The sequence below is a fragment of the Pseudomonas sp. E1MeOHC2 genome (assembly GCF_058745025.1).
This window is the reverse complement of the sequence record NZ_CP196675.1, coordinates 3,657,467-3,712,256: the sequence shown is the minus strand read 5'-3', so window position 1 is coordinate 3,712,256 and position 54,790 is coordinate 3,657,467. Positions and strand designations below refer to the sequence as shown.

57 protein-coding genes and 1 riboswitch (2 of these 58 cut by a window edge) are annotated in these 54,790 nt (G+C 63.0%); of the genes, 19 read left to right on the top strand and 38 right to left on the bottom strand.

What is annotated here, in order from left to right; translation table 11 throughout:
- From cobT to ACSSU5_RS16770, 9 genes are all read right to left on the bottom strand, one after another.
- Window positions 1-182, bottom strand: partial view of a nicotinate-nucleotide--dimethylbenzimidazole phosphoribosyltransferase gene (gene cobT / locus ACSSU5_RS16810; RefSeq protein ID WP_492559314.1) — the 5' end (the start) only. The gene continues 874 nt to the left of window position 1, outside the view; only the first 182 of its 1,056 coding nucleotides appear in the window; it begins with the start codon at window positions 180-182; its stop codon lies off the left edge, out of view.
- Window positions 179-700 carry a bifunctional adenosylcobinamide kinase/adenosylcobinamide-phosphate guanylyltransferase gene (cobU, locus tag ACSSU5_RS16805; RefSeq protein ID WP_264309921.1) on the bottom strand — a complete coding sequence of 174 codons (522 nt, stop codon included), beginning with the start codon at window positions 698-700 and terminating at the stop codon, window positions 179-181. The genes cobT and cobU overlap by 4 nt, the downstream gene beginning before the upstream one ends.
- Before the next feature lies 1 nt (window position 701).
- Window positions 702-2,156, bottom strand: coding sequence for a cobyric acid synthase (locus ACSSU5_RS16800; RefSeq protein WP_492559313.1), 1,455 nt, complete (start codon window positions 2,154-2,156; stop codon window positions 702-704).
- The gene (gene cobD, locus ACSSU5_RS16795) at window positions 2,153-3,145 is read right to left on the bottom strand and encodes a threonine-phosphate decarboxylase CobD (RefSeq protein ID WP_264309923.1); all 993 of its coding nucleotides are present in this window, start codon (window positions 3,143-3,145) and stop codon (window positions 2,153-2,155) included. The genes ACSSU5_RS16800 and cobD overlap by 4 nt, the downstream gene beginning before the upstream one ends.
- On the bottom strand, window positions 3,138-4,046 hold the full coding sequence (cbiB, locus tag ACSSU5_RS16790; RefSeq protein WP_492559312.1) for an adenosylcobinamide-phosphate synthase CbiB: 909 nt from the start codon (window positions 4,044-4,046) through the stop codon (window positions 3,138-3,140). Before cbiB ends, cobD begins: the two co-directional genes overlap by 8 nt.
- Window positions 4,043-4,693: a 5,6-dimethylbenzimidazole synthase gene (bluB, locus tag ACSSU5_RS16785; RefSeq protein WP_492559311.1), complete on the bottom strand. Its 651-nt coding sequence runs from the start codon at window positions 4,691-4,693 to the stop codon at window positions 4,043-4,045. The genes cbiB and bluB overlap by 4 nt, the downstream gene beginning before the upstream one ends.
- Window positions 4,690-5,985 (bottom strand): cobyrinic acid a,c-diamide synthase CobB, encoded by a 1,296-nt coding sequence (locus tag ACSSU5_RS16780; RefSeq protein WP_264309926.1) that lies wholly within the window; start codon window positions 5,983-5,985, stop codon window positions 4,690-4,692. Before ACSSU5_RS16780 ends, bluB begins: the two co-directional genes overlap by 4 nt.
- Window positions 5,982-6,593 (bottom strand): cob(I)yrinic acid a,c-diamide adenosyltransferase, encoded by a 612-nt coding sequence (gene cobO / locus ACSSU5_RS16775; RefSeq protein ID WP_095064096.1) that lies wholly within the window; start codon window positions 6,591-6,593, stop codon window positions 5,982-5,984. Before cobO ends, ACSSU5_RS16780 begins: the two co-directional genes overlap by 4 nt.
- A 120-nt stretch (window positions 6,594-6,713) precedes the next feature.
- Window positions 6,714-6,935: riboswitch (cobalamin riboswitch) on the bottom strand.
- Window positions 6,936-7,052: 117 nt separating this feature from the next.
- Window positions 7,053-9,755, bottom strand: a complete 2,703-nt coding sequence (locus ACSSU5_RS16770) for a dermonecrotic toxin domain-containing protein (protein WP_492559310.1) — start codon at window positions 9,753-9,755, stop codon at window positions 7,053-7,055.
- Here ACSSU5_RS16770 and ACSSU5_RS16765 point away from each other — a divergent pair.
- Entirely contained in the window at window positions 9,745-11,061 is a 1,317-nt protein-coding gene (locus ACSSU5_RS16765) for a PQQ-dependent sugar dehydrogenase (RefSeq protein ID WP_492559309.1), read from the top strand. The two genes, ACSSU5_RS16770 and ACSSU5_RS16765, sit on opposite strands and share 11 nt — an antisense overlap.
- Window positions 11,062-11,071: 10 nt before the next feature.
- Here ACSSU5_RS16765 and ACSSU5_RS16760 read toward each other — a convergent pair whose 3' ends face one another.
- The 5 genes from ACSSU5_RS16760 to ACSSU5_RS16740 form a co-directional block, all read right to left on the bottom strand.
- Window positions 11,072-11,608, bottom strand: a complete 537-nt coding sequence (locus ACSSU5_RS16760) for a C40 family peptidase (protein ID WP_264309928.1) — start codon at window positions 11,606-11,608, stop codon at window positions 11,072-11,074.
- A gap of 139 nt (window positions 11,609-11,747) precedes the next feature.
- Window positions 11,748-12,389 carry a C40 family peptidase gene (locus ACSSU5_RS16755; RefSeq protein ID WP_264309929.1) on the bottom strand — a complete coding sequence of 214 codons (642 nt, stop codon included), beginning with the start codon at window positions 12,387-12,389 and terminating at the stop codon, window positions 11,748-11,750.
- A gap of 127 nt (window positions 12,390-12,516) precedes the next feature.
- Complete coding sequence (hda, locus tag ACSSU5_RS16750; RefSeq protein ID WP_264309930.1) at window positions 12,517-13,224, bottom strand: DnaA regulatory inactivator Hda; 708 nt, start codon at window positions 13,222-13,224, stop codon at window positions 12,517-12,519.
- A 150-nt stretch (window positions 13,225-13,374) separates the two neighbouring features.
- Window positions 13,375-14,448 carry an AI-2E family transporter gene (locus ACSSU5_RS16745; protein WP_264309931.1) on the bottom strand — a complete coding sequence of 358 codons (1,074 nt, stop codon included), beginning with the start codon at window positions 14,446-14,448 and terminating at the stop codon, window positions 13,375-13,377.
- A gap of 12 nt (window positions 14,449-14,460) precedes the next feature.
- A complete protein-coding gene (locus tag ACSSU5_RS16740; RefSeq protein ID WP_492559308.1) occupies window positions 14,461-15,516 on the bottom strand; it encodes a DUF2066 domain-containing protein in 1,056 nt (351 codons plus the stop codon).
- A gap of 331 nt (window positions 15,517-15,847) precedes the next feature.
- On the opposite strand from ACSSU5_RS16740, the gene purM reads away from it, so the two are divergent.
- The 4 genes from purM to ACSSU5_RS16720 all read left to right on the top strand — a co-directional run bounded on the left by purM (window position 15,848) and on the right by ACSSU5_RS16720 (window position 18,636).
- Window positions 15,848-16,906 carry a phosphoribosylformylglycinamidine cyclo-ligase gene (gene purM / locus ACSSU5_RS16735; protein ID WP_264309933.1) on the top strand — a complete coding sequence of 353 codons (1,059 nt, stop codon included), beginning with the start codon at window positions 15,848-15,850 and terminating at the stop codon, window positions 16,904-16,906.
- On the top strand, window positions 16,906-17,559 hold the full coding sequence (gene purN, locus ACSSU5_RS16730; protein ID WP_492559307.1) for a phosphoribosylglycinamide formyltransferase: 654 nt from the start codon (window positions 16,906-16,908) through the stop codon (window positions 17,557-17,559). The genes purM and purN overlap by 1 nt, the downstream gene beginning before the upstream one ends.
- Before the next feature lie 8 nt (window positions 17,560-17,567).
- Window positions 17,568-18,278 carry a DUF3108 domain-containing protein gene (locus ACSSU5_RS16725; protein ID WP_264309935.1) on the top strand — a complete coding sequence of 237 codons (711 nt, stop codon included), beginning with the start codon at window positions 17,568-17,570 and terminating at the stop codon, window positions 18,276-18,278.
- 175 nt (window positions 18,279-18,453) lie between these two features.
- Window positions 18,454-18,636 (top strand): hypothetical protein, encoded by a 183-nt coding sequence (locus tag ACSSU5_RS16720; protein WP_264309936.1) that lies wholly within the window; start codon window positions 18,454-18,456, stop codon window positions 18,634-18,636.
- Window positions 18,637-18,694: 58 nt separating this feature from the next.
- Here ACSSU5_RS16720 and ACSSU5_RS16715 read toward each other — a convergent pair whose 3' ends face one another.
- The 7 genes from ACSSU5_RS16715 to ACSSU5_RS16685 all read right to left on the bottom strand — a co-directional run bounded on the left by ACSSU5_RS16715 (window position 18,695) and on the right by ACSSU5_RS16685 (window position 27,019).
- On the bottom strand, window positions 18,695-19,234 hold the full coding sequence (locus ACSSU5_RS16715; RefSeq protein ID WP_264309937.1) for a DUF2058 domain-containing protein: 540 nt from the start codon (window positions 19,232-19,234) through the stop codon (window positions 18,695-18,697).
- Between the two features lie 26 nt (window positions 19,235-19,260).
- On the bottom strand, window positions 19,261-20,094 hold the full coding sequence (gene mazG, locus ACSSU5_RS16710) for a nucleoside triphosphate pyrophosphohydrolase (RefSeq protein ID WP_264309938.1): 834 nt from the start codon (window positions 20,092-20,094) through the stop codon (window positions 19,261-19,263).
- Between the two features lie 124 nt (window positions 20,095-20,218).
- The gene (gene relA / locus ACSSU5_RS16705) at window positions 20,219-22,459 is read right to left on the bottom strand and encodes a GTP diphosphokinase (protein ID WP_264309939.1); all 2,241 of its coding nucleotides are present in this window, start codon (window positions 22,457-22,459) and stop codon (window positions 20,219-20,221) included.
- 96 nt (window positions 22,460-22,555) lie between these two features.
- Entirely contained in the window at window positions 22,556-23,914 is a 1,359-nt protein-coding gene (gene rlmD / locus ACSSU5_RS16700; RefSeq protein ID WP_492559306.1) for a 23S rRNA (uracil(1939)-C(5))-methyltransferase RlmD, read from the bottom strand.
- Window positions 23,915-24,814, bottom strand: coding sequence for a cysteine synthase CysM (gene cysM, locus ACSSU5_RS16695; RefSeq protein ID WP_264313967.1), 900 nt, complete (start codon window positions 24,812-24,814; stop codon window positions 23,915-23,917).
- Window positions 24,815-24,901: 87 nt separating this feature from the next.
- The gene (locus ACSSU5_RS16690) at window positions 24,902-26,299 is read right to left on the bottom strand and encodes a histidine kinase sensor domain-containing protein (RefSeq protein ID WP_492559305.1); all 1,398 of its coding nucleotides are present in this window, start codon (window positions 26,297-26,299) and stop codon (window positions 24,902-24,904) included.
- Window positions 26,300-26,302: 3 nt separating this feature from the next.
- Window positions 26,303-27,019, bottom strand: a complete 717-nt coding sequence (locus ACSSU5_RS16685) for a response regulator transcription factor (RefSeq protein ID WP_264309942.1) — start codon at window positions 27,017-27,019, stop codon at window positions 26,303-26,305.
- A gap of 217 nt (window positions 27,020-27,236) precedes the next feature.
- Here ACSSU5_RS16685 and ACSSU5_RS16680 point away from each other — a divergent pair, with 217 nt between their 5' ends.
- Genes ACSSU5_RS16680 through ACSSU5_RS16665 form a run of 4 tightly spaced genes read left to right on the top strand, consistent with a single transcriptional unit; the run spans window position 27,237 to window position 31,900 of the window.
- A complete protein-coding gene (locus ACSSU5_RS16680; protein ID WP_264309943.1) occupies window positions 27,237-29,993 on the top strand; it encodes a response regulator in 2,757 nt (918 codons plus the stop codon).
- 47 nt (window positions 29,994-30,040) lie between these two features.
- A complete protein-coding gene (locus ACSSU5_RS16675; protein WP_264309944.1) occupies window positions 30,041-31,030 on the top strand; it encodes a 2-hydroxyacid dehydrogenase in 990 nt (329 codons plus the stop codon).
- A 31-nt stretch (window positions 31,031-31,061) separates the two neighbouring features.
- Window positions 31,062-31,499 carry a hypothetical protein gene (locus ACSSU5_RS16670; protein ID WP_264309945.1) on the top strand — a complete coding sequence of 146 codons (438 nt, stop codon included), beginning with the start codon at window positions 31,062-31,064 and terminating at the stop codon, window positions 31,497-31,499.
- Window positions 31,496-31,900 carry an META domain-containing protein gene (locus ACSSU5_RS16665; protein WP_264309946.1) on the top strand — a complete coding sequence of 135 codons (405 nt, stop codon included), beginning with the start codon at window positions 31,496-31,498 and terminating at the stop codon, window positions 31,898-31,900. The genes ACSSU5_RS16670 and ACSSU5_RS16665 overlap by 4 nt, the downstream gene beginning before the upstream one ends.
- Before the next feature lie 96 nt (window positions 31,901-31,996).
- Here the strand turns inward: ACSSU5_RS16665 and ACSSU5_RS16660 are convergent, their stop codons facing one another.
- Window positions 31,997-32,461 (bottom strand): TlpA disulfide reductase family protein, encoded by a 465-nt coding sequence (locus tag ACSSU5_RS16660; protein WP_264309947.1) that lies wholly within the window; start codon window positions 32,459-32,461, stop codon window positions 31,997-31,999.
- An 85-nt stretch (window positions 32,462-32,546) separates the two neighbouring features.
- Between ACSSU5_RS16660 and arsC the strand changes: the two genes are divergently transcribed.
- From arsC to ACSSU5_RS16645, 3 genes are read left to right on the top strand one after another with little or no spacing between them, the layout of a single operon-like run.
- The gene (arsC, locus tag ACSSU5_RS16655; protein ID WP_492559304.1) at window positions 32,547-32,900 is read left to right on the top strand and encodes an arsenate reductase (glutaredoxin); all 354 of its coding nucleotides are present in this window, start codon (window positions 32,547-32,549) and stop codon (window positions 32,898-32,900) included.
- Window positions 32,897-33,502, top strand: a complete 606-nt coding sequence (gene wrbA, locus ACSSU5_RS16650; RefSeq protein WP_264309949.1) for an NAD(P)H:quinone oxidoreductase — start codon at window positions 32,897-32,899, stop codon at window positions 33,500-33,502. The genes arsC and wrbA overlap by 4 nt, the downstream gene beginning before the upstream one ends.
- Window positions 33,495-33,908 (top strand): DUF2069 domain-containing protein, encoded by a 414-nt coding sequence (locus ACSSU5_RS16645; protein WP_264309950.1) that lies wholly within the window; start codon window positions 33,495-33,497, stop codon window positions 33,906-33,908. Before wrbA ends, ACSSU5_RS16645 begins: the two co-directional genes overlap by 8 nt.
- Window positions 33,909-34,031: 123 nt before the next feature.
- Here ACSSU5_RS16645 and ACSSU5_RS16640 read toward each other — a convergent pair whose 3' ends face one another.
- The gene (locus ACSSU5_RS16640; RefSeq protein WP_264309951.1) at window positions 34,032-34,703 is read right to left on the bottom strand and encodes a DNA-3-methyladenine glycosylase I; all 672 of its coding nucleotides are present in this window, start codon (window positions 34,701-34,703) and stop codon (window positions 34,032-34,034) included.
- A gap of 5 nt (window positions 34,704-34,708) precedes the next feature.
- Complete coding sequence (gene ttcA / locus ACSSU5_RS16635; RefSeq protein WP_264309952.1) at window positions 34,709-35,533, bottom strand: tRNA 2-thiocytidine(32) synthetase TtcA; 825 nt, start codon at window positions 35,531-35,533, stop codon at window positions 34,709-34,711.
- 262 nt (window positions 35,534-35,795) lie between these two features.
- Here ttcA and ACSSU5_RS16630 point away from each other — a divergent pair, with 262 nt between their 5' ends.
- Both ACSSU5_RS16630 and ACSSU5_RS16625 read left to right on the top strand, forming a co-directional pair.
- The gene (locus ACSSU5_RS16630; RefSeq protein ID WP_264309953.1) at window positions 35,796-36,395 is read left to right on the top strand and encodes a Yip1 family protein; all 600 of its coding nucleotides are present in this window, start codon (window positions 35,796-35,798) and stop codon (window positions 36,393-36,395) included.
- A gap of 140 nt (window positions 36,396-36,535) precedes the next feature.
- Window positions 36,536-37,030 carry a SprT family zinc-dependent metalloprotease gene (locus ACSSU5_RS16625; RefSeq protein WP_264309954.1) on the top strand — a complete coding sequence of 165 codons (495 nt, stop codon included), beginning with the start codon at window positions 36,536-36,538 and terminating at the stop codon, window positions 37,028-37,030.
- Window positions 37,031-37,085: 55 nt separating this feature from the next.
- Here the strand turns inward: ACSSU5_RS16625 and fpr are convergent, their stop codons facing one another.
- Window positions 37,086-37,865, bottom strand: coding sequence for a ferredoxin-NADP reductase (gene fpr / locus ACSSU5_RS16620; protein ID WP_016501130.1), 780 nt, complete (start codon window positions 37,863-37,865; stop codon window positions 37,086-37,088).
- A gap of 120 nt (window positions 37,866-37,985) precedes the next feature.
- Between fpr and finR the strand changes: the two genes are divergently transcribed.
- Complete coding sequence (finR, locus tag ACSSU5_RS16615; RefSeq protein WP_264309955.1) at window positions 37,986-38,912, top strand: LysR family transcriptional regulator FinR; 927 nt, start codon at window positions 37,986-37,988, stop codon at window positions 38,910-38,912.
- Here finR and ACSSU5_RS16610 read toward each other — a convergent pair.
- The 3 genes from ACSSU5_RS16610 to ACSSU5_RS16600 all read right to left on the bottom strand — a co-directional run bounded on the left by ACSSU5_RS16610 (window position 38,909) and on the right by ACSSU5_RS16600 (window position 40,928).
- Window positions 38,909-39,271 carry a diacylglycerol kinase gene (locus ACSSU5_RS16610; protein WP_027595832.1) on the bottom strand — a complete coding sequence of 121 codons (363 nt, stop codon included), beginning with the start codon at window positions 39,269-39,271 and terminating at the stop codon, window positions 38,909-38,911. The two genes, finR and ACSSU5_RS16610, sit on opposite strands and share 4 nt — an antisense overlap.
- Window positions 39,272-39,344: 73 nt before the next feature.
- The gene (gene erdR / locus ACSSU5_RS16605; RefSeq protein ID WP_264309956.1) at window positions 39,345-39,995 is read right to left on the bottom strand and encodes a response regulator transcription factor ErdR; all 651 of its coding nucleotides are present in this window, start codon (window positions 39,993-39,995) and stop codon (window positions 39,345-39,347) included.
- Between the two features lie 222 nt (window positions 39,996-40,217).
- A complete protein-coding gene (locus ACSSU5_RS16600; protein ID WP_492559303.1) occupies window positions 40,218-40,928 on the bottom strand; it encodes a tRNA-uridine aminocarboxypropyltransferase in 711 nt (236 codons plus the stop codon).
- Between the two features lie 217 nt (window positions 40,929-41,145).
- Here ACSSU5_RS16600 and ACSSU5_RS16595 point away from each other — a divergent pair, with 217 nt between their 5' ends.
- Window positions 41,146-41,565: a quorum-sensing-regulated virulence factor family protein gene (locus tag ACSSU5_RS16595; protein ID WP_264309958.1), complete on the top strand. Its 420-nt coding sequence runs from the start codon at window positions 41,146-41,148 to the stop codon at window positions 41,563-41,565.
- 9 nt (window positions 41,566-41,574) lie between these two features.
- Here ACSSU5_RS16595 and ACSSU5_RS16590 read toward each other — a convergent pair whose 3' ends face one another.
- Window positions 41,575-41,787, bottom strand: a complete 213-nt coding sequence (locus ACSSU5_RS16590; RefSeq protein ID WP_264309959.1) for a hypothetical protein — start codon at window positions 41,785-41,787, stop codon at window positions 41,575-41,577.
- Window positions 41,788-42,091: 304 nt separating this feature from the next.
- On the opposite strand from ACSSU5_RS16590, the gene ACSSU5_RS16585 reads away from it, so the two are divergent.
- The gene (locus ACSSU5_RS16585) at window positions 42,092-43,210 is read left to right on the top strand and encodes an LOG family protein (protein ID WP_264309960.1); all 1,119 of its coding nucleotides are present in this window, start codon (window positions 42,092-42,094) and stop codon (window positions 43,208-43,210) included.
- A 51-nt stretch (window positions 43,211-43,261) separates the two neighbouring features.
- Here the strand turns inward: ACSSU5_RS16585 and recX are convergent, their stop codons facing one another.
- From recX to ACSSU5_RS16565, 4 genes are all read right to left on the bottom strand, one after another.
- Entirely contained in the window at window positions 43,262-43,732 is a 471-nt protein-coding gene (gene recX, locus ACSSU5_RS16580) for a recombination regulator RecX (protein ID WP_264309961.1), read from the bottom strand.
- 21 nt (window positions 43,733-43,753) lie between these two features.
- Window positions 43,754-44,821: a recombinase RecA gene (recA, locus tag ACSSU5_RS16575; RefSeq protein WP_027595825.1), complete on the bottom strand. Its 1,068-nt coding sequence runs from the start codon at window positions 44,819-44,821 to the stop codon at window positions 43,754-43,756.
- 103 nt (window positions 44,822-44,924) lie between these two features.
- Entirely contained in the window at window positions 44,925-45,407 is a 483-nt protein-coding gene (locus tag ACSSU5_RS16570; protein ID WP_264309962.1) for a CinA family protein, read from the bottom strand.
- A 271-nt stretch (window positions 45,408-45,678) separates the two neighbouring features.
- Entirely contained in the window at window positions 45,679-46,332 is a 654-nt protein-coding gene (locus ACSSU5_RS16565) for a glycosyltransferase family 25 protein (protein WP_264309963.1), read from the bottom strand.
- 304 nt (window positions 46,333-46,636) lie between these two features.
- Between ACSSU5_RS16565 and mutS the strand changes: the two genes are divergently transcribed.
- Both mutS and fdxA read left to right on the top strand, forming a co-directional pair.
- Window positions 46,637-49,210, top strand: a complete 2,574-nt coding sequence (mutS, locus tag ACSSU5_RS16560; protein ID WP_264313968.1) for a DNA mismatch repair protein MutS — start codon at window positions 46,637-46,639, stop codon at window positions 49,208-49,210.
- A gap of 140 nt (window positions 49,211-49,350) precedes the next feature.
- Window positions 49,351-49,674, top strand: coding sequence for a ferredoxin FdxA (gene fdxA / locus ACSSU5_RS16555; protein ID WP_027595821.1), 324 nt, complete (start codon window positions 49,351-49,353; stop codon window positions 49,672-49,674).
- Window positions 49,675-50,177: 503 nt separating this feature from the next.
- On the opposite strand, the gene rpoS is transcribed toward fdxA, so the two are convergent.
- From rpoS to truD, 5 genes are all read right to left on the bottom strand, one after another.
- Window positions 50,178-51,185, bottom strand: coding sequence for an RNA polymerase sigma factor RpoS (gene rpoS, locus ACSSU5_RS16550; RefSeq protein WP_033700853.1), 1,008 nt, complete (start codon window positions 51,183-51,185; stop codon window positions 50,178-50,180).
- A 108-nt stretch (window positions 51,186-51,293) separates the two neighbouring features.
- Window positions 51,294-52,151: a peptidoglycan DD-metalloendopeptidase family protein gene (locus tag ACSSU5_RS16545; RefSeq protein ID WP_264309964.1), complete on the bottom strand. Its 858-nt coding sequence runs from the start codon at window positions 52,149-52,151 to the stop codon at window positions 51,294-51,296.
- A gap of 195 nt (window positions 52,152-52,346) precedes the next feature.
- Window positions 52,347-52,985 carry a protein-L-isoaspartate(D-aspartate) O-methyltransferase gene (locus tag ACSSU5_RS16540; protein ID WP_264313969.1) on the bottom strand — a complete coding sequence of 213 codons (639 nt, stop codon included), beginning with the start codon at window positions 52,983-52,985 and terminating at the stop codon, window positions 52,347-52,349.
- A gap of 35 nt (window positions 52,986-53,020) precedes the next feature.
- Window positions 53,021-53,770: a 5'/3'-nucleotidase SurE gene (gene surE, locus ACSSU5_RS16535; RefSeq protein ID WP_264309965.1), complete on the bottom strand. Its 750-nt coding sequence runs from the start codon at window positions 53,768-53,770 to the stop codon at window positions 53,021-53,023.
- On the bottom strand, window positions 53,758-54,790 hold the 3' portion of the coding sequence (truD, locus tag ACSSU5_RS16530) for a tRNA pseudouridine(13) synthase TruD (protein ID WP_492559302.1). 26 nt of this gene lie beyond the right edge of the window; only the last 1,033 of its 1,059 coding nucleotides appear in the window; the start codon falls outside the window, past its right edge; the stop codon is at window positions 53,758-53,760. Before truD ends, surE begins: the two co-directional genes overlap by 13 nt.

Genomic DNA, 54,790 nt, shown 5'->3' with positions numbered 1-54,790 from the left:
ATCGCCAGTTGGTCCACCACGGGCCGCTCACGGCCTTGCAGGCCCGCCAGGTGCACGGCCAGGCCTTCCAGCTGGCCGAGCGAACCTGCAGGTTTGGTCAGCTGTTGCTGACGGGCGCGGGCCTGGTCCATGGCGGCGTTGTCGAGAGGTTGGCAGGCGTCACGCCACCAGGCTTGAGTCATAGTGCAGGTCCTTTGAGCATAAGGGGCAGGCCAGCCACGGTCAGCACCACACGCTGACAGCGTACGGCCACGGCCTGGTGCAACCAGCCGGCCTGGTCAACATAGCGCCGGGTCAGTTCACCCATGGGTACCACGCCCAAGCCGGTTTCGTTACTGACCAGGATAACGGTGCCCGGCAACTGCTCAAGGCAGTCGAGCAGCGCATCGCGCTCCTCGGCCAGGCGCTGCTCGTTATCGAGCATCAACAGGTTGGTCAGCCACAGGGTCAGGCAATCCACCAACAGGCAGCGCCCTTCGGCGGCTTCGCGGCGCAGCACCGTGGCCAGCGCCAGAGGTTCTTCGATAAGCCCCCACTCAGCGGGCCGGCGCTGACGATGCAGGCGCACGCGTTCGTTCATTTCACCGTCCAGCGGCTCGCTGGTGGCGATGTAGGTCACGGGCAGGCCGCTGTCGCTGGCCAACTGTTCGGCCAGGCGGCTCTTGCCGGAGCGAGCGCCTCCGAGGATCAGGTTGCGCATCTCAGGCGACTCCACACAGGGTGCGCAGGTGCGCGGTGTCCAGGTGTTTTTCCACCAGGTCCGCCAGGCGTTCGATATCACGCTCGCGCAGGGCCTGGTAATCGATGGTCTGTGCATCGGCCAGCCCCGCCCAGCGCAACAGCGCGGCGCACGACTGGCTGCCTTCGAACAGGCCATGCAGGTAGGTGGCGAAAATCTGCCCGTCGGCGCTGATGGCGCCGTCGCAGCGGCCATCGTCCAGCTGCACGGCGGGGCACTCCAGGGCCGGGCCCTGAGTGACGCCGGCATGAATCTCGTAGCCGCAAACCGGCGCGTGCTCCAGGGTCACAGTACCTGCGACGTTGCGCAGTTGCTTGTCGGCCTCCAGCACCGTGGCGTAATCCAATAGCCCCAGCCCAGGGCTGGAGCCCGCCGGCCCTTCAAGGCCCAGCGGGTCGTGCACGTCAGTACCCAGCATCTGCAGGCCGCCGCAGATGCCAATGAGCTTGCCGCCATAGCGCAGGTGGCGGGCAATGGCAGTATCCCAGCCACGCTCGCGCAGTTGCGCCAGGTCGCCACGCACGCTTTTCGAACCGGGCAGGATGATCAGGTCGGCAGGCGGTATCGGCTGGCCCGGCCCGATGAACTGCAGATCCACCTGCGGGTGCAGGCGCAGCGGGTCGAAGTCGGTGTGGTTGCTGATGCGCGGCAACACCGGGACGATCACCTTCAGTACGCGTTCACCCTTGGCCACCTGGCGCACATCGATGCCGTCCTCGGCCTCCAGGTGCAGGTCGGTGACATACGGCAACACACCCAGCACTGGCTTGCCGGTGCGCGCCTCCAGCCAGTCCAGCCCAGGCTGCAGCAAGGCGATGTCACCGCGAAAGCGATTGATGACGAAGCCTTTGACCCGCGCCTGCTCACTCGGCGAGAGCAATTCGAGCGTGCCCACAAGGTGAGCGAAAACCCCGCCGCGATTGATATCGGCCATCAGAATCACCGGGCAGTCCACCGCCTCGGCAAAGCCCATGTTGGCGATGTCGCCGGCACGCAGGTTGATCTCCGCCGGCGAGCCTGCGCCTTCGACCATGACTACTGGGTACGCGGCGCTCAGGCGCTGGTGCGAGGCCAGCACCGCCTGCATGGCGATGGCCTTGTAGTCGTGATAGGCCACTGCATTCATGCTGGTGACCGCGCGCCCGTGGATAATCACCTGGGCGCCGGTGTCGCTGTTGGGTTTGAGCAGCACCGGGTTCATGTCGGTGTGCGGCGCCAGTCGGCACGCTTGGGCCTGCACGGCCTGGGCCCGGCCAATTTCGCCACCGTCGGCGGTCACCGCACTGTTCAGTGCCATGTTCTGCGGCTTGAACGGCACCACGCCGACACCCTGGCGCAACAGCCAACGGCACAGCGCGGTGACCAGCGTGCTCTTGCCGGCATCGGAGGTGGTGCCTTGCACCATGAGCGTGGTCATGCCGTTTCCTTTTGATAGTCCGCCAGCGCCTGAGCCAGGCGCTGTTCGTCTGCCCTACAGGCAGGCAACCCCAGGCGCACAGCCGCTGGCCGCTCGAACAGGCGCACCAGGATGCCGCGCCGGGCCAGAAAGTCATGCAGGTGCGCGGCGCGTTCGCTGCGCACGTACTGGAACAGGTCGCAGCCGCCGCTCGGGGCCAGGCCGGTACTGCGCAGCAGCGCGGCGAGCCGCTGGCTACTGGCGGCGCAGCGTTCGATCTGCGACTGATGGGCGGTGTGGTCGGCAAAACAGGCCTGGGCCAGCACCCGCGTCGGCCCACTGACTGTCCAGGGGCCGAGCAGCTCTGCCAGACGCTGCAACAGGCTGGGTTCAGCCGCGACGAAACCCAGCCGTACCCCGGCCAGGCCAAAGAACTTGCCGAACGAACGCAGCACGATAAACCCAGGCTTTTCGGTGCACTCGACCACGCTGTGAACGGGGGTGTTGTCCATGAACGCTTCGTCGACCAGCAGCCAGCCGCCACGGGCCGCCAAGCGGCCATGCCAGTCGAGCAGACGCTCGCGGCTGACCTGGCGGCCGGTCGGGTTGTTGGGGTTGACCAGCACCAGCACATCGAGGCTGTCGAGCACGCCTTCGACCTCGGTTTCATCCAGTTCGACCAGCTGATGCCCGGCCCGCTGCCAGGCGTGCGGGTGCTCGGCGTAGCAAGGGGTCAGCACCCCGACCCGGCCAGCCGGACGCAGCAACGGCAAGGCCTGGATCGCCGCCTGCGAGCCGGCTACCGGCAGTAGCTGGCGAGTGCCGTAATACTGCCGGGCGGCTTCTTCCAGACCGTCTTCGGTCTCTGGCAGGCGCGCCCAGGCGTCGAGTGGAATGGGCGGGATCGAGTAAGGCCAAGGGGCAATGCCACTGGACAGGTCGAGCCAATGTTCCCGCGCGATACCGTATTGATGCACCGCACGCAGTAGACGACCACCGTGTTCAAGCATTGCAGTAGGCTCCCAGGCAAATCAGCAGCACCCACAGCCACACACCCCGCTGCACCAGGCTCCAGCCGCGCTCGATGGCGTCGGCATCGGCCATCGGCCCTTCGCCCAGGCGCGGCCGTTCGTGCAGCTCACCGTGATACACCGCCGGGCCGCCAAGCTCGACCGCCAGCGCGCCGGCCCCCGCCGCCATCACCGGGCCTGCGTTGGGGCTGTCCCACAGTGGCCCCTGATTGCGCCAGCAGGCCAGGGCCAGGCGGGTCTTGCCGAGCAGCGCGTAGGTCAGCGCCACCAGCCTTGCGGGAATATAGTTAAGAACATCGTCGATGCGCGCCGCGCACCAGCCGAACCGTTCGAAACGTTCGTTGCGATACCCCCACATGGCATCCAAGGTATTGCTCAGCCGGTACAACACCACGCCGGGCGCGCCAGCCACGACAAACCAGAACAGCGCGGCGAACACCGCATCACTGCCGTTTTCCAGCACCGACTCGGTAGCCGCCCTGGCCACGGCGGGCTCGTCCAGCTCGCGGGTTTCGCGACTAACCAGGTAGCCTACCCGCCGCCGCGCCTCTTCCAGGTCGCCCTGGCGCAACGCGTTGGCCACCGGCAGCACGTGCTCGCCAAGGCTACGCAGCCCCAGGGCGCAGTACAGCGCCAGCACATCCACCAGCCAGCCGATGTAGGGCAACCACGACAGGATCAATACACCCAGGGTCAACGGCACCACGGCGAGGAACCAGGCGCTCACCCCATGGCTGCGCCAACCGCGCCCTCCGGCATTCAGCCGGCGTTCCAGGTTGGCGGCCATGTTGCCGAAGGCCACCAGCGGATGACGCCGTTGCGGCTCGCCCAGCAAGGCATCCAGGGCCACCCCGGCCACGGTCAGCAAGGCAACGCTCATGGCCGCTCTCCCCATTGGTCGTGATACAGCAGGTCACTCAAGGGGCGCTCTTGGGCCCAGTTTTCCATCACCAGCATCGGTGCCGGATAGAATTCGGTCACAGGCCCCAGGCACAGCACGGCCACAGGCTTTGCCCCGGCAGGCATGCCTAGCAGTTCCCCCAGTGCCACGGGGTCGAACAGTGACACCCAGCCCATCCCCAAGCCTTCGGCACGCGCCGCCAGCCACAGGTTCTGGATGGCGCAGGCCAAGGAGGCGAGGTCCATTTCCGGCAAGGTGCGACGGCCAAAGATGTGCGACTCGCGCTGGTCCATCAGGGCGGCCACCAGCACTTCGGCGCAATCGTTGATGCCTTCGACCTTGAGGGTCATGAATTCATCGGCCCGTTCGCCCAGGGCATCGGCGGTGCGTACCCGCTCCTGCTCGACCAGTGCCTGGATGCGCGCACGTAGGCCACGCTGGGTGATGCGGATGAAACGCCAGGGCTGCATCAGCCCCACGCTCGGTGCCTGATGTGCTGCGGCCAACAGGCGGCCGAGCAGCGCTGGGGCCACCTCGCCACCGGCAAAATGCCGCATGTCGCGGCGCTCGCCGATGGCCCGGTAGAGCGCGGCGCGCTCGGCGTCGCTGAAAGCGTGCTCGCTCATGGTCGCAACAGCGCCGCCGCCGCGTCAGGGTTGGAGGGGAAGTAGAAGTGCACGTAGGAAGCTGTCAGGCGCCCCAGGCGATAGACCGCCTCGTTGCCGCGCCCGCCGTTGGGGCTCAGCCCGCGAGCGATCGGCGTCAGATCGGTGCTGGTCAGGGAGTGGTGGTAGGTATGGCCGCGCAGGGTGCCTTCCGGCAGCTCTACCGCCTGCAGCGCCAGGGCCGCCAGGCGTTTCTGCATGGTCGCCTCGCCCGCCAGCAGGCCGAGCAGCTCAGCACGCTCACCCGCCACGTCGGTCAGTGCGTCGAGCAGGTAGAGCATGCCGCCACACTCAGCCAGCAATGGCTTGCCCTGCGCATGATGGTCACGGATCGCCGCGCACATTGGCGTATTGGCCGCCAGCGCGTGGTGGTGCAACTCGGGGTAACCACCTGGCAAGTACAGGCTGTCCACGGCTGGCAATTCACGGTCGTGCAACGGCGAGAAAAACACCAGCTCTGCCCCCAGGTTGTTCAGGAGGTCGAGGTTGGCACCATAAGTAAAAGCAAACGCCTCGTCCCGAGCCACGCCAATGCGTACACCGGCCAATGAAGCATAGGCCGGCTGCGGTTCAGGCTCGGCAAACGCCACAGGCGGTGGTAACGCAGCATCGCAACTGGCGCCCAACGCCTCGGCCGCGGCATCCAGGCGGGCATCCAGGTCGTTCAGTTCACTGGCCTGGACCAAGCCCAGGTGGCGGCTGGGCAGTTCGATACCGCGCTCACGCGACAGACCGCCGTACCAGCGCAACCCCTCGGTCAGGCTGCCTTCGAGCAGTTGCGCATGGCGCAGGCTGCCGACCCGGTTGGCCAGCACACCGGCGAACGGCAGGTCGGCCTGGTAGCGCGCCAGCCCCAGGGCCAGGGCGCCGAAGGTCTGGGCCATGGCCGTGCCGTCAATCACCGCCAGCACCGGCACGCCGAAGTGGCGCGCCAGGTCGGCGCTCGACGGGGTACCGTCGAACAGCCCCATGACCCCTTCGATCAGGATCAGGTCGGCCTCCCCGGCTGCGTCCCACAGCAGGCGGCGGCTTTCCTGCGCGCCGATCATCCACAGGTCGAGCTGGTAGACCGGCGCACCGCTGGCACGCTCCAGGATCATCGGGTCGAGAAAATCAGGCCCACACTTGAACACCCGCACCTTGCGCCCGAGGTTGCGGTGCAGGCGGGCCAAGGCCGCGGTAACGGTGGTCTTGCCCTGGCCGGAAGCCGGCGCCGCGATCAGTACGGCCGGGCAATGTCGCAGCTCACTCACAATTCAACGCCCTTTTGCGCACGGATACCCGCTTGGAATGCGTGCTTGAGCATGCCCATCTCGGTGACCGTATCGGCCAGCTCGATCATTTCGGGCTTGGCGGCGCGGCCGGTGACGATCACATGCTGCATCGGCGGGCGGGCCTGGATGTCGCTAAGCACCTGGTCGAGGTCGAGGTAGCCATGCTTGAGGGCGATGTTCAATTCATCGAGCACCACGAACTGCACCGTCGGGTCCTGCAGTAGCTGGCGCGAAACCGCCCAGGCGGCTTCGGCGGCGGCGATGTCGCGCTGGCGGTCCTGGGTCTCCCAGGTAAAACCTTCGCCCATCACGTGATAGCGCACCTGCTCGGGGAAGCGCCGGAAGAACAGCTCTTCACCGGTGCTGTTGCGGCCTTTGATGAACTGCACCACGCCGCACTGCATGCCATGGCCCAGGGCGCGGGCGAGCATGCCGAAGGCCGAGCTGCTCTTGCCCTTGCCATTGCCGGTCAGCACCAACAACAGGCCGCATTCATTGGGGGAATTGGCGATGCGTTCGTCGATGATCGCCTTTTTGCGCTGCATGCGCGCCAGGTGGCGTTCGTCGCGTTCGGTGGGTTCGCTCATCAGGGGTCTCCGCAGGCTGAGGCCACGCGAAGCGCAGCGACAGGTCGATAGGCAGGCAGACGGAGAGCGCGCAGGAGCCGCGGCTGGACGCCACGGTGCACCGCGCATCACCCTCCGTGATGCCGTTGGCTGTATCAGGCCGGTCTCCGGGCTTGTGAGCGGGCCTTGGCCCCGGCCTACGCGCCTTCCCGGATGCTGGCATCCAGTGGCTGTGCGCGACCTTTGACTCACCTACCGTTGCGGGGGCAGCGCCGGAATCGCACCTTGGCAGGCGCCCACCGGCTTCCCAGTTTCACCCTGCACAGTCGAGGCCGGCAGGGCACCTGAAACACGCGCGAAGGTTAGAGGGTTGGGGCGGGAGCGTCAATCGAACACGCTTGCCTTCTGAGCAGTGGCAGTGCACCTATCGAGCGCCGCCCCCTGAGCCTGGAATAGCCCAACGGAGCGGCGCTCGCGGCTTCAAGCGGGAAAGAAGCGCTGTACCAGTCCCGGTGTTCGAATCTGTTCACGATAAGCCGCCATGTCGAAGGCAAGCCCGGTACGCAAATCGTATACCGGCCCCAAAGCAGGCTTGATCGTCTGCTTCAAGGTGACCTTGATGAAGCGATAGTACTCACCATAGACCTGCTGCAAGGCATCGATGCGAAAGTAATTACCCGGTAGGAACAGCGTTTCGGCCTCTTCCGGGAAAGACGAAAAGGCGCTGACCGGTGTCGCGCCGTGGTACTCACCTGCAGGGAGTTCGAACACTACCGAACTGTCATCAAATAGCCCAGGCAGGCCTCCTGGCACGTTCGGGTAAGGCAAGCAGGCGAACTCTGTAGCCATGTAAGGGTTCTCGGTAAACGAGGTAAAGTCGGTATTGACCAGCACATCGCCAACCTGCAGCTCACCGCGTCGATAACCTTCACCGCCGGTACCCCGAGAACGATGGCCACCCCGGTAAAGCCTGACCTGGTTGCTTTTGGGCAACTGTTCGAGGCTATCGGCCAGGTCGACGATGTAGTCATCCTCATCACCATATCGATAGCTCCCGGAACGGAACACATCGTTCACCTTCGACTCATCGCTGGTGTAGTAGTCAATCACCGCATTGAAGTACTCAGGCCCATAGCGGTAGGAATAGTGCGTGCGCCCCGCGATTTTCACGCAATCCAGGTTTCGCACATCGAGGTCCGGCGCCCGCCCGCGTGGCAGCTCAGCGATTGGCCAGGATTTCAACAAGCCCTTCTGCCGCTCCAGCGCAAAACCGGACAGCTTCTTGCTTTGCACAGCGTTCGCCTGCGTGTAGGTATCCCAGAACGGTGAAACCAAGCTCTGCATACCCTCCACTGTCGGGGGAGCACCGCCGAGCAAGCGTGGGGGTGCCAGCAGTTCCCATTCGCCCGCTTCGTTCAAGCGCACAGGGTGCAGCGGACTGAAAGCGAACGGATTATCCGCCGACACCACCAGCCACACCGCCAACCCATGGCTGTAACGCACACGGTAAGGCAGGCCCTGCAGGGTGATCCAGCAACTGCCATCGTCATTGACCTGAATACCACGCAAGCGGCCTGCTTGGTCCGGCTCGCCAATGAGCACGGTATTGGCGTCGCGCACCTCCACGGGCAGGGTCGACGCATCCGCCCATTGCCAATGCTGGAGTGAAACGCCGGTTTCATGGGGCGGCGTCTCATAAGACAGTGAGGCAAAACTCGACTGAAAGCTGATATCCAGCAGGTTCATGCTCGCGAACACGCTTTCCAGCATTGCCGCGCGCAGCGCCTGCTTGCGGCTGCGCTCGTCAGTTGCATGCAGGGCTTCATCCACATCGAGTGCCACCTTGCCAGCACTGGCACCGAGCAGCATGAGAGAAAGGGGCCAGCCCAAGGGCGCAAGGCCACCAAAGACCCCAAGAAAGGCCGACAGATAGCCGCTGAGCATGCCTTTGCGCAAGCTGGCATTGTCCTGCATCAGCCGAGCATTACCTTGCATATCGAGCTTCGCTTGGTCGACCAGGTAGGTGAAAAGCTCCGAAGCCAGCGGCCTTTTGAACAAGGACAAGGCAATCAATGCGGCTTCATCCGAGCGGCTCCCAGCAATGCCTTGCAGGTGCACCCTGATCAGGCGCTTTGCGTCAGCATCGCGGTGGTTGCTGTGCGCGCCGCTGACAAACGCATCGAGCTTGGCGCTCGATTGCAGTTGCCAGCACAGCCAACTGGCCATCGCCGCCTCGGAATCGAAGCCTTGTAGCGCTTCGTCGGACCAGGGCATGAACGCCAGTACCCGGCCATCCGGTGCGACCAAACTGAACAGGCACCACCTGTCACCGTCACCGAAGACGTAGCGGTTGACCGTCAACACGCTACGCGTCGCCCCCTGCTGCAGCCCCGTCAGTGTTGGCAACGCTTCATTGGCTAATGTGTCGCTTATCATTGCCCGCAAGCGCTCCCAGTCGAGCAGCAAGATTTTGCCCCGGTTCAGCGCAGTAGCCGCCTGCCCTAGCAGATTGAACTTGGCAACAATGTGAAAATTGGCGCCATAGTTCGACCAATAACGCTCGACGTCAGCACGGTAGAGCACCGCGAAATCCAGCGCCCACAAGTCTTTTTGCACTTCACTGCCGAGCATGGGTACTTCATTGCGCTCATCAAAGGTTATTGCATGCGGCCCCTGACGGTAGAAACCACCGCGCAGGTCGAGTTCGTCGCTGGCGTCCTGGAAGTATGCATCGAATCGATTGATCACCAACTCGTCCAGCACCATGGACTTCTGGGGTGGCCCGCTGTGCTGCCAGCCGGTGAATGCCCGGGGGCTGGAGCTTTCGGTGTTGAACTGATGCCACCAAACGAACCGAGGGTCCATCGCCCTCCCCGTGTGCTTGAGCAGGAGACGCGCTGCATGCTTGCCGGCCAGCGCATACGGGTCAGGGAAATCATCTAAAATGGTACTCATCAGTTGTACCAGAGGCGCGGCTGCGTCCATTGCTGCCAGGCTGCGGCGCGCTTTATCGTTGATATCGCCCATGCTCCACTCCAAACCTTGATTGTCGGGCAACCATCGTTGCTGCCTGAGCCCGCGCAGAGTGGTAGATGTGTGCCGCCGCAGGCTGAACCACTGCTGTTCAGCCGTGCTCTGAATAGTGAGAAAGCAACTTCGGAGCGCGGCGCACATGAAACGCATCGGTATCCTCTTACCCTGGGCGCTTGGCGCCTGCCTGGCGGGCTGTAGCGACACCGCCCACCTTGACGTGATGGATGGCAGTGGCCCCTCGCCGCAACTGCCCGCGCCCAACAAGACGCTGATCCCGACCGTCAACATCGCACCCGCCATCGGCTGGCCGGACGGCGGCAAACCCAAGGCAGCAACAGGCACACAAGTCAGGGCCTTCGCCGACAAGCTCGACCACCCGCGCTGGCTCTATGTACTGCCCAACGGCGACGTTCTGGTGGCCGAGACCAATGCACCAGCCAAGCCTGAAGATGGCAAAGGCATCCGTGGCTGGGTGATGGGCAAGGCGATGAAACGCGCCGGCGCTGGCGTGCCCAGCGCCAACCGCATCACCTTGCTGCGCGATGCCGACCATGATGGCGTCGCAGAAATACGCACAACCTTCATCGAAGGGCTCAATTCGCCCTTTGGCATGGCATTGGTGGGCAAGGACTTCTACGTCGCCGACACCGACAAGCTGCTGCGCTTTCACTACGAGCCTGGGGCCATGCAGATCCGCGATGATGGCCAGCAGGTGGTCGAGCTGCCAGGCGGGCCGCTTAACCATCACTGGACCAAGAACGTGATAGCCAGCCCCGATGGCAAGAAGCTCTACGTGACAGTTGGCTCCAACAGCAATGTGGGGGAAAACGGCCTAGACAAGGAACAAGGGCGTGCGGCGATCTGGGAGGTGGACCCTGCGAGCGGCCAGCAGCGTTTGTTTGCCACCGGCCTGCGCAACCCTAACGGCCTGGCCTGGGAGCCACACAGCGGAGCGCTGTGGACGGCGGTCAACGAGCGTGACGAGATCGGTAGCGACCTGGTGCCGGACTACATCACGTCAGTCAAGGACGGCGGTTTCTATGGGTGGCCCTACAGCTATTACGGGCAACACGTCGACCAGCGCGTCGAACCGCAAGCCCCGCAGAAAGTCGCCCAGGCACTTGTGCCGGACTACGCAGTCGGCCCGCACACGGCATCGCTGGGGCTGACATTCGCTGAACCTGGCGTGTTGCCACCGCCGTTCGGGCAAGGGGCATTCGTGGGCCAGCACGGGTCGTGGAATCGCAAGCCGCACAGTGGCTACAAAGTGATTTTTGTGCCGTTCAACACGGCAGGCGAACCTGCCGGCAAACCGGTCGACCTGCTGACGGGGTTCCTGAATACCGATGGCAAGGCCATGGGGCGTCCGGTAGGCGTGGCCAACGATCAGCGCGGTGGGCTGCTGGTGGCCGATGACGTGGGGAACGTCATCTGGCGAGTGAGCAAGGCCCGGTAGGCGCAGTACCTCAGGGGTTCTGCGCCAGGTGCCCCTGAACAATCACGCGCTTGGCTTGCAGATACGCTTTGGCCCAATAGCTGTTGGACAGGTAGTCCAGGCGCACCGTCCCACCCGTGGACGGTGCGTGCACAAAACGCCCCTCCCCCACGTAGATGCCGGCATGGCTGACCTGCGAGCCGCCACTGGTGGCAAAGAACACCAGGTCGCCCGATTGCAGCGCCTTCGCATCCACGGTCGGCGCACGCATGACAATCATCTCCCGGGTCGAGCGCGGCAAGCTGATGCCGGCGGCATCACGATAGACATACTTGATCAGGCCGCTGCAATCGAAACCGGAGTCGGGCGTATTGCCGCCCCATCGATAAGGCGTACCCACCAGCCCGATCGCGCGGATCAACACGTCGTCGGCGATCGGCGAACCATCAGGCTGGCTGTAGGTAACCTTCGGCTGCTGAACCGTAGGAGCCGGCGCAGGGGCGCGACTGGAGCAGGCAGCAAGCAATGCCACCAGGGAAAGGAATGCGAAGCGCGCCATCATTGCCATGGCCAGAACATCCTGTCTGAGACCGCTGCGCTGCGGCCGAAAAGAGTTGAGAATTTAGATTAGACGCTTTCTGTAAATGCGCACGGCGGCGAGCTTTTTTCAAAGCATCGCCGCCGCGGCGGGGTATTTCGTTTTGGTATCAGTTGCGCGCGATGTTAGTCGGCGCCATCGCCAAGGCACGCTTGGCTTCGATGAAGGTCTTGCTCCAGTAGCGATCACCGAGGCTGTCGATGCGCACGCCACCGCTGCGGCGGCTGCTGGAGTGGATGAACTGATTGTCACCCAGGTAGATACCGGCATGGCTGACGCGGCCGCGGCCATTGGTGCTGAAGAACAGCAGGTCGCCTGGCTTGAGCTTGTTGCGGGCCACTTTCGGGGCATCGACGTTGATCATTTCACGCGTCGAACGCGGCAAGGTCATGCCGGCTTCTTCGCGGAACAGGTAACCAATGAAGCCGCTGCAGTCGAAGCCGGACTTCTCCGAGGTACCACCGAAGCGGTAGCGGGTGCCGATCAGGGCCATGCCGCGCTCGAGAATGCTGTCAGCCAGAACCGGCAGCTGATAAGGCTTGCTGTTGCTGGAGAACGCCTCCAGGTCATCTTCAGTGGCCAGCTCTTCCGGTTCGCCGAATACGGACGAAGACGAGGCTTTGGCCTTGAACGCCGATTGTGCGGAGATCGGGGTGTGATCCTGGGGCTGGGATACCGGGCCTTGGGCCGCGCAGCCAAAAAGCAGGGTCACGAGTGCGAGGGGCACGAGGGGTGCGAAGCGCTTTAGCATGGGCACGACCGTGTCTGTAATCCTTTAGAGGGGTGAAACTATGCCCTCTATCATGGCCATTTGCAAATTTTATCGAAAAAGATGTGACTTTTTCGTTTTACCGCTCTGGCCCAGGATTTTCAGGGGCTTACCAGCCCAGGGTTTCCTTGAGAAAAGGAATGGTCAGCTTGCGCTGTGCCTGCAGCGAAGCCTGATCGAGGCGCTCGAGCAGATCGAACAGTGCGCTCATGCTGCGGGTACCGCGGGTCAGGATAAAGTGGCCGACCTCATCGGTGAGGTGCAGGCCACGGCGCGACGCACGCAGCTGCAGGGCACGCAGCTTGTCCTCATCGGACATGCCACGCATCTGGAAGATCAGCGCCAGGGTCAGCCGCGACTTGAGGTCTGCCAGCTTGATGGGCAACTCGCGGGGCGAGCTGGAGGCCGCCAGCAGCAAACGACGGCCACTGTCGCGCAGGCGGTTGAACAGGTGGAACATGGCCTCTTCCCAATCGGCCTTGCCGGCAATCACATGGAGGTCGTCGATGCACACCAGCTCGTATTGTTCGAGGTGATCGAGCAACTCGACACCGCGCTCGACCAACTGCGCCAACGGCAGGTAGACGGCGGGCTCGCCCAATTGCTGGAAACGGTGGGTGGCGGCCTGCAACAGGTGGGTGCGGCCAACACCCTGCTTGCCCCACAGGTAGATGAGGCTCTCGGTCCAGCCGGCGTCGGCTTCGCAAAGACGCTCGACGTAGCCCAATGCCGCGGCATTGGCGCCCGGATAGTAGTTGATGAAGGTGGCGTCATCGCGCAGGCGCACACCCAGGGGCAACTGGATCGGTGGTTTCATGCTCACGGGTGGTCGCTGGGACCACAGGGGGCCTTTGCTGGACAGTGTGCAAAGTCTATACCCGCAACGCGGGCGGCACAATCAGGGAGCAGAAGAGCACAAGCAAAATCAACAGGTTGCGTCATGTTCTGGCTGCCCTGCCCGGCCAACTTACAGCTGCGGATCGACATCGGCGTCATACATGTCCGACTCTTTGTACAGATCATGCACATGCCGCAGCAGCACCATGATCACCGCCGCCACCGGCAGCGCCAGCAGCACACCGGTAAAGCCGAACAGTTCGCCGCCGGCAAGAATGGCGAAAATCACCGCCACCGGGTGCAGGCCGATGCGGTCACCCACCAGCAACGGCGTCAGCACCGTACCCTCAAGCACCTGGCCCACCATGAACACCGCAACGATGCCCAGCATCGGGTACAGGTCGCCACCGAACTGAAACAGCCCGGCAACCAACGCCGCGCCAATACCAATGATGAAGCCCATGTACGGCACAATGGCAGCCAACCCCGCCAGCATGCCTATCAACAGGCCAAGTTCGAGCCCCACCAGCATCAGCCCGGCCGAGTAGATGACGCCCAGCGCGAGCATCACCATCAGTTGGCCACGGACGAACGCGCCCAGCACTTCATGGCATTCTTCCGCCAACCCCACGACCTGCGACTCGCGCTGGCGTGGCAACAGGCTGCGCAGCTTGGCCATCATCAGGTCCCAGTCACGCAGCAGGTAGAAGCCCACCACCGGGATCAGTACCAGGTTGGCCAGCCAGCCGATCAAGGCCAGGCTCGAAGCGGTCGCCTGGGACAGTACGATGCCGACGATGTCGGTGGTCTGGCCCATGTGCTCGCCAATGGCGGCCTTGATCTTGTCGAACTTCCAGAAGCCATCGGCCAGGCCAAGGCGGTGCTGCACCCAAGGCAGCGCCACGTGCTGCAGCCAGTCAAGCATCTGCGGTGCCAGCTCGTACAGGCGCACCAGCTGCTTGGCCAGCATCGGCACCAGCACCAACAGCAAGGCCATGAACACCAGGGTGAAAAGGCTGAATACCACCACCACGCCCCAGGTACGAGACAGCCCCAAACGTTCCAGACGGTCAACCAGCGGGTCTGCCAGATAAGCCAGCAGAATGCCGATCAAAAAGGGGGTAAGGATGTTGTGCAGGCTATATAACAGCACGGCGATCAGTAGTGCCGCACCCAGCCAGATCCAACGGCGCATATCGGTCACGGTCGCTACTCCTTACCAGCGAAAACGCAGGCCGTCGAACGGCTTGGGCGCTGCGGGCTGCTCCGGGTTGACGCCAGGGGCAGGTGCCGGGGCCGCCGGAGCGACAGGGGCTGCCTCGACCGGTACTTCCTGCAGCTTGGCCAGGCCAAGCTGGGCACGCAATTGTTCGCGATTGGCAGTGACGCCGTAAGTCAGCGTGCTGCCTTCGGCCATCTTCAGCCGCGGGCCGTAAGGTTCAAGCACCCGGCTCAATTCGGCATAGCGCTGCAGGTTCATCCCCTGCACCTGAAGCTGCAGCTGGCTGCTGGCGCCCGGGCGGGTCACATAACGCGGCGCCAGGCGGCTGCTCACCGCCTGCATCACCGCGTCGGCCAAGGCAGCCTGGTCGGCGCCCTCGGCATTGCCCTGCTCGTGCTGGTCGCCCACCCACAACTGCCATTTGCCTTGCCATTTGCCCTCCGCCTCTTGGGCGTGGACCGCCAGCAAGGCGTCCGCCGCGTAGCGTTCGGAGGCTTCGCGTAGCGGTTTTGGGTCATTGCCTTCGATTTGCTTGGCGTTGGCCACCAACTGCTCCTGCAGGTCGGCCAACGGCAGGCGCAATGGCAAGCCTCGGTGTTGGGCCGCACGACGCAGAGGCTGGGCAGCGGCCTGACCGTCACCCACCAGGTTGCTGCCCTCGACGCTGTCGTTGAGCCACCAGCCAAGGATCGACGGCCGGTTGCTGCCCCACAGGGCCAGGCCGGCCTTGCGCAGTGCACGCTCGGTACTGCCGGGGTCGAACTCGACCAGCACAGACTCGGGCGGGCCGGCTTCGGTGCCGACCTGATTGATGATTTGCTGCGGATCCTTGCGCAGTTCGGCCAATGCTGGGCTTTGCGCCGCCTTCGGGTCGCCGGTCAGGCGCTGGACCAAGGTTTCGAGGGCCTTGCCAGTGGCCTGAGTACGGGCTTCTGCGCCCTGGCCTTGGAGCGGCTCACGCACTTGATAAAGCCCGGAGACGGTTTCGGCTTGCGCGGTGACAGCCACCAGGGCAAGGCAACCTGCTGCCAGATAATTAAGAAAACGCATGAAGGATTCCTGTCCAGTCGAGCTTCAAGCCACAAGCTTCAAGCTGCAAGAAAAAAGCAGGCCGAGCACCCACCTGCAATGCCCGGCGCGTGAGGCTCGCTGTTTGCAGCTTATACAGAAGCAGCAGTATCAACCACCCGCATGGCTCGATCAGCGTTTTTCAGCAATTTACCGCCCTGCCCGTCGGCCTGAGGATGGCCGCTGCACGGCAACCCTGATAAAATCGCGCGCCTTCGCAGACCTCTGACGTTTCAGGCAGCCGTCGCTTCCAAGCCGGCCTTGGCCGTCATGGTCGTTTTTAAGAATCCCTCCCTCCTAAAGGCCTGGATCAATGAGCAAGCAACCCTCCCTGAGCTACAAGGACGCCGGTGTAGACATCGACGCCGGCGAAGCACTGGTCGAACGCATCAAGGGCGTGGCAAAACGCACCGCACGCCCTGAAGTCATGGGTGGCCTGGGTGGCTTCGGCGCCCTCTGCGAGATCCCGGCCGGCTACAAGCAGCCGGTTCTGGTCTCCGGCACCGACGGCGTCGGCACCAAGCTGCGCCTGGCGCTGAACCTGAACAAACACGACAGCATCGGCCAGGACCTGGTCGCCATGTGCGTCAACGACCTGGTGGTGTGCGGCGCCGAGCCGCTGTTCTTCCTCGACTACTACGCCACCGGCAAGCTCAACGTCGACGTCGCCGCTACGGTGGTTACCGGCATCGGTGCCGGCTGTGAACTGGCTGGCTGCTCGCTGGTCGGCGGCGAAACCGCCGAGATGCCTGGCATGTACGAAGGCGAAGACTACGACCTGGCCGGTTTCTGCGTCGGCGTGGTGGAAAAGGCCGAGATCATCGACGGCTCCAAGGTTGCCACCGGCGACGCGCTGATCGCCCTGCCGTCTTCCGGCCCGCACTCCAACGGCTACTCGCTGATCCGCAAGATCCTCGAAGTGTCCGGCACCGACATCGAGAACACCCAGCTCGACGGCAAGCCACTGACCGACCTGCTGATGGCGCCAACCCGCATTTACGTCAAACCGCTGCTGCAACTGATCAAGAACACTGGCGCGGTCAAGGCCATGGCCCACATCACCGGTGGCGGCCTGCTGGACAACATCCCGCGCGTACTGCCGAAAAACGCCCAGGCCGTGGTTGACGTGGCCAGCTGGCAGCGCCCTGTAGTGTTCGACTTCCTGCAGGAAAAAGGCAACGTCGACGAGCACGAAATGCACCGCGTACTGAACTGCGGCGTGGGCATGGTCATCTGCGTGGCCCAGGACCAGGTCGAAACCGCCCTGAACGAACTGCGCGCCGCCGGTGAGCAGCCATGGGTGATCGGCCATATCGCCGAAGCCGCCGAAGGCGCCGCCCAGGTCGAGCTGCAAAACCTCAAGGCACACTGATGCCGAGCAAGACCTGTAATGTAGTGGTATTGCTGTCGGGCTCCGGCAGCAACCTGCAAGCCCTGATCGACAGCTGCCGCCGTGACGACAGCCCGGTGCGCATCCGCGCGGTGGTTTCCAACCGTGCCGACGCCTACGGCCTGCAACGCGCCGCAGCAGCGGGCATCGACACCGCCGTACTGGACCACACCGCTTTCGACGGTCGCGAAGCCTTTGATGCGGCGCTGATGGCGCGCATCGACAGCTTTGCGCCCGACCTGGTGGTGCTGGCCGGTTTCATGCGCATCCTCAGTGGCGACTTCGTGCGCCACTATCAGGGCCGCCTGCTCAATATCCACCCGTCGCTGCTGCCCAAGTACAAGGGCTTGCATACCCACCGCCGGGCCCTGGAGGCAGGCGACGCCGAGCACGGCTGCAGCGTACACTTCGTCACCGAGGAACTCGATGGCGGCCCACTGGTCGTACAGGCTGTGGTACCGGTGACGTCGGACGACACTGCTGAAAGCCTGGCCCATCGGGTTCACCACCAGGAACACCAGATTTACCCGCTGGCGGTGCACTGGTTCGCCGAAGGACGCTTGCGTCTGGGTGAGCACGGTGCGTTACTGGATGGCCAGCCTCTGGCGGCCAGCGGTCATTTGATTCGACCCTAGGAGATTTTATGCGTCGCGCCCTGCTCTTGGCTCTCGCCGTGCTCGCCCTGCCCCTCCAGGCAGCTGATCTGAAGCCTTTCTCGGCCAGCTACACCGCCGACTGGAAGCAACTGCCCATGAGCGGCACCGCCGAACGCAGCCTGGTCAAAAATGCCAACGGTACTTGGAACCTTAATTTCAGGGCCTCCATGATGATCGCCAGCCTGACCGAGCAAAGCACCCTGCGCTTGGAAAACGACACCCTGCTGCCGCAGAAGTATCACTTCGAACGTGGCGGCCTGGGCAAGGCGAAGAAGGTCGACCTGAACTTTGACTGGAACAGCAAGAAAGTCACCGGTAGCGACCGTGGCGATGCCGTCAGCCTGCCGCTCAACCGCGGCGTGCTGGACAAGTCGTCTTATCAACTGGCGCTGCAGCATGACGTGGCGGCCGGCAAGAAGAGCATGACCTACCAGGTGGTCGACGGTGACGAGATCGACACCTACGATTTCCGCGTACTGGGCACCGAGAAGGTCACCACCAAGACTGGCCAGGTCGATGCGGTCAAGGTCGAGCGCGTGCGCGACCCAAGCCAGAGCAAGCGCATCACCGAGCTGTGGTTCGCCAAGAACTGGGACTACCTGCTGGTGCAACTGCGCCAGGTCGAAACCGATGGCAAGGAGTACGTGATCGTGCTGCAGGAAGGTACGGTCGATGGCAAGTCGGTGAAGGGAAACTGATCCGGCACTGCCAGATGCATCCAAAGCCCCGCCTTGTGCGGGGCTTCTTTTTGCCTGGCATTTACGTTTCATGAAACTTGTTTCATGGCCGTTTTATTTACTTAGCCTGCTAACAAACTCTATAAAGAAGACCTGCGACACAGTGCCGCAGCTAACTGAAAAGTGGAGTTTACCGATGACAGTCCAAGTAACCGAACGCGACGAATCGAAAATGTCCCACGAAGGCCTGGCCGCTGGCGTGCGGATCTGGGATGTGCACCAGCAAGGCCAACTGGTGGGGATGTTCCACAATGAACACGAAGCCCACCTCTACCGTGTAGAGCTTGAAGACTTGGAAAGTCAGCGCGCTACACAATGAGCCAGCAATGCCACAGTCTTTGAATAAAAAAACCCCGCCTAGGCGGGGTTTTTGCTGCTTACCACATCAGGTCGTCAGGGATCTTATAAGCCGCATACGGGTCATCCTCGTCGGCTTCCTCGACATGGGTGTTGAGCAGCAGCACGCGATGAGGGTCGCGCTCCTGGATCTTCACCGCCGCCTCACGTGGAATTACTTCGTAGCCGCCAGCAAACGAGACCACCGCCAGCGAGCCATTGCTCAGCTTGCTGCGCATCAGGGCATTGACGGCAATGCGCTTGACCTTCTTGTCGTCGACGAAGTTGTAGTAGTCCTCACTGTTGAGCTTGGGCAGGCGGGTCGCTTCGATCAACTGCTTGATCTGCGCGGCACGGGCCTTCTGCTCGGCCTTTTCCTGCTGCTGACGGTTCAGCTCCTGGTCACGCTTGGCCTTCTCGGCCATGGCTTCCTTGGCCAGGCGCTGTTGGGTGTCGTCCACCTCGACCTGGCCTTTGTGCTCCAGGCGCTTTTGTTTCTTCTGGGCTTTGTTGGTCTGCGAGACCTGTTTCTGGTTGACCAGACCGGCTTTGAGCAATTGGTCGCGAAGGGAAAGGCTCATGAATGTTCACTCACTTATGCAACAGCTCAGCCGCAGCTGGGCAGGTTCTTTTCCTGACGTTTGGCTTCACCCCAAAGGGTATCCAGCTCGTCAAGGCTACAATCTTCGATGGGTCGACCGCTGTCGCGCAACGCCTGTTCGATAAAACGAAAACGTCGCTCGAACTTGCGGTTGGCGCGGCGCAGGGCGTGCTCCGGGTCGTGCTTGAGGTGGCGAGCCAGGTTGACGGTGGCAAATAGCAGATCACCCACTTCATCTTCCAGCGCATCGGCATCACCGTCGGCCATGGCCTGCAGGACTTCATCCAGCTCCTCGCGCACCTTGTCCAGCACCGGCAATGCGTCGGGCCAGTCGAAACCGACCGTGGCCGCACGCCTCTGCAGTTTGGCTGCCCGCGACAGCGCCGGCAATGCCGCTGGCACATCATCGAGCAACGACAGCTGTTCGGGTTCGCTTGCTTCGGCGCGCTCCTCGGCTTTGATCTCTTCCCAGCGCGACTTGACCTGGGCCTCGCTCAGGCTGGGTGTGTCCACCGGTGCGTACAGCTCGCCAGTGGGGAATACATGCGGGTGGCGGCGGATCAGCTTGCGGGTGATGCTGTCGACCACCCCGTCAAACTCGAAACGCCCCTCTTCCCGGGCCAGCTGGCTGTAGTAGACCACCTGGAACAACAGATCGCCCAGCTCACCCTGCAAGTGCTCGAAATCGCCGCGTTCGATGGTGTCGGCGACCTCGTAGGCTTCCTCGATGGTGTGCGGAACGATACTGGCGTAGTCCTGCTTCAAGTCCCACGGGCAGCCGTACTGCGGGTCGCGCAGGCGGGCCATGAGGTGCAGCAGGTCTTCGAGGGTGTAAGTCATCTGAACAGGTCCTTCGGTGGTGCGCCCTTCGCGGGCAAGCCCGCTCCCACAGGCACAGTGCTTATCTTGAGGTTTGCACTCAACCTGGGGGAGCGGTCTTGCCCGCGAAGCAGCCACCTCGCGCTCAAGGGGTACGGTTACGCCGCGTCTCGATGATGTTGGGCAACTGCGAAATCCGCCCCAGCAAGCGCCCAAGCGCATCCAGGCCAGGAATCTCGATGGTCAGCGACATCAACGCAGTGTTGTCTTCCTTGTTCGAGCGGGTGTTGACCGCCAGCACGTTGATCTTCTCGTTGAGCAGCACCTGCGACACGTCACGCAACAAGCCTGGGCGGTCGTAGGCACGGATGACGATGTCGACCGGGTAGGTCTGCACCGGGATCGGCCCCCAACTGACCTGGATCATCCGCTCTGGCTCTTTGCCTGACAGTTGCAGCACCGAAGCGCAGTCCTGACGGTGGATGCTCACACCACGGCCCTGGGTGATGTAGCCGACGATGGCATCGCCCGGCAGCGGCTGGCAGCAACCCGCCATCTGCGTCAGCAGGTTGCCGACACCTTGGATCTGGATATCGCCGCGCTTGCCGGTACGCGGCCCCGTGGGCTTGCGTGACACCAGCTCGATCTGCTCGATACGCTCGGGTTCGAGCAACTGCTGAGCGGCGTTGACCAGATGGGCCAGGCGCAGATCACCCGCGCCAAGCGAGGCGAACATGTCCTCGGCGGTCTTGACGTTGGTCTTCTCGGCCAGGCGCTCGAAGTCCACCTGTGGCAGGCCCAGGCGGCTGAGTTCACGTTCGAGCAAGGTCTTGCCGGCGGCGACGTTCTGGTCACGTGCCTGCAGCTTGAACCAGTGGACGATCTTGGCCCGTGCCCGCGAGGTGGTGACGTAGCCCAGGTTGGAGTTCAGCCAGTCACGGCTCGGGCTACCGTGCTTGCTGGTGATGATCTCCACCTGCTCGCCGGTCTGCAGGCTGTAGTTGAGCGGCACGATGCGCCCGTTGATCTTGGCGCCACGGCAGTTGTGGCCGATCTCGGTGTGCACGCGGTAGGCGAAGTCCAGCGGCGTGGCACCCTTGGGCAGGTCGATGGCGTGGCCGTCGGGGGTGAAGATGTACACCCGGTCCGGCTCGATATCGACCCGCAGCTGTTCGGCCAGGCCGCCGATGTCGCCCAGTTCCTCGTGCCATTCGAGCACCTGGCGCAGCCAGGAGATCTTCTCTTCATAGTGATTGGAGCTGGGCTTGACGTCGGTGCCCTTGTAACGCCAGTGGGCGCAAACGCCAAGCTCGGCTTCCTCGTGCATGCCGTGGGTGCGAATCTGCACTTCCAGCACCTTGCCCTCGGGGCCGATCACCGCCGTGTGCAGCGAGCGGTAGCCGTTTTCCTTGGGGTTGGCGATGTAATCGTCGAACTCTTTGGGGATGTGCCGCCAGAGGGTGTGGACGATACCCAGCGCGGTGTAGCAGTCGCGCACTTCCGGCACCAGCACGCGAACCGCACGCACGTCGTAGATCTGGCTGAATTCCAGGCCTTTGCGCTGCATCTTGCGCCAGATCGAATAGATGTGTTTCGCCCGGCCGCTGATGTCAGCGTTGACGCCGGTCGCCAGCAGCTCGTTCTGCAGCTGGTTCATCACGTCGCTGATAAAGCGCTCGCGGTCCAGCCGGCGCTCGTGCAGGAGCTTGGCGATCTGCTTGTACTGATCGGGCTCAAGGTAGCGGAAAGACAGGTCTTCCAGCTCCCACTTGATGTGACCGATGCCCAGGCGATGCGCCAGTGGGGCATAAATGTCGAACACCTCGCGCGCGACACGCAGGCGTTTCTCGTCGTCGGCAGACTTCACCGCACGGATCGCGCAGGTACGCTCGGCCAGCTTGATGAGTGCCACACGCACGTCGTCGACCATGGCCACGAGCATCTTGCGCAGGTTCTCGACCTGCGCCTGGGAGCCCAGCACCAACGACTGGCGCGGGCTGAGGCTGGCGCTGATCGCCGCCATGCGCAGCACGCCGTCGATCAGCTTGGACACCACCGGCCCAAAGCGCTGACTGACTTCGGCCAAGGTCACCTTGCCTTCACGTACCGAGCGGTAGATGACGGCCGCTACCAGCGAATCCTGGTCGAGCTTGAGGTCGGCGAGAATTTCGGCGATCTCCAGGCCCGCCTGGAAGCTGGACGTACCGTCGGCCCAGGAATGCTTGGCAGGATTACCCTTTTTCTCGACTTCGTGAGCGAACTCGCAGGCCTCTTTGAGCTCCGCGCGATTCAGTGCCGAATCGACGCTTACCACATGATCCAGCCATGCTTCGAGATTGATACTGCCGTCGGTGTTGACCGGCTGGTGCACTCTCACCTGTACCATCTTTGTTTTACCTTTCCATACAGCGCACCACGCGGGTGCGCAGGCTTCCACCGTGTGGCCGCCATTCCTTGGCAGCCGCACCAACGGGCCAGTCTGCTAGCCCGCTTCGAATAACGCCATGGCCTCGACATGCGCCGTCTGAGGAAACATGTCGAGAATCCCGGCCCTTTTTAACCGGTACCCCTGACCGACCAGCACCTGGGCGTCTCGCGCCAGCGTGGCCGGGTTGCACGATACGTAGACCAGCCGCCTGGCCTTGAGGCGGGCGATGTCTTGCACCACCTCGTAAGCACCGTCGCGCGGTGGATCCAAGAGTACCGCAGAAAAGCCTTCGGCGGCCCATTCGGCACCTGCCAAAGGCTGCGATAAATCGGCCTGAAAAAACCGTGCGTTATGCACATTGTTGTTTCGGGCATTGGCCGCAGCCCGATCGACCATGGCCTGCACGCCTTCCACCGCCACCACTTCACGTGCCTGGCGCGCCAGCGGCAGGGCAAAGTTGCCCAGGCCGCAGAACAGGTCCAGCACACGCTCGTCGGCCTGCGGTGCGAGCCAGGCCAGGGCCTGCTCGATCATCGCCGTGTTGACCTGGGCGTTGACCTGCACGAAGTCGCCAGGGCGCCAGGCCAGCTCCAACTGCCAGGGCTCCAAGGCAAAGCCCAGTTTCGCGGCCGAATCCACCGGCGCAGGCTCGCCTTCGCCCTGCAACCAGAGCTGCGCCTTGGCCTCGTCGCAAAATGCCTGCAGGCGGGCCAGATCATCGGCCGGCAGCGGCGCGACATGGCGCACCAGCACGGCATCGGCGGTACCGCTGAACAGCTCCACATGGCCAATCACCTGCGGCTTGCTTAACGCACGCAGCGCAGTTGGCAAGTGACGCAGAATCGACTGCAAGGGCTGTACCAGCACCGCGCAATCGTCGATGGCAATGATGTCTTGGCTGGCTTCGGCACGGAAGCCGACCTCCAGCTGACGTGCCTTGATGTCCCAGCGCACGGCTACCCGTGCCCGGCGCCGATAGCCGAATTCCGGCCCACTCAGGGGCGCGGCCCACTCTTCGGGCTGTATCCCCGCGACCCGTTGCAGCTGTTCGGCCAGGGTGCGCTGCTTGAGCGCCAGCTGCCCTTCGTGGGGCACATGCTGCAGGTTGCAGCCACCACAACGGGCATAGTGCCGGCACGGTGCCTCGCGCCGCTCGGGGCTGGCCTGCAGGACGCGCTCCAGGCGCGCCTCCACCACCTTGCCACGGGCATTGAGCACGCGGGCCTCGACCGCTTCACCGGCCAACGCGCCGCTGACGAACCAGGTACGCCCTTCATGGAAGGCGATGCCACGGCCGTCACCGGCCAGGCGCTCGATATCCAGGCGCTGTTTCTTGCCCACGGGAACCTGGGGGCTACGGTTGCCACCGGCTGGCTGGAAGCGCAGGCCGCTGTTGCTTTTCTTTTTGGACATTTAGCTCGGATCAAACAGGCCAGTGGACAGGTATCGGTCACCACGGTCGCAGATGATTGCGACCATTACCGCGTTTTCCACCTCTTGGGACAGGCGCAGCATCGCCGCAACCGCACCACCGGAAGACACGCCACAGAAAATGCCCTCTTCGCGGGCAAGGCGGCGGGTGATGTCTTCGGCTTCCTGCTGCGACATGTCGACCACGCGATCCACGCGGCTGGCGTCGAAGATTTTCGGCAGGTATTCCTCCGGCCAGCGGCGGATGCCCGGAATGGCCGAGCCTTCCATCGGCTGCAGGCCGACGATCTGCACCGCTGGGTTCTGCTCTTTGAGGTACTGCGAGCAGCCCATGATGGTGCCGGTGGTCCCCATGGAGCTGACGAAATGGGTGATGGTGCCCTGGGTCTGCTGCCAGATCTCCGGGCCTGTGCTGTTGTAATGGGCGATCGGGTTGTCGCCATTGGCGAACTGGTCGAGCACCAGACCGCGGCCCTCGGCCTGCAGCTTCTCGGCCAGGTCACGGGCACCTTCCATGCCTTCTTCCTTGGTCACCAGGATCAACTCGGCGCCGTAGGCCGTCATGGCGGACTTGCGTTCGGCGGTGGCGTTGTCCGGCATGATCAGGATCATTTTGTAACCTTTGATCGCTGCCGCCATCGCCAAGGCAATGCCGGTGTTGCCGGAGGTCGCCTCGATCAACGTGTCACCGGGCTTGATCTGGCCGCGCAGTTCGGCGCGGGTGATCATCGACAGCGCCGGGCGGTCCTTGACCGAACCGGCGGGATTGTTGCCTTCGAGCTTGAGCAAGAGCGTGTTGCTGGTGTCTCCGGCAATGCGCTGCAGGCGAACCAGGGGCGTATTGCCGACGCAATCGGCGATGGTTGGGTACTGCAAGGTCATGGCGTATTTCACAATCCGGACGGCAGGGGCGCCTATCATACCGGCAATCCTTTCCCGGCCATATCACGCAATCTGTGGTGCATATAGCTACAAGCTATAAGTGGCCGATTTCAGCTCATTGCCGCCCTGTTCGCGCGCCGCGGGCTCATGCACCGGCAGGCGCATCCACAAGCGCAGCCCACGCTTGCCATTCTCCGCCCACAGCGTCCCGCCCTGGCGTTGGATAGCGCTGCGCGCAATGCTCAAGCCCAGCCCGAAACCACCATCCCCCGGCCGCGAACCGTCCAGCCGCGAGAACGGCGCGAAGATCCGCTCCAGGTCCTCTTCTGCCACGCCACCGCCTTCATCTTCCAACCATAGCCACCAATGGTTGCCCTCACGCTGCCCGCCGAGCCGCACCAGCCCGTTGGCCGGCGAGTGACGGATGGCATTGCGCAGCATGTTCTCCAGCGCTTGGGCCAGGTGATTGAGGTTGCCCTGCACCCAACAACTGGCGGGCAGTTCGCAGCGCAGGCGCTCGGGTGACCAGCCGCTTTCGTAACTGGCGTCCTCGGCGAGCAGGTCCCATAACGCCTGAACCTGGATGGGCTCAAGGTTCATCGGCGCGCGCTCGGCGTCCTGCCAGGCCAACTGCAAGGTGCCCTCGACCAACTGCTGCATGCAATCCACCTCACGCGCCAGGCGTTCGCGCAGGCACTGCAAGTCAGTTTCGCCATCGCAGGCCACGCGCAGCCGGCTCAGCGGCGTGCGCATTTCGTGGGACAGGTCGCGCAACATCTGCTGTTGCATGGCCACCGTACCCTGCAACCGCTCGGCCATCTGGTCGAACGCGCGGGCCAGCTCACCAAGTTCGTCATGCCGAGCAATGGTGCGCGAATCGAGGCGGGCCGACAGCTGGTCGGCGCGCCAGGCATTGGCCTGCTCACGCAACTGGTTGAGCGGCACGATCAACATGCGGTACAGGCCCACGCACAACAGCAAGGTGAACAGGCCGGGGATGATGCCGTTGGTCACCACCCGCCACAGCACGCGGTATTGCCCTGGGTTGAGGCGCTCGGGCAGCTCGATCACCAGCATGCCCTGCTCTGGCGCCCCCGGGAATGGGATACGCACCCAAGGCTGGTCGACGCTACGTCGGCTCATGGGCCAGTCGACACCGCGCAGGCGCGTCAGACGCCGCATGATGTCGGGGTGCAGGGTGGCGCTATCGAGCGGGCGCAAGTTGCTGTCCAGCACCCCCACCCAACCGCGCTCGCGCTGATGCATGGCCTGCACCCAGCGGTCCAGCCCCACTTGCCCGTCGCTGCGCCAGGCCTGCTCGGCCTCAGCCGCGTAACCGCGCAGCAACTGGCGCGCCGGCTCGGAAAGAAAGGCGTTCTGGGTTTCCATGTGCCGGCCCCAGGTGTAGCTCAGGCCGATCATCAGCAGGCAGAAGCCCACCAGCAGGATGGCCAGCTTCCAGAACAGCGAATGACGGTCGAGCATGGCTTACTCTATCTCGCTGGCGCTGAGCACGTAGCCCTTGCCCCAGACCGTGCGGATCTGCCGCTCCTGGTAGCCGATGCCCTTGAGCTTGCGGCGGATCTGGCTGACGTGCATGTCCAGGCTGCGATCATGGCGCGAGTAACCACGCTGCAAAACCTGCTGATAAAGGAAGGGCTTGCTCAGCACCTCCTCCAGGTTGCGGTTGAGGATCTCGAGCAAGCGATATTCGCTGGGCGTAAGGCCTGCCAGCCGCCCCTCGAGCCTGACATCGCTGAGCCCTTCGTCGAACTGCAACTCCCCGGCAGCGGCGTCCTGCTGCGGCTGATGACGCCGTTCCAGGGCCACGCGCCGCAGGATAGCCTCGATGCGCACCTGCAGTTCGGCCATGCTGAAGGGCTTGGGCAGGTAGTCGTCGGCGCCGCGCTGAAAACCGCTGATGCGGTCGGCCTCGGCGCCCAGCGCCGACATCAGGATCACCGGTGTGGCACTGCGCTGGCGTAGCTGGGCCAGTGCATCCAGGCCATTGAGCCCTGGTAGCAGAATGTCCATGAGCACCACATCGAATGCCTGACGGCCGGCCGTTTCCAGGCCTTCAAGCCCATTGCGGCACCAGGTCACCTGGAAGCCGCCACGCTGCAGCTCTTCGTACAGATAAGCGCCCAGTACCGGGTCATCCTCGATGGCGAGGATAGTGGAGGTGTGAATAGCTACGGGATTCATTGGCAACTGCCATGCATTCTCAATTGCGCAATTATTGAGCATCCGCTCCGCTCTAAGCAACCGCCCTGCGACCAATGCCTCGACAAGGCCACGACAAGGCCACGACAAGGCCACGAAAAGACTGACAAATGGGTGCAATAGCCGAGCAGGCGGAGTAACTTTCCGGCTTGGTCCGTCACGCGGTTGACGGCGTCCAGGCACATGACAGGAGGCAAGTGTGCTCGATCGTTTGGGAATCAGAAGCCGGGTCCTGCTACTGGCCCTGCTGCCTGCCGGCCTGATGGCGCTGGTACTGGGCAGTTATTTCACCTGGTTGCAGCAAAGCGATTTGCGTACCCAGTTACTGCAACGGGGCAAAATGATCGCCGAGCAGTTGGCGCCACTGGCCGCGCCTGCCATGGCCAAGTTGGCCCCCGCACAGCTGGAACGGATTGCCGCGCAGACTCTGGAGCAGACAGATGTGCGCGCCGTCGCCTTTCTTGCCCCGGACCGCACGCGCCTGGCCCATGCCGGCCCCAGCATGCTCAACCAGCCGCCAAGCGGCGGCACCGGCACGCAACTGTTGCAACGCTCCGGCAATGATGCCACCCGCTACCTGATGCCGGTCTTCGGCCACCACCGCGACCTGGCCACCGACGCCGTGCCGGCCGAGGCCGAGCGCCTGCTGGGCTGGGTCGAAATCGAACTGTCGCATGACGGCACTCTGCTGCGCGGCTACCGTAACCTGTTCACCAGCCTGCTGCTGATTCTCGCCTGCCTGGCCCTCAGTGGCCTGCTTGCACTGCGCATGAGCCGCGCCATCAATGACCCGATTAAACGCATCAAGCATGCGGTCAATCAGCTCAAGGACGGCCACCTGGACGAACGCCTGCCGGCCATGGGCAGCCATGAACTGGACGAACTGGGCCGCGGCATCAACCGCATGGCCGAGACCCTGCACAGCGCCCACGAAGAACTGCAGCACAGCATCGACCAGGCTACCGAGGACGTGCGCCAGAACCTGGAGACCATCGAGATCCAGAACATCGAGCTGGACATGGCCCGCAAGGAAGCCCTGGAGGCCAGCCGGATCAAGTCCGAGTTCCTGGCCAACATGAGCCACGAGATCCGCACCCCGCTCAACGGCATCCTCGGCTTCACCCACCTGCTGCAGAAAAGCGAGCTGACGCCGCGCCAGCTGGACTACCTGAGCACCATCGAGAAGTCCGCCGACAACCTGCTGGGGATCATCAACGAGATCCTCGATTTCTCCAAGATCGAGGCCGGCAAGCTGGTGCTCGACAGCATTCCGTTCAACCTGCGCGACCTGGTCCAGGACACCCTGACCATCCTCGCGCCTGCCGCGCACGCCAAGCAGCTCGAACTGCTCAGCCTGATCTACCGTGACACCCCGTCCTCGCTGGTCGGCGACCCGCTGCGGCTCAAGCAGATCCTCACCAACCTGGTGAGCAACGCCATCAAGTTCACCCGCGAAGGCACCATCGTCGTGCGTGCCATGCTTGAGGACGAACACGAAGACAGCGCGCAGCTTCGCATCAGCGTGCAGGACACCGGTATCGGCCTGTCACCGCAGGATGTGCGCACGCTGTTCCAGGCGTTCAGCCAGGCCGACAACTCGCTGGCGCGCCAGCCCGGCGGCACCGGCCTGGGCCTGGTGATTTCCAAGCGCCTGATCGAGCAGATGGGCGGTGAGATTGGCGTCGACAGCACGCCGGGCGAAGGCTCGCAGTTCTGGATCAGCCTCAACCTGCCCAAGGCGCACGACGATGCCGAGGAGCTGCCGCTGCAACCGCTGCTGGGGCGCCGCGCCGCCATCGTCGACAGCCATGAACTGGCGCGCCAGGCGCTGGAGCACCAGCTTGAAGACTGCGGCCTGAGCGTCAGCCTGTTCGCTTCTTTCGATCAGTTGCTGCATGCCGTGCAGGCCGCCCACCAGGTCGGCCACCCGTTCGACTTCGCAGTGCTCGGCGCCAACCTGGGCAACCTGACCCCAGAGCAGCTCGGCGAGTACCACCAGCAACTGGAGCGCTACCAATGCCAATGCGTGGTGCTGTGCCCGACCACCGAGCAGGCGCTGTACCACCCGTACCTGCCCAATGGGCATGGCCAGTTACTGTCCAAACCGACCTGTACGCGCAAGTTGCGCCGGCTGTTGCTGGAGCTGGTCCAGCCGCGTCGCCCGCTGGGCGAGCCGAACACCCAGAGCGGCCAGCGCCAGCCCAAGATTCTGTGCGTCGATGACAATGCGGCCAACCTGCTGCTGGTACAGACCCTGCTCGAAGACCTCGGTGCCGAGGTGCTGGCCGTCGACAACGGCCATGCAGCGGTACAAGCGGTGCAGGACGAGCCTTTCGACCTGGTGCTGATGGATGTGCAGATGCCAGGCATGGACGGCCGCGCCTGCACCGAGCAGATTCGCCTGTGGGAAAGCGCCCAGAGCGGCAGCCCGCTGCCGATCGTCGCCCTCACCGCCCATGCCATGGCCAATGAAAAACGCGCCCTGCTGCATGCCGGCATGGACGACTACCTGACCAAACCGATCAGCGAGCGGCAGTTGGCCCAGGTGGTGATGAAGTGGACCGGCCTGAGCCTTGGCATGCCACAGCAGGAGCGCCTGTCGGAGCAACTGGCCAACGGCGACGAACTCAAGGTACTCGACCCCGAGGAAGGCTTGCGCCTGGCCGCCGGCAAGCCCGACCTGGCTGCCGACATGCTGGCCATGCTGTTGGCGTCGCTTGAATCCGACCGCGAGGCGATACGCACCGCGCGCGCGGCAGGCGATAGCACCACGCTGATCGAACAGGTACACCGCCTCAACGGTGCCTCACGCTACTGCGGCGTGCCGCAACTGCGGGCAGCGTGCCAGCGTAGCGAGACCTTGCTCAAACAGGAGCATCCGCATGCGCAGCAGGCACTGGATGAGCTGGACGGCGCGATCAGCCGGCTCGCATCACAGGCGCACATCAACGCCTGACAGGCCCCCGACTACAATCCCCAGACCCTCGCAAAGGAAGCCCGACCATGCGCGCCCTGTTGTTCAGCAGCCAGCACTACGACCAGGAAAGCTTCACCCAGGCCGCCGCCGGCAACGCGCTGGAACTGCACTTCCAGCCGGCGCGGCTTACCCAGGACACCGCGCCCCTTGCCAGTGGCTACGAGGTCGTCTGCGCCTTCATCAACGATGAGCTCGACGCCCAGGTGCTGACGCGCCTGGCCGCAGGCGGCACACGCCTGATCGCCCTGCGTTCGGCAGGCTATAACCATGTCGACCTCAACGCCGCCCAACGCCTGGGCCTGGCCGTGGTGCGGGTACCGGCCTATTCGCCACACGCCGTGGCCGAGCACGCCGTGGCACTGATCCTCGCCCTCAACCGGCGCCTGCACCGGGCCTACAACCGCACCCGCGAAGGCGATTTCACCCTGCATGGCCTGACCGGCTTCGACCTGCACGGCAAGACCGTGGGCGTGGTCGGCACCGGCCAGATCGGCGCTGCCTTCGCCCGCATCATGGCCGGCTTCGGCTGCCAGTTGCTGGCCTACGACCCCTACCCCAACCCGGAACTGCTGGCCCTCGGCGCCCGCTACCTGCCCCTGCCCGAGCTGCTGCGCGAGGCGCGCATCATCAGCCTGCATTGCCCGCTGACCGAGCATACCCGGCACCTGATCAACGCGCAGAGCCTCGCCCAACTGCAACCTGGGGCGATGCTGATCAACACTGGCCGTGGCGCCCTGGTCGACACCCCGGCACTGATCGACGCACTCAAGAGCGGGCAGCTCGGCTACCTGGGTCTGGATGTTTACGAAGAAGAAGCGCAACTGTTTTTTGAAGACCGCTCAGACCTGCCACTGCAAGACGATGTGCTGGCCCGGCTGCTGACCTTCCCCAACGTGATCATCACCGCCCACCAGGCCTTTCTAACCCGCGAAGCCCTGGACGCCATCGCCACCACCACGCTGGACAACATCAACCGCTGGATGGCAGGCAATCCACAGAATCTGGTATTGGGTTAATGCTAGGATACGCGGCATTTCTGGAGGACCCATGGTCGAGCACGATTTCCGCTACACCCTATTCAACCCGCAACACACCCTGATCGAGTGCCGCGCCCTGGTACCCGGCCGCTATCAGGTGACCGGCAACGGCGGTTCGATGCACAAGGGCGATACCCTGCTGGTAACCCTGAAGGGCAGCAAGGATTTGTCCATGCGCTTGGCCGTGGAAAGCGTGCGACACCTGATCAACCCACGCGGCCAATGGGTCGCCGTGGCTAGCGGCCCGGTATTCAACGAACTGGAGATCCTCACCTGGCAGGTCGAATGCGACCAGTGCGACGCGGTGCTGGATTTCGAATTCGCGGTGGACGCCAAACTGGGCAAGAAAGCCCGTCAGCCGGCGGCCAGCGCACGTATCGCTGAACTGGGCTGGGCCAGCCGTGGCGAGAAGCACCTGTGCCCGCGTTGCCAGGAGAGCGCTGCGTGAAAAATCTGCTGACCGGCGTGCTGATTGCCACCGGCCTGCTCGGCTGCGCCGCGCAACCGTCGAAGCTGCAGCAGGAGCGCAGTTATGTGCTGGAGTGGATTGGCGAACGCCCGCTGATTGACTACAGCCACCTCACCTTGACCTTGGCCAGCGATGGCCGCGCTTATGGCAATGGCGGCTGCAACCACTGGTTTGCCCCGTATACGCTGGAGGGCGAGCAACTGAGCTTCGGCAAGGTCGGCAAGACCCGCAAGCTGTGCGCACCGGCATTGATGGAGCAGGAAAAACGCTTCTTGCAGGCACTGGAGACGGTGCAGCGCTGGGATGTGTCGCCGGTGGAGCAGATGCGCTTCTGGCCGGCCGAGGGCAAGCCGTTGCGGTTCTGGCCCGAGGAAGGCTGAGGACTGCGCAGCCCGCTCCCACAGGAATCCCGCAGTATTCGATGCTGCGGTGATTCTGTGGAAGCGGGCTTACCCGCGAAAGGGCCTCCTGTTACATCAAGCGCCCTTCAGGGCCTTGATCTTGGCCTGTAGCCCTTCCAGCGTCTGCTCGCCCATCAACTGCTCACGCACCTTGCCCTTGTCATCGATGATGTAGGTCACCGGCAGCGCCTCGCTGCGCGGCAGCTCATAGCGCTCGGCCGGGTCCTGCGCCAGCACGGTAAACCCGATGCCCAAGGTCTCGGATGCCTGCTTGAGGTCCGCGCCTTGCAAGCCATCGAAGTTCACCCCAACCACCTTGATACCCTCGGCCGCCCATTGCTTGGCCGCCGCGTTCAGTTCAGGGATTTCGGTACGGCACGGCCCGCACCATTCTGCCCAGTAGTTGAGCACCAGCCAGTGCCCTTCGATCTGTTCGGCCTTTACTGTATTGCCGTGTTGGTCCACGCCGTAATCGGCACCGCAACCACCGAGCAAAAGGCTCGCGGTGATGGCCAGTACTGCTGCCAGACGCCTTGCCATGGGTCAATCCTTCTCGAAGTTTCAAGCAAATGGTTCAGTCGCTGCGGTTAGAATAGCCGCCACAACCAGCTGGATGCGACCCGACATGACTGACCTGACGCTCTATCATAACCCGCGCTGCTCGAAATCCCGCGGCGCGCTGGAACTGCTCGAGGCACGCGGCCTGGCACCCACCATCGTGCGCTACCTCGAAACCCCTCCGGACACCGCCACCCTGGCGGCGCTGCTTGGCAAGCTGGGGCTCGCCCCGCGCCAGCTGCTGCGCACCGGTGAAGACGAATACAAAGACCTGAACCTGGCCGACCCGGCCCTGACCGACGCACAACTGATCGAAGCCATGGCCCAACACCCCAAGCTGATCGAACGTCCGATCCTGGTGGCTGGCGATAAAGCCGTGATCGGGCGCCCACCCGAGAAAGTGCTGGAGATTCTGCCGTGAGCCAGCCCTTCATCCTGGTGTTGTATTACAGCCGCCATGGCGCCACCAGCGAGATGGCCCGGCACATTGCCCGTGGCATCGAGATGGCCGGCATGGAAGCACGCCTGCGCACCGTGCCGGCGATTTCCACCGAATGCGAAGCCGTGGCCCCGGATATCCCGGCCAGCGGCGCCCTGTACGCCACCCTTGACGACCTGCGCCATTGTGCCGGCCTGGTGCTGGGCAGCCCGACCCGCTTCGGCAACATGGCCGCGCCGTTGAAATACTTCCTCGACGGCACCAGCAGCCTGTGGCTGGGCGGAGAGCTGGTGGGCAAGCCGGCCGGGGTATTCACCTCCACCGCCAGCCTGCATGGCGGCCAGGAAACCACCCTGCTGTCGATGATGCTGCCGCTGATGCACCACGGCATGCTGGTGATGGGCCTGCCCTACAGCGAATCGGCCTTGCTCGAAACGCGCGGCGGCGGCACACCCTATGGCGCCAGCCACCATGCCGGTGCCGACGGCAAGCGCGAGCTCGACCCGCACGAAATCACCCTGTGCCGTGCACTCGGCCAACGCCTGGCGAGCACCGCCAAGGCCCTGGAGGCCGCGCGTGGCTAAAAAGCCGAAGGTGTTGCCGCCGCTGGAATGGCTGACACCCCGCCTGCGCCTGACGCGGGCGTTGAGCCTGGCGTGCTTTTTTGGCCTGATCGCACTGCTGGTGGCGAACAACCTGTGGTTCGCCAACCTGCACGGAGCGCGGGTCGAAGTGATTCTGGCGATCGAGCTGGTACCGCTGCTGTTGCTGCTGCCGGGCATGCTGACAGGCAGTGCCCGGGCACATGCCTGGACCTGCTTTGTGGTGAATATCTATTTCATCAAGGGGGTGTTGGCGGCATTCGACCCGGCACGGGCGGTGTTTGGCTGGGTTGAAGTGCTGGTGAGCCTGGGGTTGTTCGTCAGCGGGCTGCTGTTTGTGCGCTGGAAGTTCCAGCATGAGCGGCGCATGGCGGGCGAAGGTAGTTGAATGCGGGGCTGCATTGCAGCCCTTTCGCGGGGCAAGCCCGCTCCCACAGGTATTGCAAGGCACCTTAGATCGGTGACATACCTGTGGGAGCGGGCTTGCCCCGCGAATGCAACAGCGCCAATCTCAATGGTTGACGGTATGCGCCAGCATCACCGACAACTGGCACAACGGCCGCCCACTCTCGGCATGCCACTGGTTGAACGCCTGCTGCACCAACGCCAGGTCACGCTGACTGGTTGGCTGCTTGTCGATCACTTTCTGCGCAATCAACGCAGCCGCCATGTCGTCGGTCGGGATAAACGTATCCTTGCCGACCATGCGCAAGAACCGCGGCGCCGACAGCCCACCCAACTGGTTGCCATGCTTGGCCAGGTACTTCCACAAGCCGACGATATCGGTCACCGGCCAGTCGGCGATGAACGCGCCGAAACTGCCCTTCTCCTTCGCCACATCCAGCACCATCTGCGCATTGCGCGGCACGCTCTTGAGTTTGCCCAGGTGGCGGATGATGCGCTCGTCCTGCATCAACCGCTCCAGGTGCTCGGCCCCCATCAGCACCACCTTCTCGGGGTCGAAACCGAAGAACACCTGCTCGAACGCCGGCCACTTGGCATCCACCAGGCTGTGCTTGAGCCCTGCGCGGAACACGCGCAAGGCCAGGGTCGACAGGTAGCGATCATCGCTGATGTCGCGCAGTTGCGCAGGCGTGCGCGGCTGCGGCAGAAAGGCCTCAAGGGCCTGCGCCGAGCCGAAGCGGTTCAGGCAGTACTCATGCAGCCACTGGTAATCGCGCATGGGGGTCAGATGTTCAGCACGTCGAGGAAACGCGGGGTGGCGTTTTCGTCGATCTTCAGGCTGGTGAAGTCAAACAGATTGCGGTCTGCCAACTGCGACGGCGCGACATTCTGCAGCGCGCGGAAAATGCTCTCGGTACGGCCCGGGTGCTTGCGCTCCCACTCCACCAGCATGTCCTTGACCACCTGGCGCTGCAGGTTCTCCTGCGAGCCGCACAGGTTGCACGGAATGATCGGGAATTCGCGCATGTCCGAATAAGCCTGGATGTCCTTCTCGCTGCAATAGGCCAGCGGGCGAATCACCACGTTACGGCCATCGTCGGCACGCAGCTTGGGCGGCATGCCCTTGAGCGAGCCGTTGAAGAACATGTTGAGGAAGAACGTCTCGACGATATCGTCGCGGTGGTGCCCTAGGGCCATCTTGGTCGCGCCGATTTCGTCGGCGAAGGTGTACAGGGTGCCACGGCGCAGGCGCGAGCACAGCGAGCAGGTGGTCTTGCCCTCGGGCACCAGCTCCTTGACCACCGAGTAGGTGTCTTTCTCGACGATGTGATACTCGACGCCCAGCTCTTTGAGGTAGGCCGGCAGCACGTGCTCGGGGAAGCCGGGCTGCTTCTGGTCCATGTTCACCGCCACGATCTCGAACTGGATCGGTGCCACCTTCTGCAGGTGCAACAGAACGTCGAGCATGGTGTAGCTGTCCTTGCCGCCAGACAGGCAGACCATGACCTTGTCGCCATCCTCGATCATGTTGTAGTCGGTGATGGCTTCGCCGGCGAGACGACGCAGGCGTTTTTGCAGTTTGTTCTGGTTGACCGAGAGGGTGCCCATAGCGCTTGGATCCGCGAGGTGTGACAAAAGCCGGCTATTTTACGCACAAACCGCGCGGCGCTGTAGGCATTCCGATAAAGACTTCAAGGTAATCAACAGTACGCCTGACAGCGCAATTTGCTCTAAAAAGCGCCGTTTGTGCAGGTAACGGCTTCCTATACTGCGACATAAGGCCACATTACCGCTTGCATCAAGGTTCGGGCCTCGGGCCGCTTGCGCTCCATCTGGGGGGCGTTTGGCAACATTGAGAGGAGTGATCGGCATGATTCATCACGTTGTGGGGCTGTTTACCCATCCCGATCAGGAATGGCGGGAAATTCGTGGCGAAGAAGAATCCATCAGCCACATGTACCTGACGCACACCTTGATCCTGGCGGCGATCCCTGCCGTTTCCGCATTTATCGGTACGACCCAGGTCGGCTGGGTGATTGGCGACCGGCCAGCGGTGATGCTGACCATGGAAAGCGCAATCTGGATGAGCATCATGTCTTACCTGGCGATGCTCGCCGGGGTGGCGGTGATGGGCGCGTTCATCCACTGGATGGCACGCACCTACGACGCCAACCCCTCCATGGCGCAATGCATTGCCTTTGCCACCTACACCGCCACCCCGCTGTTCCTCGGCGGCCTGGCGGCGCTTTACCCGCACCTGTGGCTGGGCATGCTGATCGGCACTGCAGCGATCTGCTACACGGTGTACCTGTTGTATGTCGGCTTGCCGACGTTCATGAACATTCCACCCGATGAAGGCTTCCTGTTTTCCAGCTCGGTGCTGGCAGTGGGCCTTGTGGTACTGGTGGCGATCATGGCCGCAACCGTGATCATCTGGGGACTGGGCGTGGGGCCCGTTTACACCAACTAGAGCAGTCCAACGAGATCCTACCAACACAGGGGCATCAACCAGAGGCCGCCGCAAGGCGGCCTCTGGCTGTGCGCTGACCGGTGGCTCGGCAAGCCGCCAAGGCTTGCGGCATAATGCCGGGTCAGGAGAATTACCCCGCCATGCCCGAGCTGCTCAGACAACGCGTCGAAACCTGTTACCAGCAAGCCGAAACCTTCTTCAAACGCCCCTTCCCGCGCCCGGAAGTCAGCTTCAAGCTGCGCGGCCAAAAGGCCGGCGTCGCTCACCTGCACGAGAACCTGCTGCGCTTCAACCTGCAGCTGTACCGCGAAAACCAGGAAGACTTCCTGCGCCAGACCGTGGCCCACGAGGTGGCGCACCTGGTGGCTCACCAGCTGTTTGGCGAGCGCATCCAGGCCCATGGCGAGGAATGGCAATTGATCATGCGGGGTGTGTACGAATTGCCACCCAATCGCTGCCACAACTACGAAGTGCAACGGCGGGTGGTGACGCGCTACATCTATCGCTGCCCCTGCCCGCAAAGTGACTTTGCGTTTACCGCGCAGCGGCACAAGCTGGTGCGCCAGGGGCGGCGCTACCTGTGCAGGCGGTGCCGGGCGATTCTGGAATACAGCGGTGAGACGCGCGTTGAGTGATCCCAGGCATTAGAAAGGCGACCCAAGGGTCGCCTTTCTCGTAGCAGCCTGCGCCTTATTTCTCGACGAAGGCGCGCTCGATCAGGTAGTCACCCGGCTCGCGCATGCGGGCGGAGACTTTCAGGCCGAAGCTGTCGAGCACTTCGCTGGTCTCGTCCAGCATGCTTGGGCTGCCGCAGATCATCGCGCGGTCGTCCTGCGGGTTGATCGGTGGCAGGCCGATGTCGCTGAACAGCTTGCCGCTGCGCATCAGGTCGGTCAGGCGGCCCTGGTTCTCGAACGGCTCGCGCGTCACGGTCGGGTAGTAGATCAGCTTGTCGCGTACCGACTCACCGAAGAACTCGTTCTGCGGCAGGTGCTCGGTGATGAACTCGCGGTAAGCCACTTCGTTCACATAACGCACGCCGTGAACCAGGATCACTTTCTCGAAGCGCTCGTAGGTTTCCGGGTCCTGGATGACGCTCATGAAGGGCGCCAGGCCAGTGCCAGTGCTCAGCAGGTACAGGTGCTTGCCCGGGTTCAGGTCATCGAGCACCAGGGTGCCGGTAGGCTTCTTGCTGATGATGATCTCGTCGCCTTCCTTCAGGTGCTGCAACTGGGAAGTCAGCGGGCCGTCCGGCACCTTGATGCTGAAGAATTCCAGGTGCTCTTCCCAGTTCGGCGAGGCGATGGAATAGGCGCGCATGAGCGGGCGGCCGCTTTCCTGCTGCAGGCCGATCATCACGAACTGACCGTTCTCGAAGCGCAGGCCCGGATCCCGGGTGCACTTGAAGCTGAACAGGGTGTCGTTCCAGTGGTGCACACTGAGGACACGTTCGTGGTTCATGTTGCTCATCGATGGGGCTCCTGAAGAAAGACGCAGCGCGCGCAAAACGCGCAGTTGCGCGATAGTTTAGGGGCAGCGACAATATCTGTTAACTGAATTATCAAGATATGTGTTATCGGTTATATAGATATGCGATTCACACTTCGTCAGCTCCAGGTCTTCGTCGCCGTGGCCCAGCATCAAAGCGTCTCTCGGGCCGCCGGCCTGCTGTCGCTGTCGCAGTCGGCTGCCAGCACTTCCATCACCGAGCTTGAGCGCCAATCCAGCTGCCAGCTGTTCGATCGCGCCGGCAAGCGCCTGAGCCTCAACGCCCTGGGCCATCAACTGCTGCCACAGGCTGTCGCCTTGCTCGACCAGGCCAAGGAAATCGAAGACCTGCTCAATGGCAAGTCGGCCTTCGGCTCGCTGGCGGTCGGCGCCACGCTGACCATTGGCAACTACCTGGCGACCCTGCTGATCGGCAGCTTCATGCAGGTACACCCGGAAAGCCAGGTCAAGCTGCACGTGCAGAACACGGCGCACATTGTGCAACAAGTCGCTCACTACGAAATTGATCTGGGTCTGATCGAAGGCGATTGCAACCACCCAGACCTGGAGGTTCAGCCCTGGGTCGAGGACGAACTGGTCGTGTTCTGCGCGCCACAGCACCCACTGGCCACGCTGGGCCACGCAGACATTCAGACATTGTCCCAGGAAGCCTGGATTCTTCGCGAGCAAGGCTCCGGCACGCGCCTGACCTTTGACCAGGCCATGCGTCATCATCGCGCCAACCTCAACATCCGCCTGGAGCTCGAACACACCGAGGCGATCAAGCGGGCGGTGGAGTCGGGCCTGGGCATCGGCTGCATCTCGCGCCTGGCCCTGCGCGATGCCTTCCGCCGTGGCAGCCTGGTACCGGTCGAAACCCCGGAGCTGGATTTGATGCGCCAGTTCTACTTCATCTGGCACAAACAGAAATACCAAACCTCGGCCATGCGCGAGTTTCTTGAGCTATGCCGCAACTTCACCGCAGGCTTCACCCGCAGTGATGAAATCGTGCTGCCGGCAATCGCCTAGAGCAGAATCACGCCCCAGACCAGCGCAACCATGGTCAGCGCCACCAGTTGCGCGGCGCTGCCCATGTCCTTGGCGTTTTTCGACAAGGGGTGGCGTTCCAGCGAAATACGGTCGATGGCGGCTTCCACCGCCGAGTTGAACAACTCGACGATCAAGCCCAGCAGACACACCGCAATCATGATCGCCCGCTCCGCGCGGCTGACCGGCAGCCAGAAGGCAGTCGGGATCAGCAGCACGTTGAGCAGCACCAGTTGACGGAACGCGGCCTCGCCCTTGAAGGCGGCGCGCAAGCCGTCCAGCGAGTAGCCGGCGGCGTTGAAGATGCGTTTGAGGCCGGTCTGGCCTTTGAATGGCGACATGTGCGTCACTTCACCGAAGAAAGGCCGGCAGACTAATCCAGCGTGGGTCAAAAAAGCGTGAAGAAGCAGGTAGTTAGTTGCTGGCTACCGATTCAAGTTGTTGCAGCAGCAAGGCTGCCTGGGTACGCGTACGCACGCCCAGCTTGCGGAAGATCGCCGTCACGTGGGCCTTGATGGTGGCCTCCGAGACACTCAGCTCATAGGCGATCTGCTTGTTCAACAAGCCTTCACAGACCATGGTCAGCACCCGGAACTGCTGCGGTGTGAGGCTGGCCAGCCCTTCGCTGGCAGCCTTGGCTTCGGCCGAAACATCGACTTTCTCGAACGCTTGCGGTGGCCACCAGACCTCGCCGTCCAGCACCTTGCGCACGGCGTCCTGAATCACTTCCAGCGGGCTGGACTTGGGGATGAAACCACTGGCACCAAACTCGCGGGACTTGACCACGACTGCTGCCTCTTCCTGCGCCGATACCATCACCACGGGGATCTGCGGGTATTGCCCACGCAGCAGGACCAACCCGGAGAACCCGTAGGCGCCCGGCATGTTCAGGTCCAGCAGGACCAGATCCCAGTCGGCTTTTTCGCTCAGACGGGTTTCCAGCTCGGCAATGCTCGCGACCTCAACCAGGCGCACATCGGCGCCAAGGCCCAGGGTAACAGCCTGGCGCAGGGCGCCACGAAACAGCGGGTGGTCATCGGCAATCAGGATTTCGTAAGTGGCCATCGATCTAAGGATCCTGTTCTGTGCCAGGCGCGTGCGAGGTAGTAAGGGCGCTTGGCGGAAAGGCACGGCGAAGCCGGGGTAACGGCACCTTCGGCGTGCCCGAATCGGCGCCAAGGATGCCGAGCACGGTCGGGGTGGTCAAGCCAATTGCCCTGCCGTCCTCGCCCACCCTGGCTGCCAGCCCCGTCATTATGAACCAATCCCGCGCAACTGCCCCTTGGACTATAGGAAGGTATGCAAACGCTGATGCGCAGCGTCCTGCTCATCCAGCGGCAAATGCCGCTTGGCGCTCAGGTAGTGCAGGCTGAATACATCCAGGTAGGCATCCAGGGCCTGGGAGGCGCGCTGGTCGCCGGCCAACTCCAGGCACATGGCCGCCACTTCCGCTGTGCAGAAGTGGTCGTCACGCTTGGAACGGCGCAGGCGGTAGCGCGACATCTGCTCGGCCTCCAGGCTCAACACCGGGAAGCGGTCCAGGTAGGGGCTCTTGCGGAACATCTTGCGCGCCTCGGTCCAGGTGGCGTCGAGCAGGATGAACAACGGGCGCTTGCCTGGCTCGCGTTCTACCTGGTTGACCACCCGCTCCTGGGCGACGAACTCGCCAGGGAAAACGATGTAGGGCTGCCACTGGGGTTGTTCAAGCAGCGCCAGCAGGTTGTCGTCCACCGCTGTGCGCTGCCAGCCAAAGGCCGAGGTATCCTCGACCAGGTCGGCAATCAGCCAGCCGGTGTTGGTCGGCTTGAGCGGCTCGGTGTCGTGCATCAACAGGCACACACCCGACTCTGCCGGCACGCGGGGCCTCCAGGCACACAGGCAATGGCTGGCGATGACCCGGCATTGCGGGCAACGGACGGCCCGTGAACCACGGGCAATGAACGGCTTGTTGCTGCGGGCCAGGCGTTCGGCGCGTAAGCGCGCTACCGCGTGGCTCATGCTGGCAGGCCTTTGAACAGATTGGAGATGGACACTGCGACGGCTCGGAAACACAAAACGCAAGTCTACCAGAGCGGGCGTCATTTGCCGTGCAGCGGGGCCGGCCGGCCCCGTATAATCGACACTTTGGCGAACCTGAGCCACCGTGAAGCTGCACTCAGGGAACGTCACCTGCCGGCGCATGTCAAACCGCCAGTCATTGAACCAGGAGAGATACATGCTGCGTCTTATCGTCCCGACCCTGAGCCTTCTGCTCACCCTGCCCCTGGCGGCCCAGGCGGCGTCCAAGCAGGATTACGATCTGAACAGGATGCTGCAGAAGGTCGCCAAAGAGAGCAGCGTCGGCACGCCCCGCGCCATCAACGAAGACATCCTCGACCAGGGTTACACCGTCGAGGGCAAGGCACTGGTCAACCACCTCAGCGTGCGCCAAAGCCATGCTGAGCGCATGCAGGCCAACCCCGAACAGGTCCGCGACCAGTTGGGCGCCAGCGTTTGCCGTAACAACGGTTACCGCAACCTGATGTCCAAAGGCGCTGTCATGGTCTATCGCTTCACAGAGTACAAGACCAATCGGCCGGTGATGGACCAGGCATTCGACGCCGCCAGCTGTGTCGCCGGTAACAAGAAAAAGTAAGCAAATGATCTAGACGACCCGTTCGTCATCAGGGGCGCGCCACTGCTCTTCCTCGGCATCAGCGCGCAACTCTGCCAGTAGCGCCTGCAGGTAGCGCGACTGGCACTCCAGCCCCGAAAGCCTGCGACGGCACTCTGCCTCAAGGCTCAGGTGATGCACCTGCGCCGCATTTTCCAGCAGTTGATAGAGCTGCCGGTCCACCTCGATGATCAAGCGATGCATACCGCCACCTCCTGCATCGATACGTTTCGCTCTCCCAGTTAATCAAACCCTCAGCGCTATTGGCTGCGCGCCGACCAGCGGCTGCAGCAATGACTGCGGCACGATCTGGCGCGAGGGTCTAGATTGATATCGAGCACACCCGAATCGACGAGATGGATTGATTGCCACTGCACCATGGCCTTGAAGGCCTACTGCAACGCTCGAACTGCATACTCGAGCATCAGCAGCCAGCGACGCACGCAGCGTCGCGGCCGGGACATACCATCGACCCGGTCAGAGGTTTTGCTGCAGAAGGAGACGTTGAATGCCTTACCAACCCAATGAGCTGTTGTTCAATCACTTCAGGGACAACAACATCGACCTGAGCAAGATCGACCAACAGCTGCAACTTGTTGCACCGAACAGCCCCAACCTACCCCTGTACCGCGACATGATGCTAACCATCCTGCGCATGGCCCACGACGACACGGACCGCTGGAGCGCCAAGATCACCCTGCAGGCCCTGCGCGAGCTGGACCACTCGTTCCGCACCCTGGAGCGCTACAAGGGCCGTCGCAAGGTGACGGTGTTCGGCTCGGCCCGAACGCCATTGGAACACCCGATGTACGCCCTCGCCCGTGAGCTGGGCGCCACCCTGGCACGCTCCGACCTGATGGTCATCACAGGCGCAGGTGGCGGCATCATGGCTGCAGCGCATGAAGGGGCCGGTAGCGATCACAGCCTGGGCTTCAACATCACCCTGCCGTTTGAACAGCATGCCAACCCCACGGTGGACGGCACTGACAAACTCCTGCCTTTCCACTTTTTCTTCATTCGCAAACTGTTTTTCGTCAAGGAGGCCGATGGGCTGGTGCTCTGCCCTGGTGGCTTCGGCACGCTGGATGAAGCGCTCGAAGTGCTCACCCTGATCCAGACCGGCAAGAGCCCATTGGTGCCGGTGGTATTGCTCGACTCCCCCGGTGGCAGCTTCTGGCGCGACTGCCTGGACTTCATCGGCCGTCAGCTCGAAGAGAACCGCTACATCCTGCCCAGCGACCTCAAGCTGCTGCGCCTGGTGCACAGCGCCGATGAAGCCGTGGCGGAAATCAACCAGTTCTACAGCAACTACCACTCCAGCCGCTGGCTGAAGAACCAGTTCGTGATCCGCATGCATCACCCCCTCAGCGATGCTGCGCTCTACGACATTCAGGAAGGCTTCGCCGATTTGCGCCTAAGTGGCAAATACCACCAGCATGCCGACAGCGGCGCGGAGCACGAGGTAGGTAATTTCAGCCATCTGACCCGGCTGTCGTTTGCCTTCAACGGCCGTGACCAGGGCCGCCTGCGCGAACTGGTGGACTTTATCAACCTGCCGGAGAACTGGGCCAAGCCTCAGCCCATGCACACCACCCAGCGGGCCAGGGAGGCGTTGAAGGTCAGTTGAGATGAACCACCACTGTGCGTGCATAACGCGGCCGCGTAGGCGCGCACGGTTTCAATAGTCGTCGAGATCTCGACCACTGAGCAGGCGGCCGATCATTTCCATGGAGAACCCACGGTAGGCAAGGAATCGGGTCTGTTGGGCACGGCTGCGGGGGTCAGCGGGGCGTTGCCCGGCAAACTTGCGCTGCCACACATCCCTCAGCCGCTGCGCCCAATCCACACCGCTTTCACGCAACGCCTGATCGATATCGCCACGATCCAGGCCACGCTGGCCAAGTTCCTCGCGTATACGCGCAGGGCCATAGCCGGAATTGGAGCGGTACCTGATAAAGCTTTCAAGGTAGCGGGCTTCGCTGAGCAACCCTTCTTCGGCGAGCCGATCGAGCTCGGGCTCAATCAACTCATCCGAAGCGCCGCGCTGACGCAACTTGCGCGTCAGCTCGACGCGACCATGCTCACGTCGCGCGAGCAGGTCCATGGCTGTCCGCCGAATGGCGACGGGGGTGTCGAGTACGGCGGACATAGTCGCTATCTAAAACAGTGATCAATAACCGGCGTCGGCATCAGCCACGTCGTCGGCACTGGCCTCAGCTGCGGCAGCCTTGCCCGCTTCGGCGGCAGCACCGGCCTTGAGCAGCTTCTCGCGGATCTGCTTCTCGATCTCGGCACCAATGGCCGGGTTCTCAGCCAGGTACTTGGCGGCGTTGGCTTTGCCCTGGCCGATCTTGTTGCCCTGGTAGGCGTACCAGGCACCGGACTTCTCCACCAGCCCCTGAGAAACACCCAGGTCGATGATTTCGCCGTTACGGTAGATACCCTTGCCGTAGAGAATCTGGAACTCGGCCTGACGGAACGGAGGCGAGACCTTGTTCTTGACGATCTTGACGCGGGTTTCGCTGCCGACCACTTCGTCGCCTTCCTTGACCGCGCCGGTACGGCGGATGTCCAGGCGCACAGAGGCGTAGAACTTCAGGGCGTTACCACCGGTGGTGGTTTCCGGGCTGCCGAACATCACGCCGATCTTCATGCGGATCTGGTTGATGAAGATGACCAGGCAGTTGGCGTTCTTGATGTTACCGGTGATCTTGCGCAGCGCTTGCGACATCAGACGAGCCTGCAGGCCCACGTGCATGTCACCCATCTCGCCTTCGATCTCGGCCTTGGGCACCAGTGCTGCCACGGAGTCGACGATAATCACGTCAACCGCGTTGGAACGCACCAGCATGTCGGTGATTTCCAGGGCCTGTTCACCGGTATCTGGCTGCGAAACCAGCAGGTCGTCGACGTTGACGCCCAGCTTGCCGGCGTATTCCGGATCGAGGGCGTGCTCGGCGTCGACGAAGGCGCACGTGGCGCCATTTTTCTGGGCTTCGGCGATGACCGACAGGGTCAGGGTAGTTTTACCCGAGGACTCCGGGCCGTAGATTTCGACGATACGGCCTTTTGGCAGGCCGCCGATGCCGAGGGCGATGTCCAGGCCCAGGGAACCGGTGGAGATCGCCGGGATGCCTGTGCGCTCATGGTCGCCCATGCGCATGACCGCGCCCTTGCCGAATTGGCGTTCGATTTGACCCAGGGCCGCAGCCAAGGCGCGCTTCTTGTTGTCGTCCATTGAAATCCTCACGTGTTCGACTTGGCCCTGATGGCCGGAATACCTGTATAAGTAGCCAGTATTATTCCACAGCGAAGCGCGCGAGCAAACCCCTGTCGTCGATTTACTCGGCACCAAGCTGTAACAAGCCGTCTAACGCGGCGATCACCGTTTGTCGGCGCACTGCATCACGGTCGCCAGCGAACTGGCGGCGCTCGCTGATGACGCGGCTGCCATCGGCCCAGGCCAGCCATACGGTGCCCACCGGCTTGGCCGGCGAGCCGCCATCCGGCCCGGCCACGCCACTCACCGCCACGGCAAACCGTGCGCCGCTGGCGGCCTGGGCGCCCCGGGCCATGGCTTCGACCACTTCCTGGCTGACCGCACCCACCTCGCCGAACAGTGCCTCGGGCACCCCCAGTTGGCGGGTCTTCTGGGCATTGGAATACGTCACGTACCCGGCCTCGAACCAGGCCGAACTGCCGGGGATGCGGGTGATGGCTTCAGCGATACCACCGCCCGTGCAGGACTCAGCGGTGGTCACCTGGGCATTGAGGCCGCGCAGGTGTTCGCCCAGGCGGGCGGAAAGCGTGGTGATCGGGTCCATGTCAGGCTCCTTGAAGACTGGCTACACCCTACCACCCGAGCTCACCACCCGGCACCCTCACCGGTACCCCCTACCCTCACTGATATTCGGCAGTATCGCGCAGGGCTCGCCCACAGCGGCTGCAGGCGTTTCGCGAGACAACGATCTCCCCGGTGAAAATACGCTCAAGCGCCACAGGCTTGTGCCTGAAAAGCCGACACACCATACGCTTTAGTAAAGAAGGCTTAACAAAGGGGCGAGCGCGGTCACTGGTCATGGATACAACGTCGGCTCAGAAGTTCAGGCGCAGCAGGGTACGCCAGATGTTTTTCAGCGGCGAGCGGCAGTGCTTGGCCCAATTGCGCTCCCACCACTCGTCCTCATTGCAAACCACCTGTTCGAGGTCACTGCCCGTCACAGCCGCTGCATGTTGCCTGAACATCATGGGGAACGCGCAATGCTGGCGAATCCTGTGCTTGAACATCACGTCCACGGGTGTACCGTCGTAGGGCGTCTGGGCCAGGATCCGGCAACCTTCGCGCGACAGCACGTAGGCGTGCAATGCCACCACCCGGCCGCGAGCGACGAATGGGAACCAGGTGAGCCAGGTGCGCCCCATGGAATAGCCCAGGTGCAAGGCCTCAAAGCGTCGAGACTGCATGAAACGATTGATCCAGCGGACCCGCGAAGCCTTTAATTCATAGGCCTTTGCATCGTCCTCGAAAATGAGGATCCTACCCAGACCATTGTCCAGCGCATGGCGCGCTAGCTGCTGGTGCGACTCGTAGCAACCGCGTTTCGGGTCACTGTCTTTCTCGACGACATGGAAGACGACTTCATTGTCGAGCTGTCGGCCAATGGTTTCCGTGAACAGCTTGCGCCTGTCATTTCGCGTGTCGAGCGAAATGCAATACACGGCATCTACATCAAAACGAATTCCGCTCACTGCACTAATCAGCCTGATTGCAATACATATTTACTGGGCTACGCATCACCACAGGTGAGAGCTGCCATGAGGTCAAAAGTACGCAATTGTCCATAGGGACGAGGTAGTGTCAATCCGCCTCTAACCAATCCAGCCTACCTGGCCCGGCCCTTGTGACGGACAGGTACTGCGTGGTCCGCAGGCGTGGTAACCTACCCAGCTTGAAAAATCAGGTGGGTCTCGGCGTCAGGAACGCAACACAGAACGCCCTAAGTTTGCCCCACAATGTTGAGACCTACTCTTTAAGTCATTGATGAATAAAGCAATCTCCGATCTCTCCGCACACACCCCGATGATGCAGCAGTACTGGAGGCTGAAGAACCAGCACCCGGACCAGCTGATGTTCTACCGCATGGGCGATTTCTACGAGATCTTCTACGAAGATGCGAAGAAAGCCGCGAAACTGCTGGATATCACCCTGACCGCGCGCGGTCAGTCAGCCGGCCAGTCCATCCCCATGTGCGGCATTCCGTTCCATTCGCTCGAAGGCTACCTGGCCAAACTGGTCAAGCTCGGCGAATCGGTGGTGATCTGCGAACAGATTGGCGACCCCGCTACCAGCAAAGGCCCGGTGGAACGCCAGGTGGTGCGCATCATCACCCCCGGCACGGTCAGCGACGAAGCGCTGCTCGACGAGCGCCGCGACAACCTGATCGCCGCGCTACTGGGCGATGAGCGCCTGTTTGGCCTGGCGGTGCTGGATATCACCAGTGGCAACTTCAGCGTGCAGGAAATCAAGGGCTGGGAAAACCTGCTGGCCGAGCTCGAACGCATCAACCCGGTCGAGCTGCTGATCCCCGATGACTGGCCACGCGACCTGCCCGCCGAGAAGCGCCCGGGCGCACGCCGCCGTGCCCCTTGGGACTTCGACCGGGACTCGGCACGCAAGGCCCTGTGCCAGCAGTTCGCAACCAAGGACCTCAAGGGCTTTGGCTGCGACAAGCTGACCCTGGCCATCGGCGCCGCCGGTTGCCTGCTGACCTACGCCAAGGAAACCCAGCGCACTGCCCTGCCGCACCTGCGCAGCCTGCGCCACGAACGCCTGGACGACACGGTCATCCTCGACGGCGCCAGCCGTCGCAACCTGGAGCTGGACATCAACCTGGCAGGCGGGCGCGACAACACCCTGCAGTCAGTGATCGACCGCTGCCAGACCGCCATGGCCAGCCGTTTGCTGACCCGCTGGCTGAACCGCCCGCTGCGTGACCTCAAAGTTTTGCAGGCGCGCCAGGACTCGATCCGCTGCCTGCTCGATGGCTATCGTTTCGAAAAACTACAGCCGCAGCTCAAAGAAATTGGCGATATCGAGCGGATCCTCGCCCGTATCGGCCTGCGCAATGCCCGCCCACGCGACCTCGCGCGCCTGCGTGATGCCCTCGGCGCCCTGCCCGAATTGCAAAACGCCATGGCCGAGCTGGAAGCCCCGCACCTGGCGCGCCTGGCGGCCATTACCGGTACTTACCCGGAGCTGAGCAGCCTGCTGGAGCGGGCAGTCATCGACAACCCGCCAGCGGTGATCCGTGACGGCGGCGTGCTCAAGGCCGGCTACGACAACGAGCTGGACGAGCTGCTGGCGATCAGCGAGAACGCCGGCCAGTTCCTGATCGACCTGGAAGCCCGCGAAAAGGCCCGTACCGGCCTCGCCAACCTCAAGGTTGGCTACAACCGCGTTCACGGCTACTTCATCGAGCTGCCGACCAAGCAGGCCGAGCAGGCTCCGGGCGACTACATTCGCCGCCAGACCCTCAAAGGTGCGGAGCGCTTCATCACCCCGGAGCTCAAGGCATTCGAGGACAAGGCGCTGTCGGCCAAGAGCCGTGCCCTGGCCCGCGAGAAGATGCTCTACGATGCCCTACTCGAAACCTTGATCAGCCACCTGGCACCGCTGCAGGACAGCGCCGCCGCCCTGGCCGAGCTGGACGTGCTGAGCAACCTCGCCGAGCGCGCACTGAACCTCGACCTGAATTGCCCACGCTTCGTCGACGAGCCGTGCCTGCGCATCGACCAAGGCCGACATCCGGTGGTCGAGCAGGTGCTGACCACGCCGTTCGTGGCCAACGACCTGAGCCTGGACAACAGCACCCGCATGCTGATCATCACCGGCCCGAACATGGGCGGTAAGTCCACCTACATGCGTCAGACCGCACTGATCGTGCTGATGGCGCACATCGGCAGCTTCGTGCCGGCAGCGCAATGCGAGCTGTCGCTGGTCGACCGTATCTTCACCCGTATCGGCTCCAGCGATGACCTGGCGGGCGGGCGCTCGACCTTCATGGTCGAGATGAGTGAAACCGCCAACATCCTGCACAACGCCACCGACCGCAGCTTGGTGTTGATGGACGAAGTCGGCCGCGGCACCAGCACCTTCGACGGCCTGTCGCTAGCCTGGGCCGCCGCCGAGCGCCTGGCCCAGCTGCGTGCCTACACGCTGTTCGCCACGCACTACTTCGAGCTCACCGTACTGCCGGAAAACGAGCCGCTGGTGGCCAACGTTCACCTGAACGCCACCGAACACAACGAGCGTATCGTCTTCCTGCACCACGTGCTGCCAGGCCCTGCCAGCCAAAGCTACGGCCTGGCCGTGGCGCAACTGGCCGGCGTGCCCAGCGCAGTCATCCAGCGTGCCCGCGAACACCTGGGCCGCCTGGAAACCGCGAGCCTGCCACACGAGCAGCCGCTGGGCAAAAAGGCCAAGGACGAGCCACACGTCCCGCACCAGAGCGATCTGTTCGCCAGCTTGCCGCACCCGGCCATCGAGAGGCTGGGCAAGCTGGACCTGGACGACATGACCCCGCGCCAAGCTATCGAAATGCTATATCAACTAAAGAACCTGTTATAACGGCGCCCACTACAAGCTGGTAGAATCCGCCGCGGTTTGCTGGTGCTGCAGGTTATTAGCCTGGCCTGCAGCCACATACCCGCAAATCGCGCGGCCCCGAGAGGAAGGGCCGCCGCCGTCGCCTGAGGAGAGAACTAGAAATGACCTTCGTCGTCACCGACAACTGCATCAAATGCAAATACACCGACTGCGTGGAAGTCTGTCCGGTGGACTGCTTCTACGAAGGCCCGAACTTCCTGGTCATCCACCCGGACGAGTGCATCGACTGCGCACTGTGCGAGCCAGAATGCCCAGCGCAAGCCATCTTCTCGGAAGACGAAGTGCCATCGGGCATGGAGAACTTCATCGAGCTGAACGCCGAGTTGGCGGAAATCTGGCCAAACATCACCGAGCGTAAGGACGCCCTGCCCGACGCTGAAGAGTGGGATGGCAAGACCGGCAAGATTGCAGATCTGGAGCGCTGATAGCGCCCAGATACGAAAAAGGCCCATTCGGGCCTTTTTTCATTTTCGGCAGGCAAAAAAAAGGGGCGGTATGACCCGCCCACATTTTTTTCCGTAGTCCCTGATTGTCCCAAACATCATCCTGATGAAATCGCGTCTTTGCGATGTCCTTGGCCTTCTCCTTGAAAGCCTGTGCATGTCCGTGTGCACAGTTCGAATACTAGCGACTTCAGCGGGCCAGACAACCGACCCATATCACAAGATATTGCCGCGGACACATTTCCTCATGCCCGAATAACCTATGATTTTCAGTGAGTTAAGACTACACCGAATCTGAAAACGACAATGATTTACTGTTGGTTGCATAGATAGCTTACAAAACCAGTAAGCGATCTCTTACACGCAATGTTACTGGGGTGGCGCATTACACAATGCGAGGTGCACCCCACAACGGCAGCGCTGCGACGCGCACACACAAAAACGCCCCGAGGCTATCGGGGCGTCTTGTGCTAGCGAACAGCTGACTACTGGAACAACGACTCACTGGACAGGCCGTTCTTCTCAAGGATCTCACGCAAGCGCTTGAGCCCTTCTACCTGGATCTGCCGCACACGCTCACGGGTTAGGCCAATCTCCAGGCCAACATCCTCCAGGGTGCTACTCTCGTGACCGCGCAGGCCAAAGCGGCGTACCACCACCTCACGCTGCTTGTCGGTCAGCTCGCCCAGCCACTGATCGATGCTCTGCGACAGGTCGTCATCCTGCAGCAGCTCACACGGGTCGGTCGGGCGGTCATCGGTGAGGGTATCGAGGAGGGTCTTGTCCGAGTCCGGCCCGAGCGAAACGTCCACCGAAGAGACCCGCTCATTGAGCCCCAGCATGCGCTTGACCTCAGCGACAGGCTTCTCCAGCAGCGTGGCGATTTCCTCTGGCGACGGCTCGTGATCGAGCTTTTGGGTCAGCTCCCGCGCGGCACGCAGGTAGACGTTGAGCTCCTTGACCACATGGATCGGCAGGCGAATGGTGCGGGTCTGGTTCATGATCGCCCGCTCGATGGTCTGGCGAATCCACCAGGTCGCATAGGTCGAGAAACGGAAACCACGCTCCGGGTCGAACTTCTCGACCGCACGGATCAGCCCCAGGTTGCCCTCCTCGATCAGGTCGAGCAACGACAGGCCGCGATTCACGTAACGACGGGCAATTTTTACAACCAGACGCAGGTTGCTTTCGATCATGCGCTTACGGCCGGCGGGATCACCTTTTTGCGACAGACGCGCAAAATGAACTTCCTCTTCCGGCGACAGCAGTGGCGAGAAACCGATTTCGTTAAGGTACAACTGCGTAGCATCAAGTGCCCGAGTGTAATCGATGTACTTGTGCTGCTTGAGCGAAGAGCCGGACTTGGCCCTGGTCCGAACCGAAGGTACAGCAGGTTCGTCTGACACCACATCCGTTTCCAAAACGATGCCCGTCTCCATCAGGAGGACGTCATCGTCGATGTCAAACTCCGGCGCTTCTTTATTGAGAGCCATTGTTATAGTCCTTTGCTGAGTTCGAACTCAGACTCGAGCGGCACCTATATCCCTGGCAGCGCTGGAGCCTGTCCCCTCTACATCACAGGAACAGGCCGGGTACAACAATCAACGGCGTGGCAGGAACTGGAGTGGATCGACGGGTTTACCCTGGCGGCGAATCTCGAAATGCAGCTTCACCCGATCAGTGCCCGTGGACCCCATTTCAGCAATCGACTGCCCTGCCTTGACCTGCTGCCCCTCCCGAACCAACAGCCTGCGGTTGTGACCGTAGGCACTGACGTAGGTATCGCTGTGCTTGATGATGATCAGCTCGCCGTAGCCCCTCAAGCCACTCCCGGCGTAGACCACTGCACCATCAGACGCAGCAAAAACAGGCTGTCCCAAATCACCGGCGATATCAATGCCTTTATTCAAACTACCGTTTGAAGCAAATTTTCCAATCAGCACGCCGTTGGCCGGCCAGGTCCAGCCCCCCACCGCACGCTCTGCGGCCGGCACAGTAGCCACCACCGGCGCACGGGTTGCCGGGGCCGTGGTCGCCGGCTTGGTATTACTGACAGGCGCGGTGCCGGTGCTACCGACAGGGCGACGGATGACCGTTGTCTTGCTCGAAGAGGACGGGCTGGACACCACCGTGGTGGTGCCCGTGGAGCCGCTGCTGAAACGAATCGGCTGACCAGGGCGAATGGTGTAAGGCGCCGGGATGCCGTTACGCGCAGCCAGTTCCTTGTAGTCCCAGCCGTAACGGAAGGCGATGGAGAACAGCGTATCGCCCGGCTTGACGATGTATTGACCGGAGGTTACCGCCGGCCGCTTGGGCGCTGCAGCGTTACGGTCGACCACGCGAGCGCTCGTCGAGCTGGTGCTGGAGCAACCCGCCAGCAGGGTGCCCATGGCCAGTGCAATCACCAGAAGCTTGAAACCCGCCCAATCCTTGCGCTGCCGAATGCCTGTGTGACCCACCCGCGCTCCCCTCATGGTGCCGAATACCGAAATAACGATAAGAAATGCAATATTGTTGCAATTATAACCGAGCCCACCCGCATTGGGTGGACGGCGGCAAGAACGCCCACCACGGCCAGTGCTGCAGTGGATCCCCCCGCCAGATAGACAGGGCGATGGCGCAAGAATTCGTCGCTGCCGTAAATATTCCGTGGCTCAGGCCAACGGACCATTGAGCAACGGCACGAAGCGCACGGCCCCAAGCACGCGCCGGGAGAATCCATGCTCCTCACGCACGATCAGCATCAACTGCTGCGTCTCGCCTGCCGGGCCCACCGGGATCACCATGCGCCCCCCTGGCGCCAGCTGGTCGAGCAATGCTTGCGGCACCTCTGGCGCCACGGCGGTGACAATGATGCCGTTGTAGGGTGCCAGCGCCTGCCAGCCCTCGCAACCGTCCCCCCAGCGGAACACCACGTTACGCAGGTTCAGTTCCACCAGGCGCTCCTTGGCGCGGTCCTGCAGCACCTTGATTCGCTCCACCGAGAACACCCGCTCGACCAGCTGGGCAAGTATCGCCGTCTGGTAACCGGAGCCGGTGCCGATCTCCAGCACCTTGTCCAGCGGCCCGGCCTCAAGCAGCAGCTCGCTCATGTGCGCCACCATGAACGGCTGCGAGATGGTCTGGTTATGACCGATCGGCAGTGCAGTGTCTTCGTAGGCGCGATGCGCCAGGGCCTCGTCGACGAACAGGTGGCGCGGGGTGCGGCGGATCGCGTCGAGCACCTTGGTGTTCGCCACGCCCTCTTCGCACAGGCGCTGGATCAGCCGCTCCCGGGTCCGCTGGGAGGTCATGCCGATACCCCGGCGCAGCATATCGTCCTCGCGCATCAGAGCAGGCCCTCCAGCCAACCGTCGAGCTGTTCGAAAGCATCGTTGAAGGTGCGGTCGAGCTGCAGCGGGGTGATCGATACGTAGCCTTGCATCACCGCGTGGAAGTCCGTGCCTGGGCCACCGTCCTCGGCGTCGCCGGCCACGGCAATCCAGTACCCTTCCTTGCCACGCGGGTTGACCACCTTGGTCGGCGCCGCCGCCCGCGCCCGGTGACCCAGGCGGGTGAGCTGGATGCCACGGATGTGTTCCAGCGGCAGGTTGGGGATATTGACGTTGAGCACGGTACGCGGCGGCAACACGAGGCGCGACTGCGCCTCCACCAGGCGACGGGCGATGTAGGCGGCGGCGGGCAGGTTGTCCGGCTGGCGCGACAGCAACGAAAACGCCAGCGACGTGTTGCCCAGGAAGCGGCCTTCCAATGCAGCGGCGACGGTGCCCGAATAGAGCACGTCATCGCCCAGGTTGGCCCCCAGGTTGATCCCGGACACCACCATGTCAGGGGTCTGCGGCAACAGCCCGTTGAGCCCCAGGTGCACGCAGTCGGTCGGCGTACCGTTGAGGCTGATGAAACCGTTGGCCAGGGTCTGCGGATGCAGGGGCCGGTCCAGCGTCAGCGAACTGCTGGCGCCGCTCTTGTCTTGATCCGGGGCAATCACCACGCACTCGGCATAATCCACCAACGCAGCATGCAGCGCGGCGAGGCCGGGTGCGGTGACACCGTCGTCGTTCGAAATCAGAATACGCATGGGCTGTCCGTCTGCCCTGCCGGCACCAGATCCACGACTTCGCGCACCACCACGGTGGCGAAGCATCCGGCCGGAAGGACGAATTCCAGTTGCAGGATATCAGGCTCGGGATAATGCCACGTCAGGCCGCCAATAGGGAGCCGCAGAATGCGCCGTTCGTGATCCATGCCCGCCTGGGCCAGCCAATGGCAAAGTGCTGGCTGCCGTGCGCCGACTGCCGCTTCCAGTTCGCCAGTGGCACCGGTAGCAGGGGTTTGCCCCTCGCCCCATAGCGCACCGGTGGGGTGCAGGTCGAGAATGGCCAGCCGCGGATCGGAACATTCCTGCTCGGTAGCGGGAAAGAAACTACGGCTATCGGTGAATGCCAGCAGATCTCCCACCTGGGCACGCGCCCAGCTGCCGTCAGCAACTCGTGCGGCGAGAATCTGGTTGAACAGGTAGCTGCGCCCTGCCGAGAGCAGGCGCGAGCGCACGTTGCGCTGTTCAGGCAGGGCCTTGCGGGCGGCCCAGTCGAGCGCGTCGTGAACATTACCGCCAGCATGGCCAAAACGCTGACTGCCGAAATAGTTCGGCACGCCATGCTGCTTGAGCGCCTCCAGGCGTGCGTCCAGTGCCTGGTGATCGGCGGCAAGGGCGGTAAGACGCAGGGTAAAACCGTTGGCCGAATGCGCGCCACGCTGCAGTTTGCGCTGGTGGCGTACCTGCTTGAGCACGCGCAGGCTCTCATCCTCGGCTCGCGACAGGTCCGGGTCGGCCTTGCCGGGCAGGTGCAGGCTGAACCACTGCCGAGTCAGGGCCTGGCGATCCTTGAGCCCGGCGTAGCTGATCGAGCGGGCAGGCACGCCTGCGGCGCGAGCCAGCCGGCGGGCCGCCTCTTCGGTGTTGAGATCGCGTTTTTCGACCCACAACCACAGGTGCTCACCCTGGCCCGACAACGGAATATCCAGGACTTCGTCGACCTGGAAATCTTCAGCCACGGCCTTGAGCACCGCCGTTCCCAGTGGTTCACCCGATACGCGC

What these genes read in the sequence shown, in the direction of transcription:
- cobU (WP_264309921.1), bottom strand. Translation starts at nt 700, where the DNA reads ATGCGCAACCTGATCCTCGGAGGCGCTCGCTCCGGCAAGAGCCGCCTG.
- ACSSU5_RS16800 (WP_492559313.1), bottom strand. Translation starts at nt 2,156, where the DNA reads ATGACCACGCTCATGGTGCAAGGCACCACCTCCGATGCCGGCAAGAGC.
- cobD (WP_264309923.1), bottom strand. Translation starts at nt 3,145, where the DNA reads ATGCTTGAACACGGTGGTCGTCTACTGCGTGCGGTGCATCAATACGGT.
- cbiB (WP_492559312.1), bottom strand. Translation starts at nt 4,046, where the DNA reads ATGAGCGTTGCCTTGCTGACCGTGGCCGGGGTGGCCCTGGATGCCTTG.
- bluB (WP_492559311.1), bottom strand. Translation starts at nt 4,693, where the DNA reads ATGAGCGAGCACGCTTTCAGCGACGCCGAGCGCGCCGCGCTCTACCGG.
- cobO (WP_095064096.1), bottom strand. Translation starts at nt 6,593, where the DNA reads ATGAGCGAACCCACCGAACGCGACGAACGCCACCTGGCGCGCATGCAG.
- ACSSU5_RS16765 (WP_492559309.1), top strand. Translation starts at nt 9,745, where the DNA reads ATGAAACGCATCGGTATCCTCTTACCCTGGGCGCTTGGCGCCTGCCTG.
- ACSSU5_RS16770 (WP_492559310.1), bottom strand. Translation starts at nt 9,755, where the DNA reads ATGCGTTTCATGTGCGCCGCGCTCCGAAGTTGCTTTCTCACTATTCAG.
- ACSSU5_RS16760 (WP_264309928.1), bottom strand. Translation starts at nt 11,608, where the DNA reads ATGGCAATGATGGCGCGCTTCGCATTCCTTTCCCTGGTGGCATTGCTT.
- ACSSU5_RS16755 (WP_264309929.1), bottom strand. Translation starts at nt 12,389, where the DNA reads ATGCTAAAGCGCTTCGCACCCCTCGTGCCCCTCGCACTCGTGACCCTG.
- hda (WP_264309930.1), bottom strand. Translation starts at nt 13,224, where the DNA reads ATGAAACCACCGATCCAGTTGCCCCTGGGTGTGCGCCTGCGCGATGAC.
- ACSSU5_RS16740 (WP_492559308.1), bottom strand. Translation starts at nt 15,516, where the DNA reads ATGCGTTTTCTTAATTATCTGGCAGCAGGTTGCCTTGCCCTGGTGGCT.
- purM (WP_264309933.1), top strand. Translation starts at nt 15,848, where the DNA reads ATGAGCAAGCAACCCTCCCTGAGCTACAAGGACGCCGGTGTAGACATC.
- purN (WP_492559307.1), top strand. Translation starts at nt 16,906, where the DNA reads ATGCCGAGCAAGACCTGTAATGTAGTGGTATTGCTGTCGGGCTCCGGC.
- ACSSU5_RS16725 (WP_264309935.1), top strand. Translation starts at nt 17,568, where the DNA reads ATGCGTCGCGCCCTGCTCTTGGCTCTCGCCGTGCTCGCCCTGCCCCTC.
- ACSSU5_RS16720 (WP_264309936.1), top strand. Translation starts at nt 18,454, where the DNA reads ATGACAGTCCAAGTAACCGAACGCGACGAATCGAAAATGTCCCACGAA.
- ACSSU5_RS16715 (WP_264309937.1), bottom strand. Translation starts at nt 19,234, where the DNA reads ATGAGCCTTTCCCTTCGCGACCAATTGCTCAAAGCCGGTCTGGTCAAC.
- mazG (WP_264309938.1), bottom strand. Translation starts at nt 20,094, where the DNA reads ATGACTTACACCCTCGAAGACCTGCTGCACCTCATGGCCCGCCTGCGC.
- relA (WP_264309939.1), bottom strand. Translation starts at nt 22,459, where the DNA reads ATGGTACAGGTGAGAGTGCACCAGCCGGTCAACACCGACGGCAGTATC.
- rlmD (WP_492559306.1), bottom strand. Translation starts at nt 23,914, where the DNA reads ATGTCCAAAAAGAAAAGCAACAGCGGCCTGCGCTTCCAGCCAGCCGGT.
- cysM (WP_264313967.1), bottom strand. Translation starts at nt 24,814, where the DNA reads ATGACCTTGCAGTACCCAACCATCGCCGATTGCGTCGGCAATACGCCC.
- ACSSU5_RS16690 (WP_492559305.1), bottom strand. Translation starts at nt 26,299, where the DNA reads ATGCTCGACCGTCATTCGCTGTTCTGGAAGCTGGCCATCCTGCTGGTG.
- ACSSU5_RS16685 (WP_264309942.1), bottom strand. Translation starts at nt 27,019, where the DNA reads ATGAATCCCGTAGCTATTCACACCTCCACTATCCTCGCCATCGAGGAT.
- ACSSU5_RS16675 (WP_264309944.1), top strand. Translation starts at nt 30,041, where the DNA reads ATGCGCGCCCTGTTGTTCAGCAGCCAGCACTACGACCAGGAAAGCTTC.
- ACSSU5_RS16670 (WP_264309945.1), top strand. Translation starts at nt 31,062, where the DNA reads ATGGTCGAGCACGATTTCCGCTACACCCTATTCAACCCGCAACACACC.
- ACSSU5_RS16660 (WP_264309947.1), bottom strand. Translation starts at nt 32,461, where the DNA reads ATGGCAAGGCGTCTGGCAGCAGTACTGGCCATCACCGCGAGCCTTTTG.
- arsC (WP_492559304.1), top strand. Translation starts at nt 32,547, where the DNA reads ATGACTGACCTGACGCTCTATCATAACCCGCGCTGCTCGAAATCCCGC.
- ACSSU5_RS16640 (WP_264309951.1), bottom strand. Translation starts at nt 34,703, where the DNA reads ATGCGCGATTACCAGTGGCTGCATGAGTACTGCCTGAACCGCTTCGGC.
- ttcA (WP_264309952.1), bottom strand. Translation starts at nt 35,533, where the DNA reads ATGGGCACCCTCTCGGTCAACCAGAACAAACTGCAAAAACGCCTGCGT.
- ACSSU5_RS16630 (WP_264309953.1), top strand. Translation starts at nt 35,796, where the DNA reads ATGATTCATCACGTTGTGGGGCTGTTTACCCATCCCGATCAGGAATGG.
- ACSSU5_RS16625 (WP_264309954.1), top strand. Translation starts at nt 36,536, where the DNA reads ATGCCCGAGCTGCTCAGACAACGCGTCGAAACCTGTTACCAGCAAGCC.
- fpr (WP_016501130.1), bottom strand. Translation starts at nt 37,865, where the DNA reads ATGAGCAACATGAACCACGAACGTGTCCTCAGTGTGCACCACTGGAAC.
- finR (WP_264309955.1), top strand. Translation starts at nt 37,986, where the DNA reads ATGCGATTCACACTTCGTCAGCTCCAGGTCTTCGTCGCCGTGGCCCAG.
- ACSSU5_RS16610 (WP_027595832.1), bottom strand. Translation starts at nt 39,271, where the DNA reads ATGTCGCCATTCAAAGGCCAGACCGGCCTCAAACGCATCTTCAACGCC.
- erdR (WP_264309956.1), bottom strand. Translation starts at nt 39,995, where the DNA reads ATGGCCACTTACGAAATCCTGATTGCCGATGACCACCCGCTGTTTCGT.
- ACSSU5_RS16600 (WP_492559303.1), bottom strand. Translation starts at nt 40,928, where the DNA reads ATGAGCCACGCGGTAGCGCGCTTACGCGCCGAACGCCTGGCCCGCAGC.
- ACSSU5_RS16595 (WP_264309958.1), top strand. Translation starts at nt 41,146, where the DNA reads ATGCTGCGTCTTATCGTCCCGACCCTGAGCCTTCTGCTCACCCTGCCC.
- ACSSU5_RS16590 (WP_264309959.1), bottom strand. Translation starts at nt 41,787, where the DNA reads ATGCATCGCTTGATCATCGAGGTGGACCGGCAGCTCTATCAACTGCTG.
- ACSSU5_RS16585 (WP_264309960.1), top strand. Translation starts at nt 42,092, where the DNA reads ATGCCTTACCAACCCAATGAGCTGTTGTTCAATCACTTCAGGGACAAC.
- recX (WP_264309961.1), bottom strand. Translation starts at nt 43,732, where the DNA reads ATGTCCGCCGTACTCGACACCCCCGTCGCCATTCGGCGGACAGCCATG.
- recA (WP_027595825.1), bottom strand. Translation starts at nt 44,821, where the DNA reads ATGGACGACAACAAGAAGCGCGCCTTGGCTGCGGCCCTGGGTCAAATC.
- ACSSU5_RS16570 (WP_264309962.1), bottom strand. Translation starts at nt 45,407, where the DNA reads ATGGACCCGATCACCACGCTTTCCGCCCGCCTGGGCGAACACCTGCGC.
- fdxA (WP_027595821.1), top strand. Translation starts at nt 49,351, where the DNA reads ATGACCTTCGTCGTCACCGACAACTGCATCAAATGCAAATACACCGAC.
- rpoS (WP_033700853.1), bottom strand. Translation starts at nt 51,185, where the DNA reads ATGGCTCTCAATAAAGAAGCGCCGGAGTTTGACATCGACGATGACGTC.
- ACSSU5_RS16540 (WP_264313969.1), bottom strand. Translation starts at nt 52,985, where the DNA reads ATGACCTCCCAGCGGACCCGGGAGCGGCTGATCCAGCGCCTGTGCGAA.
- surE (WP_264309965.1), bottom strand. Translation starts at nt 53,770, where the DNA reads ATGCGTATTCTGATTTCGAACGACGACGGTGTCACCGCACCCGGCCTC.